We start from the raw sequence: 57,671 nt of genomic DNA, 5'->3' as shown, positions 1-57,671 counted from the left end.
ACGTGCCGTTCGCCATCGCCGACGCCACCGCCCTCACCGAGGCCGGCTACGTCGGTGAGGACGTCGAGAACATCCTGCTCAAGCTGATCCAGGCGGCGGACTACGACGTCAAGAAGGCCGAGACCGGGATCATCTACATCGACGAGATCGACAAGGTCGCCCGCAAGAGCGAGAACCCGTCGATCACCCGCGACGTCTCCGGCGAGGGCGTCCAGCAGGCGCTGCTGAAGATCCTGGAGGGGACCACCGCCTCGGTCCCGCCGCAGGGCGGACGCAAGCACCCGCACCAGGAGTTCATCCAGATCGACACCACCAACGTGCTGTTCATCGTGGGCGGTGCGTTCGCGGGCCTGGAGCGGATCATCGAGGGCCGGGCCGGCGGCAAGGGCATCGGCTTCGGCGCCAACATCCGCTCCAAGCGGGAGAGCGACGCCAGCGATCACTTCCGCCAGGTGATGCCGGAGGACCTGGTCAAGTTCGGCATGATCCCGGAGTTCATCGGCCGGCTGCCGGTGATCACCAGCGTGCACAACCTGGACCGCGAGGCGCTGCTGCAGATCCTCACCGAGCCGAAGAACGCGCTGGTCAAGCAGTACCGCAAGCTCTTCGAACTGGACGGCGTGGAGCTGGAGTTCAGCCGTGACGCGCTGGAGGCGATCGCCGACCAGGCGATCCTGCGCGGCACCGGCGCGCGCGGGCTGCGGGCCATCATGGAGGAGGTGCTGATGTCCGTGATGTACGAGGTTCCCTCGCGTCAGGACGTCGCCCGCGTGGTGGTCACCGGCGACGTGGTCTCCAAGCACGCGATCCCGACCCTGGTTCCGCGCGACATGATCAAGCGCGAGCGCCGCGACAAGAGCGCCTGAGCCTGAGGACACCGCCCGACGGCGGTAACGCCCAGGGCCCGCGACCGGATCGGTCGCGGGCCCTGGGCGTTGTGTGCCGGGTGCCGGCTCGGTGGGCTACTTCGCCACCACCATGGCGTCGTGGATCGCCTCGGTCTTCTTGGCGGCGTCGGCCGGTGCGAGGGTCACCAGCTTGATCCCGTTCAGCTTCGCGAAGCTGACACTGGCGATGGTGGAGCGGCTGGCCCAGACGCAGACCGACTGGCCGCCGGAGTCCGGGGCGCCGGGGATCTTGAAGTCCAGCACGCCGCACTTGAGCGTGGCGTCGTCCTTGTTGCTGCCGCCGGAGTAGCTGCTCAGCGGCGTGGTCCAGGTGGCGCCGCTCTGCGTCAGCTGGCTGGAGAAGTTGGCGATCGCCTTGTCCGGGTCGCCCAGCTTGCCGTAGTCGCCGCCGACCGTGATGGTGTCGGTCGGGTCGGCGTCACTGGCGTAGCTGGCCGACAGGGCGGTGACGTCGCTGCCCAGGGTCGCGCTCTTGGCGGGGTCCGCCGGCGCGCTCTTGGCGCTCTTCTGGGTGTAGCCGCCGGCCAGCGTCTGCGGCGCGGCGAGCTTGTAGCTGCCGGCCGCGGCGGAGCTTGTCAGCTTGTAGGCGGCGAAGCCGCCACCGCCCAGCACCAGGGCGCCGATCACCACGCCGACCACCACACCGGCCTTGCCCTTCTTGGGCGCCGGCGGCGGATAGCCACCCGCGTACTGCGGCTGCTGGCCCCAACCGGCCTGCGGCTGCGGCGGGTAGGGCTGCTGCGGCGGCACGCCGTACCCCGGCTGGGGCTGTCCGTAGCCGGGCTGCGGCTGGCCGTACCCCGGCTGGGGCTGGCCATAGCCGGGCTGGGGCTGGCCGTACCCGGGCTGCGGCTGCCCGTACGGCGGCTGTCCGTAGCCGGGCTGCGGCTGGCCCTGCGGCGGATACTGCGGCTGACCCTGGCCGTACATGCGCTCTCGCTCCCCCGCCGCCTGCGCGGCGCAACACCCGTGCTCCACCGGCCTGGCCGGGCTCGGGCGACCGTGTGTCCGAGCACCGGCACGCTATCGCACAGCGCGCGGGCGCAGGGCACGACCTCCGGTTCCGTAAACTGTTCGGCGTGACCGACAAGACGAACCAGCGCCCCACCGACGACACGTCCGAGGGCAACTCCACGGACGTGTCCGTGGACAACGCCGCAGCCCTCCCGACCACCTACGCCCCGGGCGAGGTAGAGGGCGAGCTGTACGAGCGCTGGGTATCGCGCGGTTACTTCACCGCCGACGCCAAGAGCGACAAGCCGCCGTACACCATCGTGATCCCGCCGCCGAACGTGACCGGTGCGCTGCACCTGGGCCACGCCTTCCAGCACACCCTGATGGACGCCCTGACGCGCCGTAAGCGGATGCAGGGCTACGAGGCGCTCTGGCTGCCGGGCATGGACCACGCCGGCATCGCCACCCAGAACCGGGTGGAGCAGCAGCTCGCCGCCTCCGGCCAGTCCCGCCACGACCTGGGCCGCGAGGCCTTCGTCGAGAAGGTGTGGGAGTGGAAGGAGAACTACGGCGGCAAGATCCTGGGCCAGATGCGTCGTCTGGGCGACGGCGTGGACTGGTCGCGGGAGCGCTTCACCATGGACGAGGGCCTCTCGCGCGCCGTCCAGACCATCTTCAAGAAGCTCTTCGACGACGGCCTGATCTACCGCGCCGAGCGCATCATCAACTGGTGCCCGCGCTGCCTGACCGCGCTCTCCGACATCGAGGTCGAGCACGAGGACAGCCCCGGCGAGCTGGTCTCGATCCGCTACGGCGACGGTGACGACTCGATCGTGGTGGCCACCACCCGCGCCGAGACCCTGCTGGGCGACACCGCGGTGGCCGTCCACCCGGACGACGAGCGCTACCAGCACCTGATCGGGCGCACCATCGCGCTGCCGCTGACCGACCGCCGGATCCCGGTGGTCGCCGACGCGCACGTCGACCCGGAGTTCGGCACCGGCGCGGTCAAGGTGACCCCCGCGCACGACCCCAACGACTTCGCCATCGGCCAGCGGCACAACCTGCCCAACCTGAGCGTGATGGACGAGCGCGGCGTGATCACCGTGCACGGTCCCTTCCTCGGCCTGGACCGCCTGGAGGCGCGCTCGGCCGTGGTCGGCGAGCTGCGTGAGCAGGGGCGGATCGTCGCCGAGAAGCGCCCCTACATGCACGCGGTGGGCCACTGCTCGCGCTGCCACACCATCGTCGAGCCGCGGCTGTCGCTGCAGTGGTGGGTCAAGGTCGAGCCGCTGGCCCAGGCGGCCGGCGATGCGGTCCGTGACGGCCGGGTCCAGATCCACCCGAAGGAGATGGAGCGCCGCTACTTCGACTGGGTCGACAACATGTACGACTGGTGCATCTCGCGCCAGCTCTGGTGGGGTCACCGGATCCCGGTCTGGTACGGCCCGGACGGTGAGGTCGTCTGCGTCGGCCCCGACGAGCAGGCGCCCACCGGTGAGGGCTGGACCCAGGACCAGGACGTGCTGGACACCTGGTTCTCCAGCGGCCTGTGGCCCTTCTCCACCCTGGGCTGGCCCGAGCAGACCCCGGACCTGGAGAAGTTCTACCCGACCGACGTGCTGCTCACCGGCCACGACATCATCTTCTTCTGGGTCGCCCGGATGATGATGTTCGGCCTGTACGCGATGGACGGCCAGGCGCCGTTCCACACCATCGCGCTCACCGGTCTGGTCCGTGACCAGTTCGGCAAGAAGATGTCCAAGTCGAACCCGAACGCGGTCGACCCGCTGGACTGGATGGACGCCTACGGCGCCGACGCGGTCCGCTTCACGCTGGCCAACGGCGCCAACCCCGGTGCGGACGTGCCGATCGGCGAGGAGTGGGTCAAGGGCTCGCGCAACTTCTGCAACAAGATCTGGAACGCCACCCGGTTCGCGCTGATGAACGGCGCCACCATCGAGGGCCCGCTGCCGGCGCCCGAGGAGATGACCGCGGCGGACCGCTGGATCCTGTCCCGGCTGAACGAGACCGTGGCCCAGGTCGACGCGCTCTACGACGACTACCAGTTCGCCAAGCTCTCCGACGCGCTCTTCCACTTCGCCTGGGACGAGGTCTTCGACTGGTACGTCGAGCTCTCCAAGACCACCCTGGCCAAGGGCGGCCCGCAGGCCGATGCCGCGCGCCGGGTGCTGGGCGAGGTGCTGGACGTGACGCTGCGGCTGCTGCACCCGGTCGTCCCGTTCGTCACCGACGCGCTGTGGACCACGCTGACCGGTGCCGAGTCGCTGGTGATCGCCGAGTGGCCGAAGGACAGCGGTTTCCGTGACGCCGCCGCCGAGGCGGAGATCGCCACCGTTCAGCAGGTGGTCACCGAGGTCCGCCGGTTCCGCTCCGACCAGGGCCTCAAGCCGGGCCAGAAGGTCCCGGCCGCACTGGAGTTGGGCGGCACGGTGCTGGGGGCGCACGAGGACGCGATGCGCTCGCTGCTGCGTCTGACCCAGCCCGAGGAGGGCTTCGCGGCCACCGCCTCGCTGCCGGTGGCCGGTGCCACGGTGGCGCTGGACCTGTCCGGCACCATCGATGTGGCCGCCGAGCGCAAGCGCCTGGAGAAGGACCTCGCGGCTGCCGAGAAGGAGCGCACCCAGACCGCGGCCAAGCTCGGCAACGAGGGCTTCCTGGCCAAGGCTCCGGAGGACGTGGTGGTGAAGATCCGCGCCCGCCAGCAGGCGGCCGAGGCCGACATCGCCCGGATCACCGCGCAGTTGGCCGGCCTGCCCAAGGCCTGACCCGAGCCGGCCCAGGCCGGGCCGTCGACGTAGCACGCCACTGGCCGCACCCTCAACCGGGGTGCGGCCAGTGGCGTTTCGGTTTGGAATCGGGCGAGGAATTTCTGATTGCCTTTAATCCGTGACCGGCTTTTTCCGTTCTTCTGCCACTTCTTGCGGCCAGGTCCGGTGACCTGCGAAGGCGTCCCGTATACGGTGTGCTGAAGTTCCGAGTACGGGCACTCGTGAAGGGAAGGCAGGGCATGGTGACAGCGCACAAGTTGGCCGGCGAACTTCCTGCGCAGCGGGTCGAGGAGGCAAAGGGGCGGGCCGCGGCATTGTTGCTCGCGTTCCGGCACGGCAATCAGGTCGCCTTCGACGCGGCCCTGGACCGGCTGCTGGACGACCGGGCCGAGCGCGAGGTGGTCACCCTGCTCGCCTGGGTCGCGGCCGAGGCGGTGCGCAAGGCCTATGCCCCCGAGGTCGGCGACCGGGTGCTGCGCGCCCTGGCCCGCCGGGCGCCGCAGGGGGAGATCGGGGTGCTGGTGGACGAGGAGTCGGCGGACGCGGCGCGGCTGATCGAGGCCGTGCGGGGCGGTCAGGTGGCCGCGGTGCGACAGCTGGTGGCCGCCACCCCGGACACCACCTTCCTGCTCGGCGGCCTGCTCCAGGCGGTCGCCATGATGCTGCCGCTGGTCCCCGAGGACGAGGTGGACGAGGTGCTCGCCGAGTTGCGCCTGCGGCAGAGCCCGGTGCCGGCCGCGGTCTGAACCCCGTCCGCACGCGTGAGTGCGCCGCCGGGCCGAGGACGCGCCGCAATCACACCGGCACACCGGCACACCGGCGGCCCCGCGGCGGGCGGACGGGCTCCGCGCTCGTACACTGGGCGGGTGAGCAGCACCGCCGGGCCGAACCCGTACACCAGCCGTCCCACTAACGCGGAGGCCGGCGACCAGCCGACCGGTCTGCACGAGGTCGAGGCCGAGCTGGCCCGGCGTTGGCCGGAGAACAAGCTCGAACCCTCGCTGGACCGGATCGCGGCGCTGATGGACATCCTCGGCGAGCCGCAGCGCTCCTACCCGTCCATCCACATCACCGGCACCAACGGCAAGACGTCCACGGCTCGGATGGTCGAGCAGCTGCTGAACGCCTTCGAACTGCGCACCGGGCGCTACACCAGCCCGCACGTGGAGTCGGTGACCGAGCGGATCAGCCTGGACGGGCAGCCGATCAGCGTCGAGAAGTTCGTCGAGACCTACAACGACATCGAGCCCTACATCAGGATGGTGGACGAGCGGCAGCCCGTCGCGCTCTCCTTCTTCGAGGTGCTCACCGCCATGGCGTACGCGGCCTTCGCCGACGCGCCGGTGGACGTGGCCGTGGTCGAGGTCGGCATGGGCGGCACCTGGGACGCCACCAACGTGATCGACGCCGCCGTCTCCGTGCTCACCCCGGTCTCGCTGGACCACACCAAGTTCCTGGGCACCACCACCGGTCAGATCGCCACCGAGAAGGCCGGGATCATCAAGCCCGAGGCCCTCGCGGTGGTCGCCCAGCAGCCGCTGGACGCCGCCGAGGCGATCCTGGCGCGCTCGGTCGAGGTCGGCGCCACGGTGGCCCGCGAGGGCATGGAGTTCGGTGTGCTGGGCCGCGAGGTCGCGGTCGGCGGGCAGGTGATCACCCTGCGCGGACTGGGCGGGGCCGAGTACAGCGACATCTTCATCCCGCTGCACGGCGAGCACCAGGCGCACAACGCGGCCCTCGCGCTGGCCGCGGTGGAGGCGTTCTTCGGCATCGGCGCGGCCCGCGAGCACCAGCTGGACGTCGACAAGGTGCGCCACGCCTTCACCGGCGTCAGCTCGCCCGGTCGCCTCGAAGTGGTCCGGCGCAGCCCCACCATCCTGCTGGACGCCGCGCACAACCCGGCCGGTGCCCAGGTCGCCGCGGCCGCGGTCGGCGAGGCCTTCGCTTTCAACCGGCTCGTCGGGGTGATCGCCACCAGTGGCGACAAGGACGTCACCGGCCTGCTGGAGGCCTTCGAACCGATCCTGGCCGAGGTGGTGATCACCGAGAACTCCACCCACCGGGCGATGCCGGTCGACCAGCTCGCGGCCCAGGCCGTGGAGATCTTCGGCGAGGACCGGGTGCAGGTGGAGCCCCGGCTGGACGACGCGATCGACGCCGCCGTGGCGCTGGCCGAGGCGGAGGGCGACCTCACCGGCTCCGGGGTGCTGATCACCGGCTCGGTGATCACCGTGGGCGAGGCCCGCCTGCTGCTCGGGAGGAAGTGACGATGCGTACGCTCTGTGCGTCCACGCTCATCGGCGAGGTCTTCGTGGTGCTCTTCGCGGCCTGTGTCGCGATGAAGATGACGGACGTCTCGACCGCGGTGATCTGGGGGGTCAGCGGGGCGGTGATGCTCGGCTGCGTGCTGCTGTGCGGCATGATCACCCGCCGTGGCGCCGTGCCGATCGGCTGGGCGCTCCAGCTGGGCCTGATCGCCACCGGGCTGCTGCTGCCGACCATGTACGCGCTGGGCGTGATCTTCGCCGGCCTCTGGTGGTGCTCGGTGCACTACGGCCGCAAGATCGACGTCATCAAGGAGGAGCGCAGTAAGGCGGAGCGCGAGCGCCAGACGGTCGGCGTCCCCGCCTGACCGGCCGCCGGGAGCGGCTGCGGCTTCGCGGTGGCGGTCGCTGACCCGCTGTTCACGCAAGGTAACCTCTGGGGCAGTGGCATACACCATTTAGCCCCGAAACCTCTGGAGCCGCACCGTGACCCAGCGCACTCTCGTCCTGCTCAAGCCCGACGCCGTCCGCCGTGGTCTGACCGGTGAGATCATCAGCCGGATCGAGCGCAAGGCGGGCTGGCAGCTGGCCGCCGTCGAGCTGCGCACCTTCGACCGGGCGACGCTGGAGACGCACTACGCCGAGCACCTCGGCCGTCCGTTCTACGAGCCGCTGCTCGAGTTCATGACCTCCGGCCCCTCGCTCGCGCTGATCGTCGAGGGCGAGAACGTGATCCCGGGCGTGCGCGCGCTGGCCGGCGCCACCGACCCGCTGGCCGCGGGCCCCGGCACCATCCGTGGCGACTTCGCCACGATCACCCGGGAGAACCTGATCCACGCCTCGGACTCGGAGGCCTCGGCCGAGCGCGAGATCAAGATCTTCTTCCCCGCCTACGCCTGACGTGACATCACGGCGGCCCGCGGTTGGCCGAGCCGGTCAGGCTCAGCCAACCGTGGGAATCTGATCCTCAAATATGGAACTCAATAGTCCGACACGGCGTCCCAATCCGGGGAGAACCGATCCTGCGACGGAGAATGGACGCCAAGCCCATCCCGCCGACCAGTTCGCCGGGCGTGGCTACGATGGAGGCACCCTACGGGCCCGAACGGCCCGTCGCGCGCGGTTCGCGCGCTGCTGTGCGGGCCTCGTGTGAGGCTCAACTCCCTGCCCATGACATCCAGTTCGGGAAGGCGTTCCACACTCCATGGCCAACAATCTGTCGTTCATCGGCCGTGACCTGGCGATCGACCTCGGCACTGCCAACACGCTGGTGTACGTCAGGGGCAAGGGGATCGTCCTGAACGAGCCGTCAGTCGTGGCGGTCAACACCAACACCGGCGGCATCCTGGCGGTCGGGTCCGAGGCGAAGAAGATGATCGGGCGTACGCCCGGCAACATCATCGCCATCCGCCCGCTCAAGGACGGCGTGATCGCCGACTTCGAGATCACCCAGCGGATGCTGCGGTACTTCATCCAGAAGATCCACCGCCGCCGCTACCTGGTCCGCCCGCGGGTCGTGGTCTGCGTGCCCAGCGGCATCACCGGCGTCGAGCGCCGCGCCGTGGTGGAGGCCAGTCACCTGGCCGGCGCCCGCCAGGTGCACATCATCGAGGAGCCGATGGCCGCCGCGATCGGCGCTGGCCTGCCGGTCCACGAGGCCACCGGCAACATGGTGGTGGACATCGGCGGCGGCACCACCGAGGTCGCGGTCATCTCGCTGGGCGGCATCGTCACCGCGCAGTCGATCCGGGTGGCCGGCGACGAGCTGGACAACGCGATCGTCCAGCACATCAAGAAGGAGTACTCGCTGCTGCTCGGCGAGCGCAGCGCCGAGCAGATCAAGATGAGCATCGGCTCGGCCTGGGGCTCGGAGAACGAGAAGGACGAGCACGCCGAGATCCGCGGCCGGGACCTGGTCAGCGGCCTGCCGAAGACCGTGGTGATCTCCGCCGCCGAGGTCCGCGAGGCGATCGACGAACCGGTCAACTCGATCATCGACGCCGTCAAGACCACCCTGGACCAGTGCCCGCCGGAGCTGGCAGGCGATGTGATGGACCGCGGCGTGGTGCTCACCGGTGGCGGCGCGCTGCTGCGCGGGCTGGACGAGCGGCTGCGCCGGGAGACCGGGATGCCGATCCACATCGCGGAGAACCCGCTGGACTCGGTGGCGCTCGGTTCGGGCCGCTGCGTCGAGGAGTTCGAGGCCCTGCAGCAGGTACTGGACGCGCAGCCGCGTCGTTAGACACCCCGTCAGACCCGACACATCCAGAAGGGGCAGCCCCGTCGCCGTGAGGGACACACGAGAGAGCCGACTGCTGCTCATCCTGTTGGTGGCCGTAGCCTTCGCGCTGATCACCGTGGACATCAAGGGCGGCGAGAGCTCCCCGCTGAACGGCGCCCGCCGCACCGCCGCCGACCTGTTCGGTCCGGTGGAGCGCGGCGCCGCGGGGGCCGTCGACCCGATAGCCCGCACGGTGCGGGCGATCCGCGACTCCGGCACCGAGCAGCAGCGGCTGGACCAGATCGGCGCCGAGAACACCGAGCTGCGCCAGAAGCTGGCCTCCTCGGACACCGCCACCGGGCGGACCAAGCAGCTGGACGACATGCTGCGCACCGCCGGGGCCGGCGGATACACCATCAAGGCCGCGCAGGTGATCGCCATCGGCGCGGCCCAGGGCTTCTCCTGGACCATCACCATCGACGCGGGCAGCGACGACGGCCTGCAGCGGGACATGACCGTGATCAACGGCCAGGGCCTGGTCGGCCGGGTCACCACGGTCGCCCCGACCACCGCCACGGTGCTGCTCGCCACCGACCCCGGCTTCACCGCCGGCACCCGGATGGAGGGCACCGGCGAGATCGGCTTCGCGGCCGGTCAGGGCCAGGGCCCGATGAAGGTGCAGCTGCTCAACGGCAAGGCGCAGGTCAAGCCGGGCGACCGGCTGGTCACCTTCGGCTCGCAGAACGGGCGTCCGTTCGTGCCGGGCGTGCCGGTGGGCACGGTCACCCAGGTACAGGCCACCCCGGGCGAGCTGACCAAGACCGTGCTGGTCGATCCGTTCGTCTCCTTCACCCGGCTCGACCTGGTCGGGGTGGTCGTGGTGCCGCCGCGCACCGACCCCAGGGACTCCGTGCTGCCACCGGCCCCGCCGAGCCCCACCCCCGTGGCGCCCGCCCAGCCGCCCGCCGCACCCGCGGCGCAGCCCTCGGGCGCCCCGCAGCAGCCGTCCGACTCGCCGACCGGGGGGAACTGACCGATGGTCATCAAGCGCGCCCTGCTCTCCGCCGTCCTGGTCCTGCTCGCCCTGCTGCTGCAGGTCAGCGTGCTGGGCCGGCTGCAGCTGCCCGGGGCCACCCCGGACCTGCTGCTGCTCGTGGTGGTCGGCCTCGGCCTGGTCTTCGGCCCCTCCGGCGGCTGCCTGACCGGCTTCAGCGCCGGGCTGCTGGCCGACCTGGCCCCGCCCTCCGACCACGCGATCGGCCGCTACGCGCTGGTGCTCTGCCTGATCGGCTACGCGGCCGGGCTGCTGCGGGCCGAGCCGGGCCGACCGCGCTCGGTGCTGGTGCCGCTGCTGGTGGTGGCCGGTGCCGCGGTGGTCTCCACGGTGCTCTACGCGGCGGTCGGCGCACTGGTCGGCGACACCGCCGCCCGGCACGTCGGACTGCCCTCGCTGATGGGCACCGCGCTCCTCTACGACCTGCTGCTGGCCCCCTTCGTGGTGCCCGCGGTGATGCTGCTGGCCCGCTGGGCGGACCCGTCGGGGTCGAGCGGCGAGGTGACCGGGCCGGGCCTTGGCACCATCGCCCGCTACCGCACCACCCGGGAGTCCTCCGGACTGCCGGCCGGCGGTCGCAAGATCCGGATCAAGTCCTGATAGCCGGCCGGCCCACTACCGACCACCTCTCAAGCGGGGAGTCCTCGAGGTGAGCAACATCCCGGAGACCGGTCGCACCCGCCGGGTGACGATCCGTCTGGTCGTTCTGCAGATCCTGGTGCTCTCGCTGCTCGCCACCCTCGGCGGCCGGCTGTGGTACCTGCAGATCCGCAACGGCAGCCAGTACACCGCCCAGGCCTCCAACAACCACATCCGTGAGGTGGTCTCACCGGCGATCCGCGGCGAGCTCCTGGACGCCGACGGCCGGGTGCTGGCCGGCAACCAGACCAAGCTCGTGGTCTCGGTCAGCCGCACCTCGCTGCTGGAGCAGAAGGACCACGGCAAGGCGGCACTGACCAAGCTGGCCCAAGTGCTCGGGATGAACCCCAAGGACGTCCAGGACAAGGTCCGGCTCTGCGACGCCAAGACTCCGCAGCCCTGCTGGAACGGCTCGCCCTACCAGCCGATCCCGGTGACCGACCAGGCCACCACCCAGCAGGCGATGCAGATAATGGAACGCCGCGAGGACTTCCCCGGCATCACCGCCCAGCCCACCGCCGTGCGCCAGTACCCGGGCCCGGACGGCGCCAACATGGCCCAGGTGCTCGGCTACCTGTCGCCGGTCACCGACGACGAGGTCACCAAGAGCGCGAACCAGAGCGGCAAGAACAAGTACCTGCCCAGCGACCAGATCGGCCGGGCCGGCCTGGAGTCGGTCTACGACAACGACCTGCGCGGCACCACCGGCGTGGACCGGCTGGAGGTGGACAACCTCGGCCGGGTGATCGGCAGCGCCGGCAGCACCCCCGCCCAGCCCGGCGACAACGTGGTGACCAGCCTGGACGCCCGGGTGCAGAAGGTGGTCGAGGACAACCTGCTGCAGGCGATGAAGGACGCCCGCAACACCTATGACACGGTGACCAACCAGAACTTCGTGGCCGATTCCGGCGCGGCCATAGTGATGGACGTGCACACCGGTCGGATCATCGCGATGGCCAGCGCCCCGACCTACGACCCCAACCTCTGGGTCGGCGGCATCTCCGCCAAGGACTACGCCGGACTGACCGGCCAGGACAGCAACTACCCGCTGCTCAACCGGGCCATCCAGGGCCAGTCGGCACCCGGCTCGACCTTCAAGGTGGTCTCCACCAGCGCCGCCGTGCAGGCCGGCTACTCGCTGGACGGCCACTACCCGTGCCCGTCGAGCCTGACCATCGGCGGCCGCGAGTTCAAGAACTTCGAGGGCGAGTCGGCCGGTGACATCTCGCTGGAGAAGGCGCTGGAGATCTCCTGCGACACCGTCTTCTACGGCCTGTCCTACGACCAGTGGATGAAGGACGGCGGCACCAAGCCCAAGTCCGACCCCGCCGACTGGTTCTACAAGACGGCCCACCAGTTCGGCCTCGGCGCCAAGACCGGCATCGACCTGCCGGCCGAGGTCCCGGGCCGGGTGCCCGACCGGCAGTGGAAGACCGACTTCTTCAACGCCAACAAGGACGCCTGGTGCAAGCAGGCGGCCGGCGGCGGCACCGACTACGCCACCCAGATCGCCCGCGAGAACTGCGTGGACGGCAACGTGCTGCGTGCCGGTGACTCGGTCAACTACGCGATCGGTCAGGGCGACACGCTGGTCACCCCGATCCAGATGGCCACCATCTACTCGGCGATCGCCAACGGCGGCACCCTCTACCGCCCCACCGTCGCCAAGGCCGTCGTCACCCCCAGCGGCCAGCTGGTGCGCGACATCGACCCGCACGTGGACGGCAAGCTGCCGGACGACGACAAGACCCTGCAGTACATCGACCAGGCCACCGCCGGCGTCATCACCGAGGGCACCGCGGCCTGGAAGTTCACCGGCGCGGGCTGGCCGCAGGACAAGATCCAGCTGCACGCCAAGACCGGTACCGCCGAGGTCTACGGCAAGCAGACCACCTCCTGGCTGACCACCTACAGCAAGGACTACGCGGTGGTCATGACGATCAGCCAGGGCGGCACCGGCTCGGGCGGCTCCGGTGACGCGGTCCGCCGGATCTACCAGGCGCTGTACGGCGTGGACGACAAGGGCAACATCGACCAGAGCAAGGCGCTGCTGCCCAGTCCGCAGACCGACCTGCCCAAGTTCAACCCGGACGGCACCGCCATCCTCAAGTCGGTCGCCTTCGCCGACATCCCGCCGGTGCCGGCCCGGTCGGCCGTCTACACCGATCTGTACGCGCTGGAGCCGGCGCAGCGCGGCGTCGGAAGGAGCCGGGCATGACCTCCTCCTACAGCTCCTACCGCCAGCTGCGGTTCTCGCCGCAGCGCGGTCCACTGGCCCGGGCACTGGCCAAGGACGCCCCGCTGCGCCGGCTGGACTGGGTGATAATCCTGGCCGCGCTGGCGCTGTCGCTGGGCAGCTCGATGCTGGTGTGGTCGGCGACCCGGGGACGCGACTCGCTGACCCACGGTGATCCGCAGTACTTCCTCTACCGGCACCTGACCAACCTGGTGATCGGCGTGGTGCTCTGTGCCGGTGCCATCGCGATAGGGCACCAGCGGATCCGCGCCGCGGTGCCGGTCCTCTACGCGCTCTCCATCCTGATGCTGCTGGCCACGCTCAGTCCGCTGGGCTCGACCATCAACGGCGCGCACTCCTGGATCCAGTTCGGCGGCGGATTCTCGATCCAGCCGGCCGAGTTCGCCAAGCTGGCCATCGTGCTCGGGATGGCCATGGTGCTCTCCTCCCGGGTGGACACCGGCGAGCGGGAGATACCGCCTGGGCGCACCGTGCTCCAGGCGCTGGTGCTGGGCGGGCTGCCGATCTGCATCGTGCTGCTGATGCCCGACCTCGGCTCGGTCATGGTGATGGTGGTGACCATCCTGGGCATCCTGCTGGCCTCCGGGGTGGCCAACCGGTGGATCTTCGGTCTGCTGGCCACCGGCGGGCTCGGCGCCGCGGGCGTCTGGAAGCTGCACGTGCTGAGCAAGTACCAGATCGACCGCTTCGCGGCCTTCGCCAACCCGGCGCTGGACCCGTCGGGCGTGGGCTACAACACCGCTCAGGCCCGGATCGCGATCGGCTCCGGCGGCCTGACCGGCAAGGGCCTGTTCCACGGCACCCAGACGATAGGGCAGTTCGTCCCCGAGCAGCAGACCGACTTCGTCTTCACGGTCGCGGGGGAGGAGCTGGGCTTCGTCGGCGGGCTGGGGATCATCCTGCTGGTCGGGGTGATCCTCTGGCGCGCCTGCCGGATCGCCCGCCAGGCCACCGACCTGTTCGGCACCGTGGTGGCGGGCGGCGTGATCGCCTGGTTCGCCTTCCAGTCCTTCGAGAACATCGGCATGACCCTGGGCATCATGCCGGTGGCCGGCATCCCACTGCCCTTCGTCAGCTACGGCGGTTCCTCGATGTTCGCGGGCTGGATCGCCATCGGGCTGCTGCAGGCGGTCCGCACCCAGCGGCCGATAGCGATCTGAGGCGCGGCCCGGGCGGTGGCGGCCACCGTCCGGGCCAGCGTGGCCGACCTTCCGGCCACGCTACCCTTGAGGGTCATCCCCTCCGTCAAGCCAAAGGGTTTCGCCGCATGCCAGTCGAATCGGTCTTCCCACGCCTGGAGGCCCTCCTCCCGCACGTCCAGAAGCCGATCCAGTACGTCGGCGGCGAGCTCAACTCGACCGTCAAGGAGTGGGACTCCTGCGACGTCCGCTGGGCGCTGATGTACCCGGACGCGTACGAGGTCGGGCTGCCCAACCAGGGCGTCATGATCCTCTACGAGGTGCTGAACGAGCGCGAGGGCGTGCTGGCCGAGCGGACCTACAGCGTCTGGCCGGACCTGGAGGCCCTGATGCGCGAGCACCAGGTCCCGCAGTTCACCGTGGACGCGCACCGCCCGGTCAAGGCCTTCGACGTGTTCGGGCTCTCGTTCTCCACCGAACTCGGCTACACCAACATGCTGGCCGCGCTGGACCTGGCCGGCATCCCGCTGGAGGCGGCCGACCGCACCGACGAGGACCCGATCGTGCTGGCCGGCGGCCACGCCGCCTTCAACCCCGAGCCGATCGCGGACTTCATCGACTGCGCGGTGGTCGGTGACGGCGAGCAGGCCGTGCTCGACATCACCGAGATCGTCCGGGCCTGGAAGGCCGAGGGCCGCCCCGGCGGCCGCGAGGAGCTGCTGCTGCGCCTGGCCAGGACCGGCGGGGTCTACGTGCCGCGGTTCTACGACGTCGAGTACCTGCCGGACGGCCGGATCGCCCGCGTGGTCCCCAACGCCCCCGGCGTGCCGTGGCGGGTCTCCAAGCACACCGTGATGGACCTGGACGAGTGGCCCTACCCCAAGCAGCCGCTGGTCCCGCTCGCCGAGACGGTGCACGAGCGGATGTCCGTGGAGATCTTCCGCGGCTGCACCCGCGGCTGCCGCTTCTGCCAGGCCGGCATGATCACGCGCCCCGTGCGGGAGCGAAGCATCACCGGCATCGGCGAGATGGTGGAGCGCGGGCTGAAGGCGACCGGCTTCGAGGAGGTCGGCCTGCTCTCGCTCTCCTCCGCCGACCACACCGAGATCGGCGACATCGCCAAGGGCCTGGCCGACCGGTACACCGAGGACAAGATCGGCCTGTCGCTGCCCTCCACCCGGGTCGACGCCTTCAACATCGACCTCGCCAACGAGCTGACCCGCAACGGCCGGCGCTCCGGCCTCACCTTCGCCCCCGAGGGCGGCAGTGAGCGGATCCGCAAGGTGATCAACAAGATGGTGTCGGAGGAGGACCTGATCCGCACCGTCGCCGCGGCCTACGGCAACGGCTGGCGCCAGGTGAAGCTGTACTTCATGGTCGGCCTCCCGACGGAGACCGACGAGGACGTGCTGCAGATCGCCGAGATGGCGAAGAACGTCATCCAGAAGGGCCGCGAGGTCACCGGGCAGAACGACATCCGCTGCACGGTCTCCATCGGCGGTTTCGTGCCCAAGCCGCACACGCCCTTCCAGTGGGCCCCGCAGCTGTCCGCCGAGGCCACCGACGCCCGGCTCGCCAAGCTGCGCGACGCGATCCGCCAGGACCGCAAGTACGGCAAGAACATCGGCTTCCGCTACCACGACGGCAAGCCCGGCATCGTCGAGGGCCTGCTCTCCCGCGGCGACCGCCGCACCGGCAGGATCATCCGCGCGGTCTACGAGGACGGCGGCCGCTTCGACGGCTGGCGCGAGCACTTCTCCTTCGACCGCTGGATGCAGGCCGCCGAGAAGGGCCTGAGCGGCACCGGCGTCGACGTCGAGTGGTACACCACCCGCGAGCGCGCCTACGAGGAGGTGCTGCCCTGGGACCACCTGGACAGCGGCCTCGACAAGGACTGGCTCTGGGAGGACTGGCAGGACGCACTGGAGGAGGTCGAGGTCGACGACTGCCGTTGGACCCCGTGCTTCGACTGTGGCGTCTGTCCGCAGATGGATACAAGTATTCAAATCGGTCCGACGGGCAAGAAGCTGCTGCCCCTGACGGTGCTGAAGTAGTCCCGAGCGAGCGGTAACGGGGCCACCGGGCTGAGCTGCGACACGAGGGGTGGGTACGGGCGCGTACCCTTGCTCCTTGACAGAGTCCATCACCCGGTGGCCCCAGCTGTACCCGGCCACCAGCCCTGGACGCGACTTCTCCCGAAGGACTGAGCGACCCTGGCACGCCGCACGCCCGACGGTCCGCCCCCCGCGCCGACGGTGCAGCGCATTCGACTGCGCTACACCAAGCGGGGCCGTCTGCGCTTCACTAGCCACCGCGACTTCCAGCGCGCCTTCGAGCGGGCCCTGCGCCGATCCGCCGTCCCGATGGCGTACTCGGCCGGGTTCACCCCGCACCCCAAGGTGTCCTACGCCAATGCTGCCCCGACCGGGGTGGCCAGCGAGGCGGAGTATCTGGAGATCGGCCTGGCCGACTTCCGGGACCCGCAGGCGCTGCGCGCGCAGCTGGACGAGTCGCTGCCGACCGGGCTGGACATCGTGGACGCCGTCGAGGTACGCACCCCGAACTTCGTGGAGCGGCTGGAGGCCTCGCTCTGGGAGCTTCGGCTGCCGCAGGTGACCGAGGAGGCCGCAGGCCGGGCGGTGGAGCTGTTCCTGGCGGCCGAGCGGGTCGAGGTCCAACGCCAGACGAAGAATGGGCTAAGGGTCTTCGACGCGCGCGAGGCCGTCGCCCGGCTGGAAATCGTTCCGGCGCAGGTCGGCGTTGGTCCGGTCGGGGAATCCACAGCCACCTCCGATGTTCGTACCGGTCAGGCCTGTGCGATACTGCGCCTGGTAGTACGACACGCCACACCCGCCGTACGACCAGACGACGTTTTGTCCGGTCTCCGGGCGACGGCTGACCTGGCGCTGCCGGTCCCCGCAGAGGTGACCAGGCTGGCGCAGGGGCCGCTCGACGAGGAGATCGGCACGGTGACCGACCCGCTGGCGCTCGACCGCGCTGCGGCCCCGGCCGTCCCTACAGAGGCGGCCGTTGAGCCGCAGTCCGCAGCGTCCGCCTAGCGGGCGGAGGCGAGGACCGGATTAACCGCCCGGTGCTGCGCGCTCCAGGCCCCCGCGGCTCCCCAGGGGAGCGAGCGTCGTCGCGCACAGGCCACTTCTGTGGTGGCCCCTCGACCCGCCGGGTCGGCGGGCCCCAGGAGAACCACGCCGCCTTCGGGCCGGTGGGGCCCGCCCCGGGAGCCACCCTGGGTTGTGGGGCCGCGCAGCTTGGGAAAACCTGAGAACACTGGCCAGACCAGAAGACTTTTCGACACCCCGCACCGTGCGGGGCGCCGAGCGAGACTACGAGCCCCTGTGCGGCCTCGCGTTCGCACGGCGGCACCGTGGAGAGTCGGCCTGGGCGCCGAAGCGCCCCGGGCCGGCCACCGGTGCCGGGCCGTGCCCGGATGCGGAGCCCGGGGGCCTGACGGGAGATCCACCCGCATGCCTGAGAACAACGATTCGCAGCGAGACGAAGCAGCACAGAACAGCGGCGAGCCGATCGGCGACGCCGCCCCGCCGCGCCGCCGGCGCCGCGCCGTGTCGCGCCCGGCCGGAACCCCGCAGGGGGCGGCCACCGAGGGCGCCGAGACGGTCATCCCGGTCGAGACCGTGACCGCGTCCACCCCCGCCGCCGAGCCGGCGGCCGAGCCCGTCCAGGCCGAGGCGCCGGTGCGGGCGCGTCGGACGCGTAAGCGGGTGGAGGCGCCGGTCGCCAGCCCCGCCGCCGCTGAGGAGGCCCCGGCCCCGGCTGAGGAGGCCGCTGCCCCGGCGCCGGTCGTCGAGGAGCCGGTGGCGGAGAAGCCGGTGCGGGCACGCCGGACCCGTAAGCGGGCGGAGGCGCCGGTCGCCAGCCCCGCCGCCGCTGAGGAGGCCCCGGCCCCAGCTGAGGAGGCCGCTGCCCCGGCGCCGGTCGTCGAGGAGCCGGTGGCGGAGAAGCCGGTGCGGGCACGCCGGACGCGCAAGCGGGTGGAGGCGCCGGTCGCCAGCCCCGCCGCCGTCGAGGAGGCCCCGGCCGAGGAGGAGCCCACCGAGGAGCCGTCGGCTGCCGCGGAGCCCGCCGCCGCCGCCGCTCCGGCCCCCGAGGCCGAGCAGCACACCGAGGCCCCCCGCGCCCGCCGTCGCGCCGTGCGCCCGGCCACCGCGGTCTTCCAGGCCCCGGTCTTCCAGGAGCCCACCGCCTACGTCGCCCCGGCCGCCGCGCCGCAGCAGCCGGCCGCCACGCCGGCGCCCGCGCCCGCCGAGCCGGTGGCCGCCGCCGCGCCTGCCGCGTCGGCAGCGTCCGAGGACGACGAGTACGAGTACAGCGGCGTCGGCCGCCGCCGCCGGGGCCGCCAGGCGGTCCGGATCGGCACCGGCGCCTCGGGCCGCTCGACCGCGCAGAGCCGCAAGGCCGCGGTTGCCGCGGTCACCGCCACCCCGCCGCGCCCGGCCGCCGTGGAGACCCCCGCGCCGGCGCCCGCGCCCGCCGAGCCGGTGGCCGCCGCCGCGCCCGCCCAGGGCCCCGAGCAGGAGAGCGACTGGGAGGAGGACGGCCGTCCGTCCTCGCGTCGCCGTCGCCGCGGTGGCCGTCGCCGCCGTCGTGGTGAGGCCGAGGAGTTCGAGACCGAGGGCCAGGAGACCGAGCAGCCCACGGCGGCCGCCGGCGCCGAGTCCGCCGCTGCCGCCGCAGCTGCCGAGTTCGCTGAGAGCACCGAGCCGGACGAGGACGAGGAGGACGACCTGGCCGGTGGCCTGGCCTCCTCGCGCCGCCGTCGCCGCCGTCGCCGCCGCAGCGGGGACACCGGGGTCGAGGTCGCCGAGACCGCCGACGAGGACGGTGTCCGCACGGTCGTGAAGGTGCGCGAGCCGCGCCGTCGCTCCACCGAGCCGTCCTTCGACCCGGACGAGGTGCAGTCCATCAAGGGCTCCACCCGCCTGGAGGCCAAGAAGCAGCGCCGCCGCGAGGGCCGCGAGCTGGGCCGCCGCCGGGTGCCGATCATCACCGAGGCCGAGTTCCTGGCCCGCCGCGAGTCGGTCGAGCGCGTGATGGTGGTCCGCCAGAACGGCGAGCGCACCCAGATCGGCGTCCTGGAGGACGGCGTCCTGGTCGAGCACTACGTCAACAAGGAGCAGGCCACCTCCTACGTCGGCAACGTCTACCTGGGCAAGGTCCAGAACGTGCTGCCGTCCATGGAGGCCGCCTTCGTCGACATCGGCAAGGGCCGCAACGCGGTGCTCTACGCCGGTGAGGTCAACTTCGGCCAGCTCGGCCACAGCGGTCCGCGCCGGATCGAGTCGGTGCTCAAGTCCGGCCAGTCCGTGCTGGTCCAGGTCTCCAAGGACCCGATCGGCCACAAGGGCGCCCGTCTGACCAGCCAGATCTCGCTGCCCGGCCGCTACCTGGTCTACGTGCCCGAGGGCTCGATGACCGGCATCAGCCGCAAGCTGCCGGAGAACGAGCGGGCCCGCCTGAAGCAGATCCTCAAGAAGATCGTGCCGGACGACGCGGGCGTCATCGTGCGCACCGCCGCCGAGGGCGCGAGCGAGGAGGAGCTCACCCGCGACGTGCAGCGCCTGCAGCAGCAGTGGGAGGAGATCCAGAAGAAGGCGGCCGGCGGCAACGCGCCGACCCTGCTCTACGGCGAGCCGGACATGACCGTCCGGGTGGTCCGGGACATCTTCAACGAGGACTTCAGCAAGGTCATCGTCTCCGGCAACGACGCGTGGAACACCATCCACGAGTACGTCGGCGGCGTGGCCCCCGACCTGGTGGACCGGCTGCAGAAGTGGACGTCCAACGTCGACGTCTTCGCCACCTACCGGATCGACGAGCAGCTGATGAAGGCGCTGGACCGCAAGGTCTGGCTGCCCAGCGGCGGTTCGCTGGTGATCGACCGGACCGAGGCGATGGTCGTGGTCGACGTCAACACCGGCAAGTTCGTCGGCCAGGGCGGCAACCTCGAGGAGACCGTCACCCGCAACAACATCGAGGCGGCCGAGGAGATCGTCCGCCAGCTGCGGCTGCGCGACCTCGGCGGCATCATCGTGATCGACTTCATCGACATGGTGCTGGAGTCCAACCGCGACCTGGTGCTGCGCCGTCTGCTGGAGTGCCTGGGCCGGGACCGGACCAAGCACCAGGTGGCCGAGGTCACCTCGCTGGGCCTGGTGCAGATGACCCGCAAGCGGGTCGGCCAGGGCCTGCTGGAGTCCTTCTCCGAGTCCTGCGTGCACTGCAACGGGCGCGGCGTGATCGTCCACATGGAGCAGCCGACCGCCCCCGCGGGCGGGGGTGGCCCGGTGGGCACCTCGGGCGAGAGCGTCAGCAAGCGCCGTCGCCGCGGCAAGGGCGGGACCGGGCAGGAGGAGCCGCAGCCGTTCCTGGTCGAGGACCAGATGGCAGCCGAGCACGAGCACGAGGAGTTCGAGCTGGTCGCTCCGCAGGCTCCGGCCGCCGAGGCTCCGGTCGCCCGGGCCGCCGAGGCCGAGGCCGCCGAGCCCGCCGCCGAGGCCCCGGTCGCCGAACAGCCCAGCCTGGTGGAGATCCCGCCGGCCGCCGCCCCGGTGGCCGGTCGCACCCGCCGCCGTGCGGTGCGCAAGGCGACCGCTTCGGCCGGTGCGCCGGGCGAGGCCGAGATCGTGGTGCTGCAGTCGCGCGCCGAGGCCGTCGTGGAGGCCGCGCTGGCCGCCGCCGCCCCGGTGGTGGCCGAGCAGCTCACCGAGGCCGCCGAGGAGGCCGCCGAGGCCGAGCAGCCCGAGGCCGAGCAGCCCGCGTCCGAGGAGGCCGCTGCCGAGGCCGAGGGCGCCGAGCCCGCCGCCGAGGAGGAGGCCGCGCCGAAGAAGCGCGCACCGCGCAAGGCCGCCGCCAAGAAGACCACGGCGACGGCGGCCAAGAAGACCACCACCGCCGCCGCCAAGAAGACGACGGCGACGGCGGCCAAGAAGACCACCGCCCGCAAGACCGCTACCAAGCGGACCAGCGCGGCGGCCAAGAAGGCAGCCGCTGCCGAGGGTGATTCGGCGGCGGAGTGACCCGGGACGCGGGGTGGCCATGGTCACCCCGCGTCCTGTACGGCCGGTTTGCCCAGGGGGCTCGCGGTCCGTATTCTTGACCTTCGGCGTGTCTACGCCACGCTCCCGAGCACATCACCTCCCGCCTCGCTCACGATTTCGTTCGCGAGAAGGGTGGGGGAGGCCGCTGTGTCCATACCCAGTGGCTGGCATCGAGAGTTCCGCACCGAGTAAGGAAAGCAGGTACCGCATGTACGCGATCGTTCGCGCCGGCGGCCGCCAGCACAAGGTCGCCGTGGGTGACGTGCTGGAGATCGACCGTGTTGACGTCAAGCCGGGTGACTCGGTGGAGCTCTCGACCATCCTGGTCGTCGACGGCGAGGCCGTCACCTCCGACCCGTGGGTGCTGGCCGGTGTGAAGGTTCACGCCGAGGTCGTCGACCACACCAAGGGCGACAAGATTGTCATCCTTCGGTACAAGAACAAGACCGGCTACCGTCGGCGCCAGGGTCACCGTCAGCGCCACACCGCCATCCGCATCACCAGCATCGACACCGCGAAGTAAGTAAGGGGATAGCGAGATGGCACACAAGAAGGGCGCAAGCTCTACCCGCAACGGTCGTGACTCGAACGCCCAGCGCCTCGGCGTGAAGCGCTTCGGCGGCCAGGTTGTCAGCGCCGGCGAGATCCTCGTCCGCCAGCGTGGCACCCACTTCCACCCGGGTGCGGGCGTCGGTCGCGGTGGCGACGACACCCTGTTCGCGCTGACCGCCGGTGCGGTTCAGTTCGGCACCCGTCGCGGCCGCAAGGTCGTCAACATCGTGGCCGTCGAGGCCTGATCCAGCTCTTCCGCTGGATCCTGTGCAGGGTGGATCGGGTCTCTCCGGTCCACCCTGCACGCTTTTCTCCACCCTGTCGCTAACTGGAGGCACACCCCATGACCACCTTCGTGGACCGCGTCGAACTGCACGTCGCCGCGGGTAACGGAGGCCACGGCTGCGCCTCCGTTCACCGGGAGAAGTTCAAGCCGCTCGGCGGCCCGGACGGCGGCAACGGCGGGGAGGGCGGCAGCGTCACCCTGGTGGTCGACGCCAACGTGACCACCCTGCTCGAGTACCACCACTCGCCCAAGCGCAAGGCCCAGAACGGCAAGCCGGGCGCCGGCGGCCACCGGACCGGGTCCACCGGCGAGAGCATCGTGCTGCCGGTGCCGGACGGCACCGTGGTGCTCGACAGGCAGGGCAATGTGCTCGCCGACCTGGTCGGCCACGGCACCAGCTTCATCGCGGCCGCCGGCGGCCGCGGCGGCCTGGGCAACTCGGCGCTGGCCTCGGCCCGCCGCAAGGCCCCCGGCTTCGCACTGCTCGGTGAGCCGGGCGAGGCCCGCGACATCGTGATGGAGCTCAAGTCCGTCGCCGACGTCGCCCTGGTCGGCTACCCGAGCGCCGGCAAGTCCTCGCTGATCTCGGTGCTCTCCGCCGCCAAGCCGAAGATCGCGGACTACCCGTTCACCACGCTGGTCCCCAACCTCGGTGTGGTCACCGCCGGTGACAACGTCTACACCATCGCCGACGTGCCCGGGCTGATCCCCGGCGCCAGCCAGGGCAAGGGCCTGGGCCTGGAGTTCCTGCGCCACGTCGAGCGCTGCTCGGTGCTGGTGCACGTGCTGGACTGCGCGACCCTGGAGCCCGGCCGCGACCCGCTCACCGACCTGGAGACCATCGAGGCCGAACTCGCCCAGTACGGCGGTCTGGAGGACCGGCCGCGGCTGGTGGCGCTGAACAAGGTGGACGTCCCGGACGGCCAGGACATCGCCGACCTGACCCGTGCCTCGCTGGAGGAGCGCGGCTACCGGGTCTTCGAGGTCTCCGCCGCCTCCCGTTCCGGGCTGCGCGAGCTGAACTTCGCGCTGGCCGGGATCGTCGCCGAGGCGCGGGCCGCCAAGCCGATCGAGGAGTCGACCCGGATCGTGCTGCGGCCCAAGGCCGTGGACGACGCGGGCTTCACCGTCACCGAGGAGGACGGCGCCTTCCGGGTGCGCGGCGTCAAGCCGGAGCGCTGGGTGCGCCAGACCGACTTCAGCAACGACGAGGCCGTCGGCTACCTGGCCGACCGGCTCGCCCGCCTCGGTGTCGAGGACCAGCTGTGGAAGGTCGGCGCCCAGGAGGGTGACACCGTCATCATCGGTCCCGACGAGAACGCGGTCGTCTTCGACTGGGAGCCGACCATGGCCGCCGGCGCCGAGATGCTGGGCCGCCGCGGCGAGGACCACCGCTTCGAGACCCCGCGCCCGGCCGTCGACCGCCGCCGCGACAAGGCGAAGGGCCGCGACGCCGCCGAGGACGAGTTCCTCGCCTTCGAGGCGCTCTCCTCCGGCCGCCCGTCGGCCATCGACTCCGGCGAGGCCGGCGACGACGAGGACGAGTAGTCCACCGGGTGAAACCCGCTTCGGTCCGGTCCGGTCGTTCGCGTAGATTGCGCGAAGGACCGGACCGGACCAGCGAGGATTAGTACATGAGCGATCAGACACCCCAGCCGGATCCGACGCTGCGTCAGGATGTGCTGTCGGCACGGCGGATCGTCGTCAAGGTCGGTTCCTCCTCGCTCACCACCGCGGCCGGCGGGCTGGACGCGGACCGGGTGGACGCGCTGGTCGACGCGCTGGCCAAGACCCTCACCGGGCCCGCGTCGCCCGAGGTGGTGCTGGTCTCCTCCGGGGCGATCGCGGCGGGCCTGGCGCCGTTGGGGCTGGCCAGGCGGCCGGGGGACCTGGCCCGTCAGCAGGCCGCCGCCAGCGTCGGCCAGGGCCTGCTGGTGGCGCGCTACACCGCCTCCTTCGCCCGCTACGGCCTGCGGGTGGGCCAGGTGCTGCTCACCGCCGAGGACGCGAGCCGGCGCGCGCACTACCGCAACGCCTACCGCACCCTGGACCAGCTGCTGGCGATGGGCGCCGTCCCGGTGGTCAACGAGAACGACACGGTGGCCACCGCCGAGATCAAGTTCGGCGACAACGACCGGCTGGCCGCCCTGGTGGCCCACCTGGTCCGGGCCGACCTGCTGATCCTGCTCTCCGACGTGGACGGCCTCTACGACGGCGACCCCGGCAAGCCCGGCACCCGGCGGATCGCCGAGGTGCGCGGCCCGCAGGACCTCGAAGGCGTCGAGATCGGCAGCACCGGCAAGGCCGGGGTCGGCACCGGCGGCATGGTGACCAAGGTCGAGGCGGCCCGGATCGCCACCGGGGCCGGGATCCCGGTGGTGCTCACCGCCGCCCGGCACGCCGCCGACGCGCTGGCCGGGCGTCCCACCGGCACGCTCTTCACCCGCACCGGTGCGCGCACCGCGGACCGGCTGCTCTGGCTGGCCCACGCCAGCAGCCCGCGCGGCGCCCTGCACCTCGACGAAGGCGCGGTGCGCGCGGTGGTGGAGGGCGGCAAGTCGCTGCTGCCCGCGGGCGTCACCAAGGTGGACGGCGAGTTCGCCGCGGGTGATCCGGTGGACCTTCTTGCCGAAAACGGCCACATCATCGCCCGTGGCCTGGTCAACTTTGATGCGAGGGAGTTGCCGCGCCTGCTCGGCCGGTCGACCCGGGACCTTGCCCAGGAGCTCGGTGCCGCCTACGAGCGCGAGGTCATCCACCGGGACGACCTGGTGGTGCTGCGCGGTTGACGGCCCGTCCGGTCGCGGCGGGGCCGGGGACAATCCAGCGTCGAACAGGAGGCCGCCGGTGGGACGCAGGGGCGACCGAACGCTACCCGAGCCGACCGGGGAGGGCGGCGCCACCGTCCGTCGGCTGCACCCGGCGACCGGCGGCGCCGAGCGGGCCGAGACCGTCGAACAGGGCCGGCTCTGGCACGTGGTGCTCAGCGTGTCCGGTGAGGTGACCGCACTGGCCGGTCTGCGGGCGGGGCTGGAGCGGCTCGCCCATGACCACTCGTTCTTCCTGACGGCCCGCTACGCCGCCGACCACGCCGAGATCCGCTACTGGGAGCAGGCCCGCGATCTGCACGACGCGGCGGCCATCGCGCTGCGGCTGTGGGGCGAGCACAAGGCCAGCGCCAAGCTGCCGCCCTGGGAGATCGTCGGCCTGGAGGTGGTGGACCGGGCCACCTACCACCAGCGGGTCGCCGAGGGCTTCGGCGAGCCCACCGCGCAGCTGGGCGGGGTGCACCCGTACTGAGCCGGCCGCCGGGCCCGGCCGCGCGGTCCGTCTCACTGGGTGACGACGGTGCGGGGCGGGGCCGTCCAGTCGTTACCCTTCAGGGCATGACCATCGACAGCCCCGTCCTCGCCACCGCGCGCCGCGCCCGTACGGCCGCCGCCGCACTCGCCCCGCTGCCGCGCTCGGCCAAGGACGCCGCGCTGCTGGCGATCGCCGACGCACTGATCGCCAGGGCCGGCGAGATCACCGCGGCCAACGCCGAGGACGTCGAGCGGGCCAGGGCGGCCGGCACCGCCGAGTCGGTGCTCGACCGGCTGACCCTGACCGAGGAGCGGATCGCCGCGATCGCCGCCGATGTGCGCGACGTGGTCGGCCTGCCCGACCCGGTCGGCGAGGTGGTGCGCGGCTACACGCTGCCCAACGGCCTGGACGTGCGCCAGGTCCGGGTCCCGCTCGGCGTGGTCGGCATCATCTACGAGGCCCGCCCGAACGTCACGGTGGATGCCGCCGCGCTCTGCCTCAAGTCCGGCAACGCGGTGCTGCTGCGCGGCTCGGCCTCCGCCTACCGCTCCAACACCGCGCTGGTCGCGGTGCTGCGCGAGGCGGTCGCCGCCGCCGGGCTGCCGGCCGATGTGATCCAGCTGGTGCCGGGGGAGACCCGCGAGTCGGTGACCGAGCTGATGCGCGCCCGCGGCCTGGTCGACGTGCTGATCCCGCGCGGCGGCGCCTCGCTGATCAAGACGGTGGTGGAGGGTTCCACCGTTCCGGTGATCGAGACCGGCACCGGCAACTGCCACGTCTACGTGGACGCGCAGACCGACCTCGCGATGGCGGTGGGCATCCTGCTCAACTCCAAGGCGCAGCGGGTGAGCGTCTGCAACGCGGCGGAGACCCTGCTGGTCCATCAGGACGTGGCCGAGGAGTTCCTGCCGCCGGCGCTGGCCGCCCTCGCCGAGGCGGGGGTGACCGTGCACGGCGACGAGGCGGTGCTGAAGCTGGCCGCGCACTCGCCCGCCACCGTGCTGCCGGCCACCGACGAGGACTGGGCCGCCGAGTACCTGTCGCTCGACCTGGCGGCCGCCGTGGTGCCCTCGCTGGAGGCCGCCGTCGAGCACATCCGCCGCTGGTCCTCCGGGCACACCGAGGCGATCGTGACCACTTCGCAGAGCGCCGCGCGCCGCTTCACCCAACTGGTCGACGCGACCACCGTCGCGGTCAACGCCTCCACCCGGTTCACCGACGGGGGTGAGTTCGGTTTCGGCGCCGAGATCGGCATCTCCACCCAGAAGCTGCACGCCCGCGGGCCGATGGGCCTGCCGGAGCTGACCTCGACCAAGTACATCGTCACTGGTGACGGTCATGTCCGCGGCGAGGCCACCCAGACTGTCGGCGGCTGATCGGCCGACTCCGGTCGAGCTCAAGTGCCGGGAGCCACAGACAAATCGCGCGCCCGGTAATACGCTGATTCCGTGGCTGAGGATCTGGGGGGCTCGCCGTATTCCGACGGCGCCGACCACGGTGGAACGGACGACGAGTTCGCCACCGTGGTCCTTGACGAGGCCTTCGTCAGATCCGCCGCCGTGCACGAGCCCACCGCCCGGGAGCGGCAGCTGGCGGCCGCCGAGGCGCGCAGCGAGCCCGAGCCGGGCGGCGCGGGCCGCGGCACCGACTACGCCGCCGACCGCTACGACGGTCTCCCGCTGGAGCTGCGCCCGCACCCGCTGGGCCTGGAGGACGACCGGATCTACACCGATCCCTGGGTCGGTTCCAACCGGGGCCCCGGACGCCGCCGGGCGGTGCGCTGGCCCGGCTACGGCCCGCGGGCCGGTTCCCGGGGCCAGATCGCGCAGCAGCGCTGGCACCGGCCGCTGGCCTGGGTGCTGGTGATCGTGATGGGCGTCAGCTTGGTGGCCGTCGCCGTCGCGGCGGTCTACCGGGGCACCGGCCAGGCGCCGGTGCGGCGGCCCGAGGTCGGCACCAACCGGTCGGCGACCCAGGCACCGCCCACCACCGGAGCCGGCGCGCCGCCGAGCGCGGCGGCGATCCCGCTGCCGGCCGGCTGACCTCTCACGTCGGCGGGCCGTCGCAGGTCACCGCTCGGACACGTTGCGTTCCCGGGCCTCGTAACGGGCCTGCCGAGCGCTCTACCCTTGAGTCATGGGTGACCCGGGTGAGCCTCCGGAGGGTGCGCCCGAGGGCGGTTCCGGAAGCGATGACGAATACCGATCCGTCGTGTTCGACGAGTCCTTCGTCAGGGCTGCCCGGATCACCGAACTCTCGGCCGAGGAGCGCCTGAACGGTGGCGCCGCGAACGCGATCCGGCGTCGGCTCGGCCAGGGCCCGTTCGGCTCGCTGCCGCGCCAGGCGCTGACCTTGCTGTTGCTTCTGCTGCTGGCCTTCACCGCCGCCGTCTACTTCGGCATCAGCTCGCCGCAGCGCGAGACGGGTGGCGGCCCGAGCGCCGAGCTGACCACCGAGCTCACCGTGCTCACCCCGGCCGCGGGCATCGTCGCAGCGGCCGACCCGAGCAGCCCGTTCGGCTACCTCGCGGCCACGACGGGCTATGCGGACGGCAGCGCGGGCTTCGGCCTGCCTGCCGCCGGCAGCTCCACCGCGCACTTCGGCCAGGCCCAGGTCAGCGCGGCGGTGGACACCGTCCGGCGCTACCTGGAGGCCTCCGAACTGTCCCCGGCGGTGCTGGTGCAGGGGGAGACGACGCCGGTGCGCGCGCTGCTGGCGCCCACCGAGCAGAGCCAGTTCGACCAGAGCCTGACCGCCCCCAGCGACGACCAGCACCATGCGGCGACCGGCTGGATGGTGCGCTTCGACCCGATGCGCACCGCCCTGGCCACGGACACCGTCAAGGTGGCCGGCGCGGTCCGGGTGACCGAGCTGGACAGCGGCACCCTGGAACTCAGCAGCGACCACACGCTGGTCTACGCGGTGCGTCCGGCCGGCGCGGAGAACAGCGGGCCGGTCAGCCTCTACACGGTCCGCCGCGAGCTGCGCTTCGACCTGAGCCGCACCGACATCGCGGCCCGCCAGATCACCCTGGTCGACTCGGTGGAGCAGGCCGGGCCGAGCTCCTGCGGGGCGGGGCAGGCGGAGTTCCTGCAGCCGCTGCCGGTCGGCAACGCGGGCACCGGCACCGCAGGACCCGCGGCCATCGATCCGGCCGATCACTCCGTCCCGGCCTGGCAGAGCTGTGCGGTCATGGCCGCGCCGAAGAGCTAGCCCCGGCCGTTCCGGGCGCACTGTCCGAACCGTCCCGTTTGTCCCAACTGAACGAATCCTCAGCTCCGTTCAGGAATCCCTCAGCGGCGCTTTCCTAGCGTCGCCAAGGTGACCACCTTTCAGCTGACGCCCCGCCCGTCCGCCGTGCGGACCGCCCCGTTCACGCGCGACCGGCGCTCCGTGCGCGGCGAACGGCTGCTCCCGTGGCTGGTCGCCCTCCCGGTCACGCTCTTCCAGCTGGCGCTCGCCGTCCCGCGGCAGTGGCGGATGGAGAGCGCCGGGTTCGACCTCGGGATCTTCGAGCAGGTGGTCCGGGCCTACGCGAGCCTGCACGCGCCGGTGGTCACCCTCAAGGGCACCGGCTACAGCCAGCTCGGCGACCACTTCAGCCCGCTGCTCGCGGTGCTGGCCCCGGTCTACCGGGTGTTCCCGACCCCGGTCACCCTGCTGGTCGTCCAGGCCCTGCTGCTCGGGCTCTCGGTGGTGCCGGTCACCGCGCTGGCCCAGCTGGTGCTCGGCCGGCGGCAGGCGGTGGCCGTCGGGCTGGCCTACGGACTCTCGTGGGGCCTCTGGCAGTTGGACCAGTTCGACTTCCACGAGGTGGCGCTGGCGGTGCCGCTGATCGCCTGGTCGGTGGCCGCGCTGGCCCGTGGACGGTGGCGGGCTGCGGTCTGCTGGGGGCTGCCGCTGATGCTGGTCAAGGAGGACCAGGGACTGGTGCTGGCCGGGATCGGCGCCCTGGTGTTCCTGCTCGGTCGCCGCCGGCTGCTCGGCGCGGCCACCGTGGCGGTGGCCGTGCTCGGCACCGCGCTGATCGTGCTGGTGCTGATCCCCGCCGCCAACCCGCACGGCATCTACGACTACGCGGCCAACGGGCGCTGGGACGGCGGCAACCCGCTGACCCGGCTGCTGCTGCCGATGGAGAAGTGGCACACGGTGGTCGTGCTGCTGCTGCCCACGCTCTTCCTGGCGCTGCGGTCGCCACTCGGCCTGCTGCTGGTGCTGCCACTGGCGGGCCGGTTCTGGACCCCGGCCCCGGTGTACTGGGAGGCCGCCCAGCAGTACAACGCGGTGCTGATGCCGATCCTCTTCCTGGCGATGGTGGACGGGCTGCGCCGGATCAAGGCCCGCGGCCCGGGGCGGGTGGCCGCTGGGCTGGCCGGCCTCGTGCCGGGCGCTGCGCTGGCGCTGGCGCTGCTGGCCGCGCCGACCCCCGACCTGTCCGGGCCCGGTCCGACGGTGGTCGCCATCCGCCAGACGCTGGCGGTGATCCCCGACGGTGCGTCGGTGGCCGCCAGCAACCTGCTGGACCCGCAGCTGACCGGGCGCTGCGAGGTCTCGCTCTTCCCCTACCTGACCTACCCGGGGCAGCAGGGCCCGGCCAACCGGCCGGTGGCCGACTGGGTGGCCGCCTTCGACCGGCCGAACGGCTTTCCCACGCCGCCGGCCCAGGAGCTGGACTCGATCGCCCAGCTGACCCGGGCCGGCTACCGGACCGTGGCGCGCGGCGGCGGCGTCACGGTCTACCACTGGGCGGGGACGGAGTAGCCCCGGTCAGTCCTGGTCGCGCGGCCCGTCCTGCGGGCCGCGGTCGCCGCCGCTGCGGGCCCCGGTGAAGGTGTCGCGCAGTTTGCCGCCCACCGTGCCGGCGCCGTCCGCGATGTCCCGCAGCAGGTTGAAGAGCGGGTCCTTGCTCTCCTTGATCGACTTGCCGTAGGAGTCGGCGGCCGCCCGCCACTGGTCGGCGACCGAGGCGTCCGGGTCGTCGGAGCGGCGCGGGTAGGCGCCGGCCAGGATCGAGCGGTACTCCTCGCTCTCCGACCACTGCTTGAGCTTGGCCACCCGCACCACCGCGAACGGGTGGGTCTGCGGCAGCACCTGGAGCAGCTTCAGCACGCTGTCGCGCAGATCGCCGGCCTTCTCGTACTCCTCGGCCTGCTCCAGGAAAGCGTCCACGTTCATCTCGCCGAGGTTGTGGCCGCCGGCCAGCTTCATCAGGCCGCGCATCGCGGCCTGCGGGTCCTGGCCGGCCAGCAGGCCGGCCCGGTCGCAGGAGATCTCGGCCTTGCGGAACCACTCCTTGAGCGCGGTGATCAGCGCCATGATCGCCAGGTTGCCCAGCGGGATCCAGCCGACCCGGGTGGCCAGGTTGGTGAGGATGAGCAGCATCGTGCGGTAGACCGCGTGGCCGGACATCGCGTGCCCGACCTCGTGGCCGATCACCGCCCGCAGCTCCTCCTCGTCCAGCAGCTCCACCAGGCCGGAGGTCACCACGATCACCGGGGTCTCCATCCCGATGCACATCGCGTTGACGTTGGGGTCCTGCGTCACGTACAGGTCGGGCACCTGCTCCAGGTCCAGCACGTAGGCCGCGTCCCGGACCATGCTGAACAGCTCGGGGTACTGGCGCTCGGAGGTCTTCACCGCGGTGGCCAGGAACATCAGCCGCACGCTGCGCTCGGAGACCAGGCCGGCCAGCTTCCTCAGGACGTCGTCGAAGCCGGAGAGCTTGCGCAGTGCGACCAGGGCGGAGCGGTCGGCCGGGTGCTCCCAGGCGCGGGTGGAGATGTCGGGAAAGCGCCGGCGACGACGGCTGGGGGAGCCCGGGGTGCCGCTGGGCTGGGTGGAATCGGTCATGTGCTGAGTACCTCCTGCTCGACGCCGGTCCCGGCGGTGCGCCGGCCCCCGCTGCTTCGACTGCTGAACGCCTGCGTGCGCGTACTCGTCCCCGGCTCAGCGTACGACGGCGGCGCGACATCGCCGTGGGGGTGGTGCGCGGTGTCCCGAAGGACCGGGTCTAGGCTGGCTTCCCGATTTGTCACCACCGTTTCGCCACCACTCTCTCCACTCTTTTCAAGGAGTCCGCCGATGTCTCACGCCGACCTGGTGAACCTGGCCGCGATCTCCAACGGCCCTGGCCCGGGGCTCTTCCTGCGCCTGATCGTGCTGGGCTCCATGGTCGGCGTGTGCCTGCTCGCCTGGATCCTGGTCCGGGCCGGCCGCAACAACTGATCCCCGGCCACCACTGCCCGGACGCCTCACCTGCAGTCAGACGCGGGGAGCCGCCGCGCGGTTGCGTACCCGGGCCCCGTACGATGACCCCGCGGGCCGCCCCGGCTCGCCGGGACCCGCGTCCTGGCCCCCCACCGAGTCGAGAAGGCCCTGCCGATCATGACCTCACGCGCTCTGCCCGCCCTGACCAGCCTTGCCGAGGGCAGCAACCACCACAGCCTGAACCCGCTGCTCACCGGTGGCAGCGCGCTGTTCATCCTCTTCCTGATGCTCTTCGTGGTGACCCGCTTCAACCGGGACCGCTGAGTGGCGCATGCGCGCGATCAGACGCGTGCGATCAGAGGGAGCGCCCCGGGCGACGGGACGCTCCCTTCGGTGTAGGCCGACGAAGGTGGCGCAACCGGGCGCCGGACAGGTCGCGTAAGGTGTCTCGGCATGGGAGAGAGCAGGCCGACGGTGGAGCCCCGGCGGCGCGAGCGGCTCGGTGTGATGGGCGGTACCTTCGACCCGATCCACCACGGCCACCTGGTCGCGGCCAGTGAGGTGGCCAGCGCCTTCCACCTGGACGAGGTGATCTTCGTCCCGACCGGGCAGCCCTGGCAGAAGAGCGGCACGGCCGTCTCCTCGCCCGAGGACCGGTACCTGATGACGGTGATCGCCACCGCCGAGAACCCGCAGTTCTCGGTCAGCCGGATCGACATCGACCGAGGCGGCGCCACCTACACCGTCGACACCCTGCGCGAGCTGCGGGCCCAGCACCCGGACGCCGATCTCTTCTTCATCACCGGCGCCGACGCGCTGGCCCAGATCCTGTCCTGGCGCGACGCCGAGGAGCTCTTCGCGCTGGCCCACTTCATCGGCTGCACCCGGCCGGGGCACACGCTCAGCGATGCCGGGCTGCCGGCCGGCGGGGTCTCGCTGGTCGAGGTGCCGGCGCTGGCCATCTCCTCCACCGACTGTCGGCAGCGGGTCGCCAAGGGCGAGCCGGTCTGGTACCTCGTCCCCGACGGCGTGGTGCGCTACATCGACAAGCGAGCGCTCTACCTGGACGCGGGCTGAGCTTGCGGAAGACCTTGTGAGGACGGCGTGACCGGAACGGCAGACCACGGCGGGCCCGAGGACGGCGAGTGGTCCACGGGGCAGTACCCGCAGCAGGCGTACCCGTATGAGCAGCAGGCCCACCAGCAACAGGCCCACCAGCAACAGGGCTACGGCGGCGGGCAGCAGCAGTACGCCGGGTACGAGCAGCAGGGGTATGCCCAGCCGTACCAGGAGCAGGCCTACCAGCAGCAGGGCTACGAGCAGGCGCACCAGCCCCAGGGGTACAGCGGACAGCAGCCGTACGAGCCGTCGGTCTACCAGCAGCCGGGGTACGAGCAGCCGACGTACGAGCAGCAGGGCTACGCGCAGCAGGGGTACGCGCAGCCGTACCAGGAGCAGGCCTACCAGCAGCCGTACCAGCCGCAGGCTCCCGTCCCGCAGGCCCCCGCCGCGCCGGCGCCGGTTCCGCCGGCCCCCGGCGCTCCGGTCCGGGCGGCCGCGCCGCCGCGGCCGCGCCCCCGCCCGGCGGCCGCCGCGCCCAGTGCCGTCGCCGTGGCCCCCGAGGCGCCCTCGGAGCAGGTCGGCGGTCGCCGCAACGTCGCCAAGCCGGCCCGTGACAGCGACCAGGACCCGTACCAGACGGGCGAGTTCACCTTCGTCGATGAGCAGGCGGAGGAGACCGAGGACGTCATCGACTGGCTCAAGTTCGCCGAGTCGCGCACCGAGCGCCGGGACGAGCGCCGCCGCAAGCTGCGCACCCGGCTGATCGGTGGCGCGGTCGCGCTGGCCCTGGTGGCCGGTGGCACGGTGGGCTACCTCTTCTACACGGGCGCGCTGGGCAACTCCCAGTCGGTGGCCGCGGCGGTCGGCGCGCGCAACGTGGTCGTGGTCCACATGCGCGACCTGCAGGGCAAGGTGAGCAGTGCGTTGCTGATCAACGACGCGGCCGGGCACAAGGGCTCGATCCTGCTGATGTCGGACACCCTGCAGCTGCCCACCGGCGGCGACACCCCCACCACCCAGCTCGGCGCCGCGATGGACTCGGTCGGACCGGCCGCCACCCGGGACGCGCTCAGCAACCTGCTCGGCGCCCCGGTGGCCGGCACCTGGCGGCTGGACACCCCCTACCTCCAGCTGCTGGTCTCCCAGCTGGGCGGCATCAAGGTGGACACCAACGCGCAGCTCACCGGCCCGGACGGCAAGACGCTGGTCGAGCAGGGCAGCCAGCGCACGCTGACCGGGCAGGCCGCGGTGGCCTACGCCACCTACCAGGCGTCGGGCGAGAGCCGCGACGCCCAGCTGGCCCGGTTCGGCCAGGTGCTCTCGGCGGTGATCGCCGCGATGCCCACCACGCTCCCGGAGGCCACCGACGACGTGCATCGGATGGGCGCGGTGCTCGACCCCTCGCTGCCGGAGAAGGCGCTGGCGGGCCTGCTGGTCGAGCTGTCCCAGCAGGCGGGGGCGGGGCACCTCGCCACCACCGTGCTGCCGGTCCAGCCGGACGGCACGCTCGACCAGGGCAAGGCGGGTCCGGTGGTCAAGGACGTGCTCGGCGGCACCGTGCACACCGCGGCCGCCACCGGCGGCCCGGCCCGGGTCAGCATCGTGGACGCCACCGGCAGCGGCGGCAGCACGGCCCAGGCCGCCCAGATCCAGGTGGTCGACGCCGGTCTGAACTTCGTCCCCGGTGGCGCCACCGCGCCCAGCCCGCAGGCCACCAGTGAGATCGACTACACCGACGACGGCCGAGCGCAGGCCGCCCAGTCGCTGGCCACCAGCCTGGGCCTGCCGGCCTCGGCGGTGAAGAAGGTCGGCACCGCGCAGACCGCGGACATCGTGGTGGTGCTGGGCAAGGACTACCAGCCGCCCAAGCAGTAGGCGCAACTCGCCGCCTGGCCCCGGTCGGAAAACTCCGACCGGGGCGCTCGTGCTGGCGTGAGATCCTGGATGAGGAAATTCATGTCATCGACCGGAAGAACACCGTGACCGCAACCGAACGCTCGCAGGAACTGATCACCGTCGCCGCCCAGGCGGCGGCCGACAAGCTCGCACAGAATGTGATCGCCTTCGACGTCAGCGACGTCCTGTCGATCACCGACGCCTTCCTGATCGCCTCGGCGGCCAACGACCGCCAGGTCAAGGCGATCGCGGAGGAGATCGAGGAGGCGCTGCGCGAGAAGCTGGACGTCAAGCCGGTGCGCCGCGAGGGCGAGCGCGAGGGCCGCTGGATCCTGCTCGACTACCTGGACATCGTGGTCCACGTCCAGCACTCCGAGGAGCGCTCCTTCTACTCGCTGGACCGCCTCTGGAAGGACTGCCCGGAGCTGCCGCTGCCCGCGGACGCGATGGCCACCCGCAACCGCCCGGAGGACGCCGACACCGACGAGGCGGGCAACGCCGTCGCCCCCGCCGGTGAGTACTTCATCCAGGACTTCAGCTGACCGGCCGCGCGGGGGGACCGCGGATCGTCTTCTGGCGGCACGGCCAGACCTCCTGGAACCTGGAGTCCCGGTTCCAGGGCAGCACCGACATTCCGCTCACCGAGGCCGGCCTGGACCAGGCCAGGCGGGCGGCCCGGCTGCTCGCCGGCCTGCGCCCCGACCTGCTGATCTCCTCCGACCTGCAGCGGGCCGTGGCCACCGCGGCCGAGCTGTCCCGGGTCACCGGGCTGGACGTGCAGCTGCACGAGGGCCTGCGGGAGACCTACGCCGGCAGCTGGCAGGGCCTGACCCATGCCGAGATCCGCGAGCGCTATCCCGAGGAGTACGCGGCCTTCGGGCGCGGCGAGGCGGTGCGGCGCGGTGGCGGCGAACTGAGCACCGAGGTCGCCGACCGCGCGGTCCCGCCGGTGCTGGCGGCCTTCGAGAAGCTGCCCGACGACGGCACCCTGGTGGTGGTCAGCCACGGCGGCACCATCCGCACCATGCTCGGCCGGCTGCTGGGCCTGGACCCGAGCCAGTGGGAGTGCTTCGGCGGGCTGTCCAACTGCTCCTGGTCGGTGCTGGGGCCGGGCGCCCGCGGCTGGCGGCTGCTGGAGCACAACGCGGGGTCGCTGCCGGAGCCGGTGATCGGCGACGACACCTGAACCCGCCGCGACCGGTCGCGGCGGTGGAGCGTCCGTGGGAGGGCGGTCCGCCGGACGGTGGGGGACGGCGGGATTTCGTCATTCCGGGTCTGACCAGCTAGAGTCTTCCTCGTTCGCAGGAGAGAACGCGGCCCGCAAGGGAAGCGGGGGATCCTGGGAGTGCGGGGCTGTAGCTCAGTTGGTAGAGCGCTTGCATGGCATGCAAGAGGTCCGGGGTTCAATTCCCCGTAGCTCCACTCCGCACCAGCGGTCCGCGAGGGCCGTGCGTGTCGCGGGGCTGTAGCTCAGTTGGTAGAGCGCTTGCATGGCATGCAAGAGGTCCGGGGTTCAATTCCCCGTAGCTCCACAAACCGCCCAAGGGCCGGTACCTCCAGGTACCGGCCCTTTCGCGTGCCGCGCGCCAGGCGCTCAGTGGCTGTGATCGGTGACCGGGGCGTCGGGGTTGGCGGTGATCCAGGCCATCCGCTCGTGATCGATCGGGCGCTCGGGGGTGTAGGCCACCAGGTACAGCTCCGGATGGCCCGGCATGGTCAGGTAGGCGGCCTGGACCCGGATCTCGCCCACCGCGGCGTGCCGGAACACCTTCAGCGTGGTGGTGGGCGGTGCCACCTGCTGGGTCGCCCACAGCTCACGGAACCGGGAGCTGGTCGCGCACAGCTCGCGCACCCATCGCTCCCAGGCCGGCTCGCCGACGTGCGAGGCGTAGGCGGCGCGCATCACCCCGACCATCCGGGGCAGTTCCTCGTCGCGGTTGACGAACGGGTTGCAGCAGTCGGGCACGGTCAGGGCGCACCACATCGAGTTGCGCTTGCCGTGCGGTGCCACGGACCGGGTGGCGCCGGGGAAGAGCGCGTCGTAGCCGGCGTTGTAGGCCAGCAGGTCGTAGCAGCGGTTGCTGATCGCGGCGGGCATCGGGGCCAGCGCGTCCAGGATCTTCTGCATCGCGGGGTCGATGACGGGGCAGGACGCGCCCCCGGCGTCGTCCGCGGACAGTCCGGCCAGGCGGTACAGGTGGGCGCGCTGCACGTCGTCGAGCAGCAGCGCCCGGGCGATGGCCGACAGCACCTGTTCGCTGGCGTTGATCGGGCGCCCCTGCTCCAGCCACGTGTACCAGGTGACCCCGACGCCGGCGAGCTGCGCCACCTCCTCACGGCGCAGCCCCGGGGTGCGGCGGCGCAGGCCGGGCGGCAGGCCGACGTCCCCCGGTGCGACCCGGGCCCGGCAAGCCTTGAGGAAGGCCGCCAACTCGGTGCGGCGGGCCTGCGCCTGGCCGGTGCCGGTCGTCGGGCCGGGGGTGGCGGCGGTCACGGGAGGGCTGTCGAGCACGGTCATGCCCCTATCCTGACGCAGCACCGGGGGCCGTGGGGGGTAGCGCTGGTACCAGGATCAGCAGGCTCTAACCACCAGTATCAGCACCCCGGCAGGCTGGTTCCCATGACGGACCTTCAGCTCGCCGGACCAGCCCCGACCTCCCGACCAGCACCGACCCCCCGACCAGCACCGACCTCCCGACCGGCCCGGGCCCACGGCCCGGGGACGCAGCCCCCCGAGCAGGCGGGCAGGGCGGCCCGCGACCGCTCGGGCCTGCTCCTCGCCCTCATCCTGACCGGCCAGTTCATGGCGGTGCTGGACGTGGCGATCGTCAACGTCGCGGTCCCGACCATCCGGCTCGACCTGCACGCCTCCGGCGCCGGCCTGCAACTGGTGATCGCCGGCTACACCATCGCGTACGCGGTGCTGCTGATCACCGGTGCCCGGCTGGGGGCCCGGTTCGGTCACCGGCCGCTCTTCCAGGCCGGTCTGGCCGTCTTCACCGCCGGTTCGCTGGCCTGCGGCCTGGCCCAGGACACCGGCAGCCTGATCGCCTTCCGGGTGCTCCAGGGGGTCGGGTCCGCGCTGATGGTGCCCCAGGTGATGAGCCTGATCCAGAAGACCTTCACCGGTGCGGCCCGGGCCCGGGCGCTCGGCATCTACACCGCTGTGCTGGCCGGTGCCACCGTGGTCGGCCAGATCCTGGGCGGGGTGCTGGTCGGCGCCGACCTCTTCGGCTCGGGCTGGCGGCCGGTCTTCCTGGTGAACGTGCCGATCGGCGTCCTGCTGCTGGTGGCCGGCCACTGGACGCTGCCCCGGCTGCCGGTGGACCGTGAGCGCCGCTTCGACCTGCTGGGTCTGGTGGTCCTGGCGCTGGCGATCGGGCTGCTGGTGGTGCCGCTGGTGCTCGGCCACGACCTCGGCTGGCCGCGGTGGACGTGGGCGGCGATGGCCGGTTCGGTCCTCGCTTTCGGGCTCTTCGTCCTGGTCGAGCGCCGGATCGCGGCGCGCGGTGGCCAGCCGCTGATCCACGGCCGGGTGCTGCGCTCGCCGGGGCTGCTGCCCGCCTCGGTCGGGATCTTCGTGGTCATGCTCAACTTCTCCGGCTTCATGTTCTCCTTCGCGCTGCACCTGCAGGCGGGCCTGGGTGACAGCCCGCTCCGCGCCGGTCTGCTGTTCGGTCCGATCGCGCTCGGTTTCGGGGTCTTCGGCCTGTACTGGCAGCGGTTGCCCGAGCGCCTGCACCCGTCGCTGCCGGTGGCCGCCCTGCTGGTGGTCGCGCTCGGCTACCTGGCGGTGGGCCAGCTGATGCGCTCGGGTGGGCAGTTGGGCATCGCCACCGCGGTGCTGCTGGTGGTGGGGGCGGCCTCGGGCTGCGCCTACAGCCCGCTCTTCGCCCGGGCGCTCAGCCGGGTGGCGCCCGCGGACGCGCCGGACGCCAGCGGTGTGCTGGTGACGATGGTCCAACTCGGGCAGGTGGTCGGGGTCTCCCTGGTCGGGACGGTCTTCCTCAGCTCGGTGCACTACCCGGCGTCGGCCGCCGTCTCCGGCCGCGCGCTGGCCGTCACCACCGCCGTGCTGGCGGTCTCCTCGGTGGTGGCGGCGGGCTTCGCCTCGCGCACCCGCCGTGCGGCGACCCTCGGCTGAGCCCGCGCCGGGCCCCGGCGCACGGTCCGTCCCGTCCCTTCCGTCCCGCCCCGACCTCCTCGGGGCGGGGCGGGGAACGGATTCGTTAACCATCCCGTCGACCGTGTAAAGTAAGACGTGTCGCCGCGGGAGACCAGGGCGGCAAAAATATGCGCCACGAAAATCGCATACGGGGCTGTAGCTCAGTTGGTAGAGCGCTTGCATGGCATGCAAGAGGTCCGGGGTTCAATTCCCCGTAGCTCCACAGTGATCCGAGGGTCGCCTTCCACATCGGGAGGCGACCCTCGGGCGTTTCTGGTCACCGGTGCCGGGCTCCGGAACCGGGTGCCGGGCTCAGCAGCGCCGCGGCGACCGGGCGAACCTGGGCAGCAGCGCCGCCGCGACGGTGACGGTGCCGAGCACCAGGAAGGCCGTCCCGTAGGAGGACCGCGCGGCCAGCTCGGAGACCGCCAGCGGGCCGGCGATGCCCGCCAGGCTCCAGCCGATCAGCATCAGCCCGTACACCCCGCCCGCGTGGGTCAGCCCGAAGAACTCCGAGGCCATGGCCGGCATGGTGGCGAAGCCGCCGCCGAAGGAGAGGCAGACCAGCGCGGCCAGCGGGAGGAAGAGCCCGGGGGTGCTGACCTGGGAGAGCGCGATCAGGCAGATCCCCTGCGAGGCGAGCATCAGCATGAAGGCGCCGGTCAGCCCGGTGCGCCCCGACAGCCACGCCCACATCGGCCGGCCGACCGTGTTGAAGACCCCGAGCGCGCCGGTCACGGCGGCGGCCGCGGTCGGGCTCAGCCCGGTCAGGTTGCGGGCCGCCGGGGCCAGGACCGAGAGCATGCTGATCCCGGCCGCGGTGTTGAAGAAGAGGATCAGGGTCAGCAGGTACCACTGCCGGGTGCGCAGCGCCTGGGCCGGGCGGTAGTCACGGGCGGCGAGCGGACCCTGCTGGGCCGGGATGGCCAGGGGGCGCGGCGGATTGCGGAAGAAGGCCGCGCCGGTGAGCGTGGTCACCAGGAAGATCCCGCCGAGCACCAGCAGCGCCCGCGCGGGGTCGGCCGCGAAGTGCGCCACCAGCAGCCGGGCGAGCGGCGCGCTGAGCACCGATCCCAGGCCGAAGCCACCCGCGGCGACGGCCGCCGCGAGCGCCCGGTGCCCGGGGAACCAGCGCTGCAGCAGGGTGGTCGGCACGATGTAGCCGAGCCCGAGGCCCACTCCGCTCACCACGCCGTAGCCCAGCAGCACCAGCCAGAAGTCGGCCCGGCCGTGGGCGCAGCCCGCCAGCAGCAGGCCGCCGGAGTAGAGCAGGCCGGCCAGCAGCGCGATCCCGCGTGGCGGCCGCTTGCTCATCAGCAGCCCGCCCAGCACGGTGCCCAGGAAGACGAGCGCGTGCGCGGTGGCGAACGGCAGCCCGGCCTCGCCGCGGCCGAGCGCGAAGCTGCTGTCCGGATTCTGCAGCCCGGCCGACAGGATGCTCCAGGAGTAGATGGCCCCGTAGGCCAGCTGATTGAGCACCACGGCGGCGGCCACCAGGCCCCGGCGGCGGCCGATCCGCCGTCGGCGCCTGGGCGGGGCGGCCCCGTCGAGACCGGGGTGGGGGATCAGGATGGCTGACTGCACGGGGATCACCGTTCTTCTCATGGCACTCTTCTCATCTCCCGGCCGCGTGACGGGCAGCCGAGCACGCGGACGCCGGGTTCCGGATGTCTTACGCTGTGTGACCGCTTCTGGTTACGCGTTGCGGCAGTGGCCGCCCTGGGCTGGTGAAAGAGCTGGCCCAATCGGCCGTTCGGAATACGGAGGGTGACCTGCGTGTGATAGCGCGCGAGTCCCGGCGAAGGCCCGCTACCGTCGGGCCATGGCCGACCTCGTCCGCAAACGCAACGAAGAACTCGCCCGGATACTCCACCAGCTCTCCTGGAGCCCGGAGCGGCTGGCGCGTGAGGTCAACCTGGTGCTCCCCGCCGGTCTGTCGATCAGCCTGACCGCGCCGTACAAGTGGCGTGACCGCGGCATGGTGCCGCGCGCTCCGCACGATCTGACGGTCTGCGAGGTGCTCAGCCGCGCGGTGGGGATCGCGGTGACCTATGAGCAGCTGTGGGGCCGGATGGGCAGCAACCGGGGCGCCAAGGTGCTGTCGGCCCGACTGCTGACCGACCCGTGGACGGCGGACACCGCGCAGGTGGCGCTGCGTGAGGCGGGGGCGCAGGCAGCGCCGGTCCGGCTCACCGACCTGTTCCGCGGCGAGGAGCTGGCGGCGGCGGTCGAGCACTGGTCGACCCAGCCGCCGCCGCTCACCGGCGGCGAGGGCGCGCTGCGCGTGACCGGCGGGCAGCTGACCGACCTGCGGCTCGGCTACCACGGCAAGTGCCGGCTGGCCCAGGCCTGTGGCGGCGGTCTGGTGCTGGAGCCGGCCAGGGCCGAGCTGGTGATGGCGGGCAAGCTGCTGGAGCTGGGCGGCTACGCGCAGGACGAGCGGCTGGGGCGCGCGCTCTACGGAGCGGCCGGGCGGCTGGCCCGGCTGGTCGGCTGGGCCGCCGCCGACCTCGGGCAGGAGGCGGCCGCCCAGCGCTCCTACGTGGCGGCGCTGCGGGCCGCCCATGCGGCCGGGCAGCCGCGGTTGGCGATGAGTGTGGTCGGCGGCCTGGCCGTGCAGATCACCTACCAGGGCACCGGGCGCGGTCTGGACCCGGCCGCGCTGCTGGGCCGCGCGCTGGCGGCGGTCGGCGATCGGCTCTCGCCGCGCCAGCAGGCCCGCCAGCTGGGCCGGCTGGCGCTGGCCCGGGCCAGGCTCGGGCAGCGGGCGGGTGCCGAGGCGGCGGCCGAGGAGGCCTTCGCCCTGCTCGGCGCGGAGGGTGGCCGGCGGCGGGCCGAGCTGCTCGGCCTGGTCGGCGGGGCCTACCTGTTCCTGGAGGAGCACGAGCGGGCCCGGCCGATGCTGACCGAGGCGGTGGCCGGTGCGGCCGGGGTCAGGGCCCGGGCGCTGCTGCTGATCCGGCTGGCCGACTCCTGGCGGCGCACCGGCGAACCCGTACGGGCGGGCGAGGCCGCCGACCAGGCGCGCCGGCTGGCGGCCGGGATGCAGTCCCAGGTGGTCGCCCGGGCGCTGCGGGAGCTGGACGGGCGTCCTGGCCAGGCGGCGTAGGCCGGGCCCGGGCGTCCGGCGGACCTTCGGGTGCGGAGCGCTGGGCTACGCTTCCCGGGACACAGCGGACGGACGGGAAGGCTCGCAGCTCATGAAGGTACTGATCTCCGGTGGCGCCGGGTACATCGGCAGCACCGTCGCTTCGGCCTGCCTGGATGCCGGCATCACGCCCGTCGTCCTGGACAGCCTGGTGACCGGCCGTCAGGAGTTCACCGAGGGTCGGGCCTTCTACCAGGGTGACATCGCGGACGGCGCGCTGGTGGACCGGATCTTCGCCGAGCACCCGGAGATCGAGGCGGTCGTGCACTGCGCGGCGCTGATCGTGGTGCCGGACTCGGTGGGCGACCCGATCGGGTACTACCGGGCGAACGTGGCCAAGAGTCTGGACTTCGTCGAGCACCTGATCCGCAACGGCTGCGAGAAGATGATCTTCTCGTCCTCCGGGTCGATCTACCTGCCCGGCGAGGACTTCAGCGTGGACGAGGAGTCGGGCATCGCCCCGCAGAGCCCGTACGCGCGCACCAAGGCGGTCTGCGAGGCCATGTTCGCCGACATCGCCGCCACCCAGCCGATCCGGATCCTCTCGCTGCGCTACTTCAACCCGATCGGCGCCGACCCCGCGCTGCGGACCGGCCTGCAGGTGCGCCGGCCCAGCCACGCGCTCGGCAAGCTGATCGAGGCCCAGGAGGCCGGCGTGCCGTTCCAGGTCACCGGCACCCACTGGCCGACCCGCGACGGCTCCGGCATCCGCGACTACGTGCACGTCTGGGACCTGGCTGGTGCGCACGTCGCGGCGCTGAAGGAGTTCGAGGCGGCGCTGGAGGGCAAGCGCTCCTCGGTGATCAACCTCGGCACCGGCACCGGGACCACCGTCAACGAGCTGATCGACGCCTTCAACAGCGTGGTCACCCCGCCGGTGACGAAGGTCGAGACCGGGACCCGCCCCGGCGACGTGGCCGGCGCCTTCACCCGCAGCGACCGGGCCAAGCGCCTGCTCGGCTGGCAGCCGCAGTTCAGCCTCGCCGAGGGCATTCGCGACTCGCTGCGCTGGGCCGAGATCCGCGACGAGCGGCTGGCCTGAGCGCAGGCGTGCTCGGGGCACTCGCCACGCCCCGAGCACGCCTGCGGTACCCTGCTGCCATGCGAACCGTGCGCCTGCTCCTTAGCCGGCCGCGCTGACCAGGACCGGCCGAGCCCAGCGGGCCACGCCGGAGTCAGCGTGGCGCCCCCTCCTGTCGAGGGGCTTTTTTGTTTCTCCGGGCCCTGCGCGCCGCGCCCGCCGACCCCGCTGACGATTCGCGATCTGACACGATGGAGCCTGAAGGATCATGAGCGAGACGACCCCCGCCGCCACCGCGGCGGCCACCGAGCCGTTCCGGACGCCGACGTTCAAATACGGCGCAAGCCTGGCCGCCGACATCGAGGCCCGCTGGCAGGACAGCTGGGAGAAGGAGGGGACGTTCAACGCCCCCAACCCGGTGGGCCCGCTGGCCTCCGCGACCGTCGGTGCCGGTGAGGTCGCCGCCAAGCCGCACAGCTTCATCATGGACATGTTCCCGTACCCCTCCGGCGCGGGCCTGCACGTCGGCCACCCGCTGGGGTACATCGCCACCGACGTCTACGCCCGCTTCCAGCGGATGAACGGCCACAACGTGCTGCACACGCTGGGCTACGACGCCTTCGGCCTGCCCGCCGAGCAGCACGCGGTCGCCACCGGCGTGCACCCCCGGATCTCCACCGAGGCGGCCATCGCCAACATGCGGTCCCAGCTGCGCCGCCTGGGCCTGGGCCACGACTCCCGCCGGTCGATCTCCACGATCGACCCGGAGTACTACCGCTGGACCCAGTGGATCTTCCTGCAGATCTTCAACTCCTGGTACGACCAGGAGACCTCGAAGGCCCGCCCGATCGCCGAGCTGATCGCCCGGTTCGCCGACGGTTCGCGCCCGACCCCGGACGGCCGCGCCTGGTCCGAGCTGTCCGGCCTGGAGCGCGAGGAGGTGCTGGGCGAGTACCGCCTGGCGTACAGCAAGGAGGTGCCGGTCAACTGGTGCCCCGGCCTGGGCACCGTGCTGGCCAACGAGGAGGTCACCGCCGACGGCCGCTCCGAGCGCGGCAACTTCCCCGTCTTCAAGTCCAAGCTGCGCCAGTGGATGATGCGGATCACCGCCTACGGCGACCGCCTGATCGCCGACCTGGACCAGCTGGACTGGCCCGAGGCGATCAAGCTGCAGCAGCGCAACTGGATCGGGCGTTCCGAGGGCGCCCGGGTGGACTTCCCGGTCAAGGCGCACAACGGGGGCGCGCAGGACCGGGCGATCACCGTCTTCACCACCCGCCCGGACACCCTGTTCGGCGCCACCTACATGGTGCTGGCGCCCGAGCACGAGCTGGTCGACTCGATCGTCCCGGCCGCCTGGCCGGCCCAGACGCACGCCGACTGGAAGGGCGAGGCGCACACCCCGGCCGAGGCCGTCGCCGCTTACCGGGCCATGGCCGCCGCCAAGTCGGACGTCGAGCGCCAGGTCGACGCCAAGGTCAAGACCGGCGTCTTCACCGGCGCCTACGCGACCAACCCGGTCACCGGCAAGCCGATCCCGGTCTTCATCGCCGACTACGTGCTGATGGGTTACGGCACCGGCGCGATCATGGCCGTGCCCGCCCACGACCAGCGCGACTTCGCCTTCGCACGCGCCTTCTCGCTGCCGATGACCTGCGTGGTCGAGCCGACCGACGGGCGCGAGGCGGACCCGGCGAACTGGGACGAGGCCTTCGACACCTACGACTCGGTGATCGTCAACTCGGCGGCCGAGGGCATCTCGCTGGACGGCCTGCGGGTGGTCGACGCCAAGGCCGCCGCCACCGCCTGGCTGACCGAGCGCGGGATCGGCGAGGGCACCGTCAACTTCCGCCTGCGCGACTGGCTGTTCAGCCGGCAGCGGTACTGGGGCGAGCCGTTCCCGATCGTCTACGACGAGGACGGCGTGATGCACGCGCTGCCCGAGTCGATGCTGCCGGTCGAGGTCCCCGAGGTGGACGACTACTCGCCGCACACCTACGACCCCGACGACGCCGCCAGCACCCCGAAGACCCCGCTGTCGCGCAACGAGGCCTGGGTCACCGTCGAGCTGGACCTGGGCGACGGCGTGCGGACCTACCGCCGCGAGACCAACACCATGCCCAACTGGGCGGGTTCCTGCTGGTACGAGCTGCGCTACGTCGACCCGGTCAACGCCGCGAAGGTGGTCGACCCGGCCAACGAGGCGTACTGGCTGGGCCCGACCGAGCAGAAGCCGGCCGGTGGTGTCGACCTGTACGTCGGCGGCGCCGAGCACGCGGTGCTGCACCTGCTGTACGCCCGCTTCTGGCACAAGGTGCTGCACGACCTGGGCCACGTCTCCTCCGTCGAGCCGTTCCACAAGCTGTTCAACCAGGGCATGATCACCGCTGACGTCTACCGTGACGCGCGCGGCTTCCCGGTGCCCGCGGTCGAGGTCGAGGAGCGCGACGGCGGCTACTACTGGCAGGGCGAGGCGGTCACCCGCGAGGCCGGCAAGATGGGCAAGTCGCTGAAGAACGCGATCGCGCCCGACACCATCTGCGAGGAGTACGGCGCCGACACGCTGCGCCTGTACGAGATGTCGATGGGCCCGCTGGACGTCTCCCGTCCGTGGGACCCGCGTGCGGTGGTCGGCTCCTACCGCTTCCTGCAGCGGCTGTGGCGCAACGTGGTCTCCGAGGAGACCGGCGAGCTGGTGGTCGGCGAGGAGCCGGCCGACGAGGCGACCCTGCGGGCGCTGCACAAGGCGATCGACGGGATCCGCGGCGACCTGGCCGGGCTGCGCTTCAACACCGCCGTAGCCAAGGCGATCGAGCTGAACAACCACCTGGTCAAGCGTGGTTCGACGCCGCGCGAGGTGGCCGAATCGCTGGTCCTGATGGTGGCGCCGCTGGCCCCGCACATCGCCGAGGAGCTGTGGCACCGGCTGGGTCACACCGACTCGCTGGCCTTCGCCGACTTCCCGGTCGCCGACCCGGCCTATGTGGTCGACGAGGCGGTGACCTGCGTGATCCAGATCAAGGGCAAGGTCAAGGCCCGCCTGGAGGTGCCGCCGACCATCTCGGACGCCGAGCTGGAGGCGCTGGCGCTGGCCGACCCCGCGGTGGTCGCCGCGATCGGGGACGCGCCGGTGCGCAAGGTGATCGCGCGGGCGCCGAAGCTGGTGAACATCGTCACCGGCTGACCGCCGCACGTCGGTTGCCGGGCCGGCCGCTCCGTTCGCGGGGCGGCCGGCCCTTGCCGTCGGTGGGCCTCGTTGCTCAGGGACATCCCTGAGCCGACCCTGATCTGCCCCGCGATTCCCCCTTCGGCCGGGTTCAGCCCGCTCCGCGACGGCTACCGTGGAAGCTGACGCGGAGCCCCTACGAGCCCGCCCTGGTGGAAGGCGGCACCCTGATGGAAGCGATCGGCGCACTGGTCATCCTGCTCTCGCTGTTCGGGATCGCCGTGGTCACGCTGCTGGTGGTCGGCGCGGTCAAGGCGACCAGGGCGGTGGCGGCGAAGGTCGAGCGGACCGAGGCGCAGGCCCGCCGGGCGGTGGAGAACGTCACGCTGAAGGCCAAGACCTTCACCAAGCCGGGAGCGCAGGGCGAACTCGCCGCGGTCCGCCTGGGGTTGCGCACCTCGCTCACCGGTACGCGCGAGGTCCTGGCGGCCGGCGTCGGCTCCGACGAGCAGCTCACCGAGGCGCTGGGGCTGCTGGACCGGCTGGACGCGCACGCGCTGGAGCTGGACGCCGAGCTGCGCATGCTGGAGCGCGAGCCGCAGGCCTCCCGGATCGCGGCCAAGCTGCCCGAGCTGCGCGAGCGGGCGGACCGGATCACGCACTCCGCCGAGTCGATGCGCTGGGCGGCGCAGGACCGGATGCAGCGCTTCGCCGAGGACGAGCTGAGCCGGCTGAGCGAGGAGTGCGAGAGCGAGGCCGGGGCGCTGCGGCACTGGGACCGGGTGGGGGAGCGGGGGGCCGGCGGCGCCGCCGGCCCGGCCGGTGATGCTGCCGCTGGTGGCTCCGCCGCCGGTTCGGGGGCCGCGGCTGGTGGCTTCGCTGGAGCTGGAGCTGGAGCTGGAGCCGGAGCCGGAGCCGGAGCCAGTGCCGGAGCCGGTCGGCCGGGGATCGCGGCGCGGGTCGGGCGGTTGAGCGCGCAGGAGGCGCTGAACCTGAGCGAGCCGCTCAGCCGGCTCGGACAGCGGCTGCGCAAGGCCGACCCCGGCTCCTCGGTGGGCTGAGGGCAGGAGGTCGGGCTCGGCTGTCCTCGGTCGCCTTCGGGGAGTAACCTCCGGCACATGCCCGCCGACCTCGCGCTTGTCACCGACTCCACGGCCTACCTGCCTCAGCAGGCTGTCGACCGGTACGGAATCTCGGTGGTCCCGCTGAGTGTGGTGGTGGGCGAGGAGGTGCTGACGGAGGGCGTCGAGATCGCCCCCAAGGACGTCGCCGAGGCGCTGCGCGCCAAGCAGCGGCTGACCACCTCACGGCCCAACCCGGAGACCTTCGCCGCCGCCTACCGCGCGGCCGCCGAGGGGGGCGCCGAGGCGGTCCTGTCGATCCACCTCTCGGCCGAGCTGTCCGGCACGGCCGAGGCGGCCCGGCTGGCTGCCGCCCGGGCGCCGATTCCGGTCGAGGTGGTGGACAGCCGGCTGGTCGGGATGGCGCTGGGCTACGCGGTGCTGGCCGCCGCCCGGGCACGGGACGCCGGGCTGGCCCCGGCCGAGGTCGCCGCGGCGGCCGTGCGCCGGGCCGCGGACACCCGGGGCTTCTTCTATGTCGACACCCTTGAACACCTGCGGCGCGGCGGCCGGATCGGTACGGCGCGCGCGCTGCTCGGCTCGGCGCTCGCGGTGAAGCCGCTGCTGCACCTCGCGGGCGGGCGGATCGAGCCGCTGGAGAAGGTGCGGACGGCGTCGCGGGCGATCGCGCGGCTGGAGGAGATCGCGGTCGAGCAGGCCGGCCAGGGGGAGGTGGACATCACCGTCCACCATCTCGCCGCGGCCGAGCGGGCCGAGCCGCTGGCGCAGCGGCTGCGGGAGCGGGTGCCGGGGGTGCGCGAGGTGGAGGTGCTGGAGGTGGGGGCGGTGATCGGTGCTCATGTCGGGCCCGGGCTGCTGGCTGTGGTGGTCGCGCCGGCGGGTGACTGAGCGGTTGTGCGGTGTGCTGGTATGACGGTCCGAGTGTCGATGATCTGATCTGACGGACGGTCAGTTATCCACAGTGGTGCGGTTGTCCACAGATTTCGAACCGAATCTGCGGGCGTTGTGGGGCGCTGCGTACGTTCGGCGGCATGAAAGGTCTACCCGCTCCCGTCACCACCCGCCGTCGCGAGGCCGCCGAGCTTGCGCGGAGCCGGCTCGCGCTCCTCCTTCCACCCGACTCGCCCGGGCTCGGTCCACCGGCTGCGGGCTCCGGGGGCTTGCTCGATCCTGAGCCCGCGCTGCTTGAGCATGCGCCGCCTGGGGTCGCGCTGTCTGAGCCCGCGCTGTCTGGGGCCGCTTCGTCTGAGCCCGCGCTGTCTGGGGCCGCTTCGGTTCAGGGTGCCGACAGGGTGGCCAACCGTCTGCCGGACGACTGGCCGCACGGCTACGGGCGCCGCGCCGGCCGCCGCCGCGCCACGTCCACGCCCGGGGCCGACCGCGCGGCCGACCCGGTGGCCGACCCCGTGCCTGCCGCCCTGGGCACGGTTGTTCCGCTCGACCCCCTTGCCGTGCCGTCCGCCCGACACGCCCGCCGGGTCGGCCGGGTCGGGTTCCGATGGCCCGGCGCCCTGCAGTCGCTGCTCTGGGTCGACCGCAAGGCGGTGCTCGGCCTGGTGCTCCTGTTCCTGCTCGCCGTCGGCTATGCGGTGCAGCACTTCTGGTTCGGCCGTCCGCAGGCTGTGGCCGTCCCGGTCGCCGCGGTCGGACCAGTGACCCGCGCGGTTGCCCAGGCCGATCCCGGGGCCCTGCCGGAGCCGGCCGTACCGCCGGAGGCCGCCGCCCAGTCGGAGCCGGCTGCCTCGGCCGCCCCGGTCGCGGCAGCGGCAGCCGACGGCTCGGAGCCCGCCGCCCCGCCGAGCAGCGGGCCGGGGCGTGCTGCGCCCGCTCTCGCACCCGTCGTGGTCGATATCGCCGGTCGCGTCACGCACCCGGGTGTCCGCACCCTGACCGGCGGCTCGCGGGTGGCCGACGCGCTTCGCGCGGCCGGCGGCGCGCTGCCCGGGGTGGACACCGACGGGCTCAACCTGGCCCGGGTGCTGGTCGACGGTGAGCAGGTCCTGGTCGGTGCGCCCGCCCCGCCGGTCGCCGCCCAGCCCTCGGCGGCGCCCAAGCCGCCGATCAGCCTCAACCGGGCGACCCTGGAGCAGCTCGACGCGCTGCCCGGCGTCGGACCGGCCCTCGCCAAGCACATCCTCGATTTCCGCAGCTCACACGGCCCGTTCCGGTCGGTCGAGCAACTCCGTCAGATCAGCGGGATCGGCGAACGCAAGCTCAGCGACCTCAAACCGCTGCTCACCCTCTGACCTCTGCGCGGCCCTGCCCCTGCCACACCACCATCCCCGGGGGACTCCGATGTCCAAGCCTCCCGTCGCCGCCGGCCGATCCCCGGTCGCCCCGTCGCCGCCCTCCCTCGACCTGCGCCTGCTGCTGCCGACCGTCGCCGCGTGGTGCGTCACCGCGCTGCTGCTCGGAGCCGATGCCCACGCCGCCCCCGCCCTCCTGATCGCCGCCGTCGTCGCGGCTGGTTGCGGCGCGCTGCTCCTGCTGGTCGCCCACCACCGCGACCGCCGCCGCTCTCAGCCCGACCGCCCTGAACCTGACCGCCCTGAACCTGACCGTCCCGAACCTGACCGTCCTGAGCCCGAGCGCCCTGGGGTCGACCGCCCGCATTCGCTCGCCACGATGACCGCCGCCGTGCTGCTGACCTGTGCGGCCGCCACCACCTGCACCGTGCTGCACACCGCCGACCTGTACCGCGGCCCGATCCCCGCGCTCGCGGTCGAGTCGGCTGACAGCACGACAGTTGACGGAGCGTCGGCCGCCGGCCCAGGCTCTGCCGCCGCACGCGGCGCCGTGAGTGTGGACCTCACCGTCACCGGTGACCCACGCTCCCGCACCGCCCGGGCGCGCGGCTCCAACCCGGGGCGGCCGGTGCTGACCGTCGAGGCGACCGCTGACCAGGTCAGCACCGCGGCGGCCACCACTCGCACCCGCACACCGGTCATCGTGATCGTCCAGGAGCGCGACACGGCGGCTTGGCAGGGCCTGCTGCCATCCGCCCGGATCGCCGCCGAGGCCCGGGTCCTGTCCGCCTCCCGAGCCGGGCGGGACACCGGGGCTGCCCTGCTCGCCCAGGGCCCGCCGCGGGTGCTCGCGCCGGCGAACCGGGCCCAGCGGTTGGCCGGACGCCTGCGGGCGGGTCTGCGCCAGGCCTGCGCAGGGCTGTCCCCGGACGCCCGCGCCCTGCTGCCGGGCCTCGTGATCGGCGACACCTCCGCGATCCCGGACGAGCTGGACGAAGCCTTCCACGTCACCGACCTGGTCCATCTCACGGCGGTCAGCGGGGCCAACCTCTCCATCGTGCTCGCCGTGCTGCTCGGCGCGCCCGCCCGGGCGGGGACCGCCGAACGTGGTGGGCTGGCCGCCCTCGTCGGGCTCCCGCTGCGCGTCTCCGCACTGCTGGGCGCGGTGCTCACGGTGGCTTTCGTCACCCTGTGCCGACCGGATCCGAGTGTGCTGCGGGCTGCCGCGACCGGCCTGCTCGGCCTGCTCGCGCTCGCCCTCGGACGTCCCCGGCAGGCGGTACCGGCGCTGGCCGGCGCCGTACTGGTCCTGCTGCTGGTGGATCCGTTCCTGGCCCGCTCCTATGGGTTCCTGCTGTCGGCGCTGGCCACCCTCGGCCTGCTCACCGCCGGTCGGCGCTGGGCCAAGGCGCTGCACGCACGGGGCTGGCCGCACCATCTCGCGGACGGGATCGCCGCGGCCGCCGCCGCCCAGGCGTTCTGTGCTCCAGCCACGGTCCTGCTGGCGCCGCGGGTCAGCCTGGTCGGCATCCCGTGCAATCTGCTCGCCGAACTCGCCGTCACCCCGGTTACGTTGATCGGCTTCGCCGCGCTGATCAGTGCCCCGTTCTCGGCCGGCCTGGCCCGCTTCCTCGCGGAACTGGCCGCATGGCCGACCGAGTGGCTCGCGGCGGTGGCCAGGTACGGCGCGGCTCTGCCGGGTGCGGAGCTGGCCTGGAGCCCGGGCTGGCCGGGCTCCGTCACCCTCGCGATCACCGTCCTGACCGCCTGCTACGCCGTGCCGCCGCTCCTGCCACCCGGCCGGCGGTCGCAGGAGCCCGACGGCGGGTCCGCGGCGGCCCGGCGTGGGGTGGCCTGGCGTGGGGTGGCCCGGCCACCCGGCGTCCAGCGGTCCGACGGCCGGCCGCTCGATGCCCGGTCAGCTGACGCCCAGCCAGTCGACGCCCGGTTGCCGGGCGCCGGGCCCTCCGATGCCGGGCTGCCCGGCATCGGGCAGCCTGTCGAGCACCGCACCAGCCGGACGGTTCGGGTGGCCAGGGCCCTGGTGGCCGCCCTGCTCGCCGCCGGGTTCCTCGCCCTGCTGCTCCGTCCGCCCGCGTTGGTGCGGATCGCCACCGGCTGGCCGCCCGTCGGCGCCAGGCTGGTGATGTGCTCGGTGGGCCAGGGGGACCTCCTCGTCCTCCCGGTCCCGGCCGGTCCCGCCGCCGGGGTGCCCGACACCGCGGTGGTCGTCGACACCGGCCCGGACCCGGCGGCGGCCGATGTCTGCCTGCGCGACCTCGGCATCACCAGGGTCGCCCTGGTCGTCCTGACCCATTTCCACGCCGATCACAGCGAGGGCCTGCCCGGAGTGCTGCGCCACCGGGCGGTCGGGGCGGTCGAGACGACCACCGTGGACCTGCCGGAGGGCGAGGTGGCCAAGGTCTCCCGCTGGGCGGCCGAGGCCCAGGTGCCGTTGCTGCGGGTCACCCCGGGGGAGCACCGCAGCGCCGGCCCCGAGCTGTCCTGGGACGTGCTGTGGCCGACCGGGCGGCTGGGCCCCGAGACGCCCGGGGCGAACAATGCCAGCGTCGCCCTCCTGGTCACCGCGGGAGCACTGCGCTTCGCGCTGCTCGGTGACCTCGAACCGGCCGCCCAGGCCGAGCTGTTGAACCGGGTCCGGCCCGGGGCGGTGGACGTCCTCAAGGTGGCGCACCACGGCTCGGCCAACCAGGACTGGGAGCTGGCCCGTGCCCTGCGCCCGCGCCTGGCGCTGGTCTCGGTCGGCGACAGCAACCCCTATGGCCACCCGTCCCTCCGCACGGTGGACCACCTGCGCGCGCTGGGCAGCACCGTGCTGCGCACCGACCGGGCCGGCGACATCGCGGTGCTGGGCGACACCCCGGCCACCCTGCGCGCGGTCACCCACCCCCACCCGGCCGCCGAGGCCGCCGCCGAACCCGCGGGTTCCGGACCCCTCAGCCGTCCTCGCGCCAGCCGTCGTGCGCCGCCACCACCGCGTCGACCTCAGCCAGCAGAGCCCGCTCCCAGGCCTGCGCGGGCTCCTCCAGAACCACCAGCCACTGCGCGTCCTCGGCGTCGTCCTCGCCGGCCAGGGCGTCGCGGACCAACTCGAAGGGGCCCAGCAACGGCCACCGTTCGAGCAGGGCCCGCGCCACCTCCTCGGCGGCGTCGCGGTCGGCGAGAACCAGCAGCTGTCGGCCGCTGGCCACCGGGCGGTGGTTCTGGTCATCGGTGTCGTCGGCGTTACGAGAGCTCACGACAGCCATTCTCCCTGCCCCGGCCCCGCCTTCGGCCAGGGCCTGGGCGCCCGGTGCTGTCGGTCGGGCGTGGGATGCTGGTACGCGATGGCCAGGAAGAGTGCACCCGATGACCTGCTCGCCCCGCTGACCCTCGTGGTCGGCCAGGAGGAGCTGCTGCTCGATCGTGCGGTCGCCCAGGTGGTGGCCGCGGCGAAGGCGGCCGACCCGGACACGGACGTGCGCGACCTGGCGCCGGGCGGTCTGCAGCCCGGCAGCCTGGCCGAGCTCACCACGCCCTCGCTCTTCGCCGAGCGCAAGGTGATCGTGGTCCGGGCCGCTCAGGACCTCGCGGCGGAGTCGGTCAAGGAGGTCAAGGCCTACCTCGACGCGCCCGCCGACGAGGTGATCATGATCCTGGTGCACGCGGGCGGAGCCAAGGGCAAGGGGCTGCTGGACGCGGCCCGCAAGGCCGGCGCCCGCGAGGTGGCCTGCCCCAAGCTGACCAAGGCGAGCGAGCGGATCGCCTTCGTCCGCGGGGAGTTCCGCACTCTCGGTCGCTCGGCCAGCCCGGAGGCCTGCCAGGCGCTGCTGGACTCGCTCGGCGGGGACCTGCGCGAGCTGGCCGCAGCGTGCAGCCAGCTCACCGCCGATGTCGAGGGCACCATCGACGAGCGGGTGGTGGCCCGCTACTACAGCGGCCGGGCCGAGGCCACCGGCTTCGAGGTCGCCGACTTCGCCGTGACCGGCCGCGCGGCCGACGCGCTGGAGCGGTTGCGCTGGGCGCTGGCCGTGGGGCAGCCACCCACCGGGATCACCTACGCGCTGGCCTCCGGCGTGCGCAGCATCGGCCGGCTCGCCACCGCGGACCGCTCGATGCGTCCGGCCGACCTGGCCCGCGAACTGGGGATGCCCCCGTGGAAGATCGAGCGGGTCCGCCAGCAGATGCGCGGCTGGACCGGTGACGGGGTGGCCCTCGCGCTGACCGCGATCGCGCAGGCCGACGCCGCCGTCAAGGGCGGCTCGGACGACCCGGCCTACGCCCTGGAACGCGCGGTGGTCACGGTGGCCCGGGCCGCCCGGTCCGGCTCCCGCCCGTACTGACCGCACGCTCAGCCCCGGCCGCCCAGGGCTCGCAACGCGTCCCGGGTGTCGATCAGCAGCGCCTGGCGGATCGCGTCCCGGTCCGGCGGCGTCTGCGTGCCCTCCTGGTAGGAGCCCGACCAGTTCAGGTAGCACGTCATCGCGCCGTCACGCACGTAGAGCGTCTGCGTGAGGTAGTGCCGGCTGCGGTCCGCCCCGCTCTGGTCGTCCAGGTACGCGACGAAGGCCTCGTCGCCCAGCCCCGGGACGTCGCTCAGCTGGAACCGCCGTTGCGCGAACCCGGCGCGCTGCGCCTCGAACTCCGGTGCCGGGTTGACCGCGTGGTGCAGCTGGACCTCCAGGTAGAGGGTCACGTACCCGCTGTCGGTACCGACCTTCTTCAGGTACTCGCTGCAGTACATGTCGTCCAGCGCGCCGGCCCGCGTCGTGTAGTGGTACGGAGCGCCGCTCTGCACGGGGTAGAGCCGGCCGAACTGGTTCAGGCCCGCCGTCGCGCAGAGGTTGTCCGCCACCTGGTAGGGCCCGGTCGGGAGCGCGGCGGAGGGCGGTCTGACCATCGAGGGCACCGTCCACACCGCCACGGTCCAGGCCACCGAGGCCAGCAGCGCCCCGCCGAACCCCCACCGGGCCCCTCGCAGCAGCCGCCGCCCGCGCGCCTGCGGCCGCCCGGCCCCGGGCGGCGGTTGGCCCGGTATCGACGGGTGGCCGTAGCCGGGCGCGGCCTGCGAGGGTGGTGTCGACAAGAGCGGTCCCCCAGGGCGTGGCGGAGCGTGATGAGGTCGAACAGAGCGTGGCCGGACGCATGCCGCTCGACCCTATACCGCGCGCAGACGCGAAAACGCCGACAGATACCGCGCGCAGACGCGAAAACGCCGACAGATACCGCGCGCAGACGCGAAAACGCCGACAGGCGCCGTGGGCGTCCCGGGGAAGGGAACGAGCCACGGCGCCTGCCGGTCAAGCTGTGCACCGCACCCGCGTGGCGAACGCAGGCCGCGTGCGGTACGAGTCTGTGCGCCTCAGGGCTCCGGGTAGAGGGCCGGGGTCACCCGAGGAGTGCTGCGAAGGTCCTGCCGGGCCCGCCCGAGCGGCGGGCCCCAGGGCTGGAGCGCGAGGCTCAGGCCTGGGTGGCGACAACCTGCTTGGTGATCGCCGACTTCTTGTTGGCGGCCTGGTTCTTGTGGATGACGCCCTTGCTCACGGCCTTGTCGAGGGCCTTGGAGGCCTCGCGGGCCAGCACGGCGGCCTTCTCGGTCTCACCGGCGGCAGAGGCCTCGCGGGCCTTGCGCAGCGCGGTCTTCAGCGAGGACTTGACGGCCTTGTTGCGCAGGCGCGCCTTCTCGTTGGTCTTGTTGCGCTTGATCTGGGACTTGATGTTCGCCACGAAGGAGCCTCAGTCTTTGTCTGTGTTGTGGGCACCCCGAGCCCGGGGGCCAGGGGGTTCTACGGGTGTGACCTTCGCTTCCGCCAGGCTGAGAGGGCATGCCGAAAAGCGAGGTGCAGCGCCCCACGCTACCAGGGCCCTGCCGCGCCCCCCAAACCGGCGGGCGGCGGCGGGCTCGTGGGAAGATGGGCAGAACCCTGGTAGTGAGTGAGACATCCCAGGGCTCCTGGATCGGACGACAGCGTCCGGCCCACCGGACCAACGGAGAATCGGACCAAGGTGCCCGCGACCCCTACGAACGTGCCAGAGCCCAGCCGTACCGACCCGGCGCTGATCCGCAACTTCTGCATCATCGCCCACATCGACCACGGCAAGTCGACGCTCGCCGACCGGATGCTGCAGATCACCGGCGTGGTCGACCCGCGTCAGATGCGTGCCCAGTACCTCGACCGGATGGACATCGAGCGCGAGCGCGGCATCACCATCAAGTCGCAGGCGGTGCGCCTTCCCTGGGCCCCGCGGACCGGTGCCGATGAGGGTACGACCCACATCCTCAACATGATCGACACCCCCGGTCACGTGGACTTCACCTATGAGGTGTCCCGCTCGCTGGCGGCGTGCGAGGGCACCGTCCTGGTGGTGGACGCGGCCCAGGGCATCGAGGCGCAGACCCTGGCCAACCTCTACCTGGCCCTGGAGAACGACCTCACGATCATCCCGGTCCTCAACAAGATCGACCTGCCCGCCGCCCAGCCGGAGAAGTACGCGGCCGAACTCGCGCACATCATCGGCTGCGACCCGGAGGACGTGCTCAAGGTCAGCGCCAAGACCGGCCTGGGCGTCGAGGACCTGCTCGACCACGTGGTCGCGAAGATTCCCGCCCCGGTCGGCGTCAAGGACGCCCCGGCCCGCGCGATGATCTTCGACTCGGTCTACGACTCCTACCGGGGCGTGGTCACCTACGTCCGTGTGGTCGACGGTGAGCTGACCAAGCGCGAGCGGATCGCGATGATGTCCACCGGCGCCACCCACGAGCTGCTGGAGATCGGCGTCATCTCGCCCGAGCCCAAGGTCGCCAACGGCCTGGGCGTCGGCGAGGTGGGCTACATCATCACCGGCGTGAAGGACGTGCGGCAGTCCAAGGTCGGTGACACGATCACCTCGATGCACAAGGGGGCGACCGAGCCGCTGGGCGGCTACAAGGACCCGCGCCCGATGGTCTTCTCCGGCCTCTACCCGCTGGACGGCTCCGACTACCCGCTGCTGCGCGACGCGCTGGACAAGCTGCGGCTCAACGACGCCGCGCTGGTCTACGAGCCGGAGACCTCGGTCGCACTCGGCTTCGGCTACCGCTGTGGCTTCCTCGGCCTGCTCCACCTGGAGATCATCCGGGAGCGCCTGGAGCGCGAGTTCAACCTGGACCTGATCTCCACCGCCCCCAACGTGATCTACCGCGTGGCGATGGAGGACGGCACCGAGCACACCGTCACCAACCCGAGCGAGTTCCCCACCGGCAAGATCGCCGAGGTGTACGAGCCGGTGGTGCGCGGCACCATCCTGGCCCCGAACGAGTTCGTCGGCGCGATCATGGAGCTCTGCCAGGCCCGCCGCGGCAACCTGCAGGGCATGGACTACCTCTCCGAGGACCGGGTCGAGCTGCGCTACACGCTGCCGCTGGCCGAGATCGTCTTCGACTTCTTCGACCAGCTGAAGTCCAAGACCCGCGGCTACGGTTCGTTCGACTACGAGCCCATCGGCGAGCAGAGCGCCAGCCTGGTCAAGGTCGACATCCTGCTGCACGGTGACGCGGTGGACGCCTTCTCCGCCATCGTGCACAAGGACAAGGCCTACAACTACGGCGTCATGATGGCCGGGAAGCTGCAGAAGCTCATCCCGCGCCAGCAGTTCGAGGTGCCGATCCAGGCCGCGATCGGCTCCCGGGTGATCGCCCGTGAGACGGTCCGCGCGATCCGCAAGGACGTCCTCGCCAAGTGCTACGGCGGTGACATCTCCCGTAAGCGGAAGCTGCTGGAGAAGCAGAAGGAGGGCAAGAAGCGGATGAAGATGGTCGGCCGCGTGGAGGTCCCGCAGGAGGCCTTCATCGCCGCGCTGTCCACCGACTCCGACGCTCCCAAGGACGCCAAGAAGTAACCGGGTCCGCCCCAGGCGCCAAGACCGAAGGGGCCGCCGTCCGATCACTCGGACGGCGGCCCCTTCGGCGTGCCGGTCAGTGGCCCCCGGTCGGCCGGTCGGTGGCCCCCGGTCAGTGGGCCCCCGGTCGGTGGCCCCGGTCGGACAACCTCGGTCGGACAGTCTCGGCGATCAGTCCATCTCGGCGACGGCCTGGGCGAACTGCGCCTGGTAGAGCCGGTCGTAGGCCCCCTCGGCGGCGATCAGCTCGTCGTGCGTGCCCTGCTCGACGATCGCGCCGTTCTCCATCACCAGGATCACGTCCGCGTCGCGGATGGTGGACAGGCGGTGCGCGATGACGAAGCTGGTGCGGCCGCTG

46 protein-coding genes and 3 tRNA genes (2 of these 49 running past the window's edge) are annotated in these 57,671 nt (G+C 72.3%); 42 read left to right on the top strand and 7 right to left on the bottom strand.

Translation table 11 applies throughout. The features are described 5' to 3' along the window. Positions 1–866: the 3' portion of an ATP-dependent Clp protease ATP-binding subunit ClpX gene (gene clpX, locus ACFZB9_RS03250; RefSeq protein WP_327069206.1), read on the top strand. It extends 418 nt beyond the left edge of the window; the window shows 866 of its 1,284 coding nt (coding positions 419–1,284); its start codon lies off the left edge, out of view; it ends in the stop codon at positions 864–866. A gap of 96 nt (positions 867–962) precedes the next feature. On the opposite strand, the gene ACFZB9_RS03245 is transcribed toward clpX, so the two are convergent. Next, a complete protein-coding gene (locus ACFZB9_RS03245; RefSeq protein WP_391443252.1) occupies positions 963–1,838 on the bottom strand; it encodes a hypothetical protein in 876 nt (291 codons plus the stop codon). A gap of 149 nt (positions 1,839–1,987) precedes the next feature. Here ACFZB9_RS03245 and ACFZB9_RS03240 point away from each other — a divergent pair, with 149 nt between their 5' ends. The 22 genes from ACFZB9_RS03240 to ACFZB9_RS03135 all read left to right on the top strand — a co-directional run bounded on the left by ACFZB9_RS03240 (position 1,988) and on the right by ACFZB9_RS03135 (position 30,203). Further along, positions 1,988–4,651, top strand: a complete 2,664-nt coding sequence (locus ACFZB9_RS03240) for a valine--tRNA ligase (protein WP_391443250.1) — start codon at positions 1,988–1,990, stop codon at positions 4,649–4,651. A 242-nt stretch (positions 4,652–4,893) separates the two neighbouring features. Next, positions 4,894–5,400 (top strand): hypothetical protein, encoded by a 507-nt coding sequence (locus tag ACFZB9_RS03235; RefSeq protein WP_391443249.1) that lies wholly within the window; start codon positions 4,894–4,896, stop codon positions 5,398–5,400. A gap of 48 nt (positions 5,401–5,448) precedes the next feature. After that, entirely contained in the window at positions 5,449–6,921 is a 1,473-nt protein-coding gene (locus tag ACFZB9_RS03230) for a bifunctional folylpolyglutamate synthase/dihydrofolate synthase (RefSeq protein ID WP_391443326.1), read from the top strand. A 2-nt stretch (positions 6,922–6,923) separates the two neighbouring features. Then, on the top strand, positions 6,924–7,286 hold the full coding sequence (locus ACFZB9_RS03225; protein ID WP_391443247.1) for a DUF4233 domain-containing protein: 363 nt from the start codon (positions 6,924–6,926) through the stop codon (positions 7,284–7,286). Positions 7,287–7,404: 118 nt separating this feature from the next. Beyond that, complete coding sequence (ndk, locus tag ACFZB9_RS03220; protein WP_391443246.1) at positions 7,405–7,818, top strand: nucleoside-diphosphate kinase; 414 nt, start codon at positions 7,405–7,407, stop codon at positions 7,816–7,818. 316 nt (positions 7,819–8,134) lie between these two features. Next, on the top strand, positions 8,135–9,160 hold the full coding sequence (locus ACFZB9_RS03215) for a rod shape-determining protein (protein ID WP_281404108.1): 1,026 nt from the start codon (positions 8,135–8,137) through the stop codon (positions 9,158–9,160). A gap of 46 nt (positions 9,161–9,206) precedes the next feature. Beyond that, on the top strand, positions 9,207–10,172 hold the full coding sequence (mreC, locus tag ACFZB9_RS03210) for a rod shape-determining protein MreC (RefSeq protein WP_391443244.1): 966 nt from the start codon (positions 9,207–9,209) through the stop codon (positions 10,170–10,172). Between the two features lie 3 nt (positions 10,173–10,175). Then, a complete protein-coding gene (mreD, locus tag ACFZB9_RS03205) occupies positions 10,176–10,793 on the top strand; it encodes a rod shape-determining protein MreD (RefSeq protein WP_391443243.1) in 618 nt (205 codons plus the stop codon). A 49-nt stretch (positions 10,794–10,842) separates the two neighbouring features. Further along, positions 10,843–13,050 (top strand): penicillin-binding protein 2, encoded by a 2,208-nt coding sequence (mrdA, locus tag ACFZB9_RS03200; RefSeq protein ID WP_391443241.1) that lies wholly within the window; start codon positions 10,843–10,845, stop codon positions 13,048–13,050. Then, positions 13,047–14,249, top strand: coding sequence for a rod shape-determining protein RodA (gene rodA / locus ACFZB9_RS03195; RefSeq protein ID WP_391443240.1), 1,203 nt, complete (start codon positions 13,047–13,049; stop codon positions 14,247–14,249). Before mrdA ends, rodA begins: the two co-directional genes overlap by 4 nt. Before the next feature lie 107 nt (positions 14,250–14,356). Next, positions 14,357–16,282, top strand: a complete 1,926-nt coding sequence (locus ACFZB9_RS03190) for a TIGR03960 family B12-binding radical SAM protein (RefSeq protein WP_391443238.1) — start codon at positions 14,357–14,359, stop codon at positions 16,280–16,282. A gap of 201 nt (positions 16,283–16,483) precedes the next feature. Then, on the top strand, positions 16,484–17,287 hold the full coding sequence (locus tag ACFZB9_RS03185; RefSeq protein WP_391443237.1) for a TIGR03936 family radical SAM-associated protein: 804 nt from the start codon (positions 16,484–16,486) through the stop codon (positions 17,285–17,287). Between the two features lie 423 nt (positions 17,288–17,710). Further along, positions 17,711–21,280: a ribonuclease E/G gene (locus ACFZB9_RS03180; RefSeq protein WP_391443235.1), complete on the top strand. Its 3,570-nt coding sequence runs from the start codon at positions 17,711–17,713 to the stop codon at positions 21,278–21,280. Positions 21,281–21,509: 229 nt separating this feature from the next. Next, positions 21,510–21,824: a 50S ribosomal protein L21 gene (gene rplU / locus ACFZB9_RS03175; protein ID WP_327069218.1), complete on the top strand. Its 315-nt coding sequence runs from the start codon at positions 21,510–21,512 to the stop codon at positions 21,822–21,824. Positions 21,825–21,840: 16 nt separating this feature from the next. After that, positions 21,841–22,098 carry a 50S ribosomal protein L27 gene (gene rpmA / locus ACFZB9_RS03170; protein WP_030309712.1) on the top strand — a complete coding sequence of 86 codons (258 nt, stop codon included), beginning with the start codon at positions 21,841–21,843 and terminating at the stop codon, positions 22,096–22,098. Between the two features lie 98 nt (positions 22,099–22,196). After that, a complete protein-coding gene (gene obgE, locus ACFZB9_RS03165; protein ID WP_391443234.1) occupies positions 22,197–23,687 on the top strand; it encodes a GTPase ObgE in 1,491 nt (496 codons plus the stop codon). A gap of 86 nt (positions 23,688–23,773) precedes the next feature. Next, positions 23,774–24,928, top strand: a complete 1,155-nt coding sequence (gene proB, locus ACFZB9_RS03160) for a glutamate 5-kinase (protein WP_391443233.1) — start codon at positions 23,774–23,776, stop codon at positions 24,926–24,928. Positions 24,929–24,986: 58 nt separating this feature from the next. Further along, positions 24,987–25,439, top strand: a complete 453-nt coding sequence (locus ACFZB9_RS03155; protein WP_391443231.1) for a hypothetical protein — start codon at positions 24,987–24,989, stop codon at positions 25,437–25,439. An 86-nt stretch (positions 25,440–25,525) separates the two neighbouring features. Then, positions 25,526–26,818 (top strand): glutamate-5-semialdehyde dehydrogenase, encoded by a 1,293-nt coding sequence (locus ACFZB9_RS03150; RefSeq protein WP_391443229.1) that lies wholly within the window; start codon positions 25,526–25,528, stop codon positions 26,816–26,818. A gap of 72 nt (positions 26,819–26,890) precedes the next feature. Beyond that, positions 26,891–27,484: a hypothetical protein gene (locus ACFZB9_RS03145; RefSeq protein ID WP_391443228.1), complete on the top strand. Its 594-nt coding sequence runs from the start codon at positions 26,891–26,893 to the stop codon at positions 27,482–27,484. 169 nt (positions 27,485–27,653) lie between these two features. Then, the gene (locus tag ACFZB9_RS03140; protein ID WP_391443227.1) at positions 27,654–28,655 is read left to right on the top strand and encodes a hypothetical protein; all 1,002 of its coding nucleotides are present in this window, start codon (positions 27,654–27,656) and stop codon (positions 28,653–28,655) included. Between the two features lie 108 nt (positions 28,656–28,763). Next, positions 28,764–30,203, top strand: coding sequence for a DUF2079 domain-containing protein (locus ACFZB9_RS03135; protein WP_391443226.1), 1,440 nt, complete (start codon positions 28,764–28,766; stop codon positions 30,201–30,203). A 6-nt stretch (positions 30,204–30,209) separates the two neighbouring features. Here ACFZB9_RS03135 and ACFZB9_RS03130 read toward each other — a convergent pair whose 3' ends face one another. After that, positions 30,210–31,292, bottom strand: a complete 1,083-nt coding sequence (locus ACFZB9_RS03130) for a M48 family metallopeptidase (RefSeq protein WP_391443224.1) — start codon at positions 31,290–31,292, stop codon at positions 30,210–30,212. A gap of 231 nt (positions 31,293–31,523) precedes the next feature. On the opposite strand from ACFZB9_RS03130, the gene ACFZB9_RS03125 reads away from it, so the two are divergent. The 8 genes from ACFZB9_RS03125 (at position 31,524) to ACFZB9_RS03090 (ending at position 36,139) form a co-directional block, all read left to right on the top strand. Further along, a complete protein-coding gene (locus tag ACFZB9_RS03125) occupies positions 31,524–31,667 on the top strand; it encodes a hypothetical protein (RefSeq protein ID WP_327069226.1) in 144 nt (47 codons plus the stop codon). A 159-nt stretch (positions 31,668–31,826) separates the two neighbouring features. Then, positions 31,827–31,973, top strand: a complete 147-nt coding sequence (locus ACFZB9_RS03120) for a hypothetical protein (protein WP_391443222.1) — start codon at positions 31,827–31,829, stop codon at positions 31,971–31,973. A 129-nt stretch (positions 31,974–32,102) separates the two neighbouring features. After that, positions 32,103–32,726 (top strand): nicotinate-nucleotide adenylyltransferase, encoded by a 624-nt coding sequence (nadD, locus tag ACFZB9_RS03115; RefSeq protein WP_391443221.1) that lies wholly within the window; start codon positions 32,103–32,105, stop codon positions 32,724–32,726. Between the two features lie 27 nt (positions 32,727–32,753). Then, on the top strand, positions 32,754–34,586 hold the full coding sequence (locus ACFZB9_RS03110) for an LCP family protein (RefSeq protein WP_391443219.1): 1,833 nt from the start codon (positions 32,754–32,756) through the stop codon (positions 34,584–34,586). 104 nt (positions 34,587–34,690) lie between these two features. After that, positions 34,691–35,149 carry a ribosome silencing factor gene (gene rsfS / locus ACFZB9_RS03105; RefSeq protein ID WP_391443218.1) on the top strand — a complete coding sequence of 153 codons (459 nt, stop codon included), beginning with the start codon at positions 34,691–34,693 and terminating at the stop codon, positions 35,147–35,149. Further along, a complete protein-coding gene (locus ACFZB9_RS03100) occupies positions 35,146–35,793 on the top strand; it encodes a histidine phosphatase family protein (protein ID WP_391443325.1) in 648 nt (215 codons plus the stop codon). The genes rsfS and ACFZB9_RS03100 overlap by 4 nt, the downstream gene beginning before the upstream one ends. Positions 35,794–35,956: 163 nt before the next feature. Beyond that, positions 35,957–36,029: transfer RNA gene (locus tag ACFZB9_RS03095), tRNA-Ala, on the top strand. A 37-nt stretch (positions 36,030–36,066) separates the two neighbouring features. After that, positions 36,067–36,139, top strand: a tRNA-Ala gene (locus tag ACFZB9_RS03090). 62 nt (positions 36,140–36,201) lie between these two features. Here ACFZB9_RS03090 and ACFZB9_RS03085 read toward each other — a convergent pair. Continuing rightward, positions 36,202–37,125: a helix-turn-helix transcriptional regulator gene (locus ACFZB9_RS03085; protein ID WP_391443216.1), complete on the bottom strand. Its 924-nt coding sequence runs from the start codon at positions 37,123–37,125 to the stop codon at positions 36,202–36,204. Between the two features lie 102 nt (positions 37,126–37,227). On the opposite strand from ACFZB9_RS03085, the gene ACFZB9_RS03080 reads away from it, so the two are divergent. Both ACFZB9_RS03080 and ACFZB9_RS03075 read left to right on the top strand, forming a co-directional pair. After that, positions 37,228–38,751, top strand: coding sequence for an MFS transporter (locus ACFZB9_RS03080; RefSeq protein WP_391443215.1), 1,524 nt, complete (start codon positions 37,228–37,230; stop codon positions 38,749–38,751). Positions 38,752–38,922: 171 nt separating this feature from the next. Continuing rightward, positions 38,923–38,995 (top strand) — tRNA-Ala (locus tag ACFZB9_RS03075). 89 nt (positions 38,996–39,084) lie between these two features. Here ACFZB9_RS03075 and ACFZB9_RS03070 read toward each other — a convergent pair. Continuing rightward, the gene (locus ACFZB9_RS03070) at positions 39,085–40,356 is read right to left on the bottom strand and encodes an MFS transporter (protein ID WP_391443214.1); all 1,272 of its coding nucleotides are present in this window, start codon (positions 40,354–40,356) and stop codon (positions 39,085–39,087) included. A gap of 238 nt (positions 40,357–40,594) precedes the next feature. Here ACFZB9_RS03070 and ACFZB9_RS03065 point away from each other — a divergent pair, with 238 nt between their 5' ends. The 8 genes from ACFZB9_RS03065 to holA all read left to right on the top strand — a co-directional run bounded on the left by ACFZB9_RS03065 (position 40,595) and on the right by holA (position 53,778). Further along, entirely contained in the window at positions 40,595–41,881 is a 1,287-nt protein-coding gene (locus tag ACFZB9_RS03065) for a hypothetical protein (RefSeq protein WP_391443212.1), read from the top strand. Between the two features lie 91 nt (positions 41,882–41,972). Further along, complete coding sequence (gene galE / locus ACFZB9_RS03060) at positions 41,973–42,962, top strand: UDP-glucose 4-epimerase GalE (protein ID WP_391443211.1); 990 nt, start codon at positions 41,973–41,975, stop codon at positions 42,960–42,962. Between the two features lie 247 nt (positions 42,963–43,209). Next, complete coding sequence (leuS, locus tag ACFZB9_RS03055; RefSeq protein ID WP_391443210.1) at positions 43,210–46,125, top strand: leucine--tRNA ligase; 2,916 nt, start codon at positions 43,210–43,212, stop codon at positions 46,123–46,125. Positions 46,126–46,337: 212 nt separating this feature from the next. Beyond that, positions 46,338–47,168 (top strand): hypothetical protein, encoded by an 831-nt coding sequence (locus ACFZB9_RS03050; protein ID WP_391443208.1) that lies wholly within the window; start codon positions 46,338–46,340, stop codon positions 47,166–47,168. Between the two features lie 57 nt (positions 47,169–47,225). Further along, complete coding sequence (locus ACFZB9_RS03045; protein ID WP_391443207.1) at positions 47,226–48,077, top strand: DegV family protein; 852 nt, start codon at positions 47,226–47,228, stop codon at positions 48,075–48,077. A 404-nt stretch (positions 48,078–48,481) separates the two neighbouring features. Continuing rightward, positions 48,482–49,435 carry a helix-hairpin-helix domain-containing protein gene (locus ACFZB9_RS03040; protein WP_391443206.1) on the top strand — a complete coding sequence of 318 codons (954 nt, stop codon included), beginning with the start codon at positions 48,482–48,484 and terminating at the stop codon, positions 49,433–49,435. A 49-nt stretch (positions 49,436–49,484) separates the two neighbouring features. Beyond that, a complete protein-coding gene (locus ACFZB9_RS03035) occupies positions 49,485–52,808 on the top strand; it encodes a ComEC/Rec2 family competence protein (protein ID WP_391443204.1) in 3,324 nt (1,107 codons plus the stop codon). Then, positions 52,783–53,778 carry a DNA polymerase III subunit delta gene (gene holA / locus ACFZB9_RS03030; protein ID WP_391443203.1) on the top strand — a complete coding sequence of 332 codons (996 nt, stop codon included), beginning with the start codon at positions 52,783–52,785 and terminating at the stop codon, positions 53,776–53,778. Before ACFZB9_RS03035 ends, holA begins: the two co-directional genes overlap by 26 nt. Positions 53,779–53,786: 8 nt before the next feature. Here the strand turns inward: holA and ACFZB9_RS03025 are convergent, their stop codons facing one another. Together ACFZB9_RS03025 and rpsT are read right to left on the bottom strand one after the other, a co-directional pair. Then, the gene (locus tag ACFZB9_RS03025) at positions 53,787–54,521 is read right to left on the bottom strand and encodes a hypothetical protein (protein WP_391443202.1); all 735 of its coding nucleotides are present in this window, start codon (positions 54,519–54,521) and stop codon (positions 53,787–53,789) included. Positions 54,522–54,895: 374 nt separating this feature from the next. Further along, positions 54,896–55,162 (bottom strand): 30S ribosomal protein S20, encoded by a 267-nt coding sequence (gene rpsT / locus ACFZB9_RS03020; protein ID WP_391443200.1) that lies wholly within the window; start codon positions 55,160–55,162, stop codon positions 54,896–54,898. Positions 55,163–55,441: 279 nt separating this feature from the next. On the opposite strand from rpsT, the gene lepA reads away from it, so the two are divergent. Then, complete coding sequence (gene lepA / locus ACFZB9_RS03015; RefSeq protein ID WP_391443199.1) at positions 55,442–57,313, top strand: translation elongation factor 4; 1,872 nt, start codon at positions 55,442–55,444, stop codon at positions 57,311–57,313. 171 nt (positions 57,314–57,484) lie between these two features. On the opposite strand, the gene ACFZB9_RS03010 is transcribed toward lepA, so the two are convergent. After that, positions 57,485–57,671, bottom strand: the 3' end of a protein-coding gene (locus tag ACFZB9_RS03010) for an ABC transporter ATP-binding protein (RefSeq protein ID WP_391443324.1). It continues 1,700 nt past the right edge of the window; the window shows 187 of its 1,887 coding nt (coding positions 1,701–1,887); its start codon lies beyond the right edge, outside the window; it ends in the stop codon at positions 57,485–57,487.

The organism is Kitasatospora sp. NPDC008050, assembly GCF_042957465.1.
In the GTDB taxonomy this organism is placed as follows: domain Bacteria; phylum Actinomycetota; class Actinomycetes; order Streptomycetales; family Streptomycetaceae; genus Kitasatospora.
This window is presented reverse-complemented; position numbering and strand designations above follow the sequence as displayed.

Excerpts from the sequence above, each read along its gene's own strand:
- ACFZB9_RS03245 (WP_391443252.1), bottom strand. The coding sequence starts at position 1,838 with ATGTACGGCCAGGGTCAGCCGCAGTATCCGCCGCAGGGCCAGCCGCAG.
- ACFZB9_RS03235 (WP_391443249.1), top strand. The coding sequence starts at position 4,894 with ATGGTGACAGCGCACAAGTTGGCCGGCGAACTTCCTGCGCAGCGGGTC.
- ACFZB9_RS03225 (WP_391443247.1), top strand. The coding sequence starts at position 6,924 with ATGCGTACGCTCTGTGCGTCCACGCTCATCGGCGAGGTCTTCGTGGTG.
- mreD (WP_391443243.1), top strand. The coding sequence starts at position 10,176 with ATGGTCATCAAGCGCGCCCTGCTCTCCGCCGTCCTGGTCCTGCTCGCC.
- rodA (WP_391443240.1), top strand. The coding sequence starts at position 13,047 with ATGACCTCCTCCTACAGCTCCTACCGCCAGCTGCGGTTCTCGCCGCAG.
- ACFZB9_RS03190 (WP_391443238.1), top strand. The coding sequence starts at position 14,357 with ATGCCAGTCGAATCGGTCTTCCCACGCCTGGAGGCCCTCCTCCCGCAC.
- ACFZB9_RS03180 (WP_391443235.1), top strand. The coding sequence starts at position 17,711 with ATGCCTGAGAACAACGATTCGCAGCGAGACGAAGCAGCACAGAACAGC.
- rplU (WP_327069218.1), top strand. The coding sequence starts at position 21,510 with ATGTACGCGATCGTTCGCGCCGGCGGCCGCCAGCACAAGGTCGCCGTG.
- rpmA (WP_030309712.1), top strand. The coding sequence starts at position 21,841 with ATGGCACACAAGAAGGGCGCAAGCTCTACCCGCAACGGTCGTGACTCG.
- obgE (WP_391443234.1), top strand. The coding sequence starts at position 22,197 with ATGACCACCTTCGTGGACCGCGTCGAACTGCACGTCGCCGCGGGTAAC.
- proB (WP_391443233.1), top strand. The coding sequence starts at position 23,774 with ATGAGCGATCAGACACCCCAGCCGGATCCGACGCTGCGTCAGGATGTG.
- ACFZB9_RS03150 (WP_391443229.1), top strand. The coding sequence starts at position 25,526 with ATGACCATCGACAGCCCCGTCCTCGCCACCGCGCGCCGCGCCCGTACG.
- ACFZB9_RS03130 (WP_391443224.1), bottom strand. The coding sequence starts at position 31,292 with ATGACCGATTCCACCCAGCCCAGCGGCACCCCGGGCTCCCCCAGCCGT.
- ACFZB9_RS03125 (WP_327069226.1), top strand. The coding sequence starts at position 31,524 with ATGTCTCACGCCGACCTGGTGAACCTGGCCGCGATCTCCAACGGCCCT.
- ACFZB9_RS03120 (WP_391443222.1), top strand. The coding sequence starts at position 31,827 with ATGACCTCACGCGCTCTGCCCGCCCTGACCAGCCTTGCCGAGGGCAGC.
- nadD (WP_391443221.1), top strand. The coding sequence starts at position 32,103 with ATGGGAGAGAGCAGGCCGACGGTGGAGCCCCGGCGGCGCGAGCGGCTC.
- ACFZB9_RS03085 (WP_391443216.1), bottom strand. The coding sequence starts at position 37,125 with ATGACCGTGCTCGACAGCCCTCCCGTGACCGCCGCCACCCCCGGCCCG.
- ACFZB9_RS03080 (WP_391443215.1), top strand. The coding sequence starts at position 37,228 with ATGACGGACCTTCAGCTCGCCGGACCAGCCCCGACCTCCCGACCAGCA.
- ACFZB9_RS03065 (WP_391443212.1), top strand. The coding sequence starts at position 40,595 with ATGGCCGACCTCGTCCGCAAACGCAACGAAGAACTCGCCCGGATACTC.
- galE (WP_391443211.1), top strand. The coding sequence starts at position 41,973 with ATGAAGGTACTGATCTCCGGTGGCGCCGGGTACATCGGCAGCACCGTC.
- leuS (WP_391443210.1), top strand. The coding sequence starts at position 43,210 with ATGAGCGAGACGACCCCCGCCGCCACCGCGGCGGCCACCGAGCCGTTC.
- ACFZB9_RS03050 (WP_391443208.1), top strand. The coding sequence starts at position 46,338 with ATGGAAGCGATCGGCGCACTGGTCATCCTGCTCTCGCTGTTCGGGATC.
- ACFZB9_RS03045 (WP_391443207.1), top strand. The coding sequence starts at position 47,226 with ATGCCCGCCGACCTCGCGCTTGTCACCGACTCCACGGCCTACCTGCCT.
- ACFZB9_RS03035 (WP_391443204.1), top strand. The coding sequence starts at position 49,485 with ATGTCCAAGCCTCCCGTCGCCGCCGGCCGATCCCCGGTCGCCCCGTCG.
- holA (WP_391443203.1), top strand. The coding sequence starts at position 52,783 with ATGGCCAGGAAGAGTGCACCCGATGACCTGCTCGCCCCGCTGACCCTC.